Origin of the sequence: Pseudofrankia inefficax (genome assembly GCF_000166135.1) — a bacterium.
Classification (GTDB): domain Bacteria; phylum Actinomycetota; class Actinomycetes; order Frankiales; family Frankiaceae; genus Pseudofrankia; species Pseudofrankia inefficax.
On record NC_014666.1, the window covers coordinates 1,899,690 to 1,956,530 of the forward strand.

At 71.8% G+C, this 56,841-nt stretch carries 47 protein-coding genes (2 of these 47 running past the window's edge); 17 read left to right on the plus strand and 30 right to left on the minus strand.

Annotation, left to right across the window (positions count from 1 at the left end; all coding sequences use genetic code 11):
- Positions 1–647, plus strand: partial view of an acyl-CoA thioesterase gene (locus tag FRAEUI1C_RS07620; protein ID WP_063747973.1) — the 3' portion only. The gene continues 265 nt to the left of window position 1, outside the view; the window shows 647 of its 912 coding nt (coding positions 266–912); its start codon lies beyond the left edge, outside the window; it ends in the stop codon at positions 645–647.
- Positions 644–1,216 (plus strand): VOC family protein, encoded by a 573-nt coding sequence (locus FRAEUI1C_RS07625; RefSeq protein ID WP_013422716.1) that lies wholly within the window; start codon positions 644–646, stop codon positions 1,214–1,216. Before FRAEUI1C_RS07620 ends, FRAEUI1C_RS07625 begins: the two co-directional genes overlap by 4 nt.
- 60 nt (positions 1,217–1,276) lie before the next feature.
- Here FRAEUI1C_RS07625 and FRAEUI1C_RS07630 read toward each other — a convergent pair whose 3' ends face one another.
- On the minus strand, positions 1,277–1,945 hold the full coding sequence (locus FRAEUI1C_RS07630) for a GntR family transcriptional regulator (RefSeq protein WP_013422717.1): 669 nt from the start codon (positions 1,943–1,945) through the stop codon (positions 1,277–1,279).
- 427 nt (positions 1,946–2,372) lie between these two features.
- Here FRAEUI1C_RS07630 and FRAEUI1C_RS07635 point away from each other — a divergent pair, with 427 nt between their 5' ends.
- The 3 genes from FRAEUI1C_RS07635 (at position 2,373) to FRAEUI1C_RS07645 (ending at position 4,961) form a co-directional block, all read left to right on the plus strand.
- Positions 2,373–3,149, plus strand: a complete 777-nt coding sequence (locus FRAEUI1C_RS07635) for an SDR family NAD(P)-dependent oxidoreductase (RefSeq protein ID WP_013422718.1) — start codon at positions 2,373–2,375, stop codon at positions 3,147–3,149.
- Positions 3,150–3,184: 35 nt separating this feature from the next.
- Positions 3,185–3,628: a MaoC/PaaZ C-terminal domain-containing protein gene (locus tag FRAEUI1C_RS07640; protein WP_013422719.1), complete on the plus strand. Its 444-nt coding sequence runs from the start codon at positions 3,185–3,187 to the stop codon at positions 3,626–3,628.
- 148 nt (positions 3,629–3,776) lie between these two features.
- On the plus strand, positions 3,777–4,961 hold the full coding sequence (locus FRAEUI1C_RS07645) for an ABC transporter substrate-binding protein (RefSeq protein WP_049806843.1): 1,185 nt from the start codon (positions 3,777–3,779) through the stop codon (positions 4,959–4,961).
- Positions 4,962–4,985: 24 nt separating this feature from the next.
- On the opposite strand, the gene FRAEUI1C_RS07650 is transcribed toward FRAEUI1C_RS07645, so the two are convergent.
- Positions 4,986–5,489 carry a nitroreductase family deazaflavin-dependent oxidoreductase gene (locus FRAEUI1C_RS07650; RefSeq protein WP_013422721.1) on the minus strand — a complete coding sequence of 168 codons (504 nt, stop codon included), beginning with the start codon at positions 5,487–5,489 and terminating at the stop codon, positions 4,986–4,988.
- A gap of 376 nt (positions 5,490–5,865) precedes the next feature.
- On the opposite strand from FRAEUI1C_RS07650, the gene FRAEUI1C_RS07655 reads away from it, so the two are divergent.
- The 3 genes from FRAEUI1C_RS07655 (at position 5,866) to FRAEUI1C_RS39400 (ending at position 9,434) form a co-directional block, all read left to right on the plus strand.
- Positions 5,866–7,200, plus strand: coding sequence for an ABC transporter substrate-binding protein (locus FRAEUI1C_RS07655; RefSeq protein WP_013422722.1), 1,335 nt, complete (start codon positions 5,866–5,868; stop codon positions 7,198–7,200).
- Between the two features lie 330 nt (positions 7,201–7,530).
- On the plus strand, positions 7,531–8,292 hold the full coding sequence (locus tag FRAEUI1C_RS07660; RefSeq protein WP_063747974.1) for an RNA polymerase sigma factor: 762 nt from the start codon (positions 7,531–7,533) through the stop codon (positions 8,290–8,292).
- A gap of 641 nt (positions 8,293–8,933) precedes the next feature.
- A complete protein-coding gene (locus FRAEUI1C_RS39400) occupies positions 8,934–9,434 on the plus strand; it encodes a hypothetical protein (RefSeq protein WP_157734857.1) in 501 nt (166 codons plus the stop codon).
- Positions 9,435–9,626: 192 nt separating this feature from the next.
- Here the strand turns inward: FRAEUI1C_RS39400 and FRAEUI1C_RS37445 are convergent, their stop codons facing one another.
- From FRAEUI1C_RS37445 to FRAEUI1C_RS40115, 8 genes are all read right to left on the minus strand, one after another.
- The gene (locus FRAEUI1C_RS37445) at positions 9,627–10,982 is read right to left on the minus strand and encodes a toll/interleukin-1 receptor domain-containing protein (protein ID WP_013422725.1); all 1,356 of its coding nucleotides are present in this window, start codon (positions 10,980–10,982) and stop codon (positions 9,627–9,629) included.
- Between the two features lie 453 nt (positions 10,983–11,435).
- Complete coding sequence (locus FRAEUI1C_RS07670; protein WP_013422726.1) at positions 11,436–12,887, minus strand: DHA2 family efflux MFS transporter permease subunit; 1,452 nt, start codon at positions 12,885–12,887, stop codon at positions 11,436–11,438.
- A 179-nt stretch (positions 12,888–13,066) separates the two neighbouring features.
- The gene (locus tag FRAEUI1C_RS07675) at positions 13,067–13,714 is read right to left on the minus strand and encodes a TetR/AcrR family transcriptional regulator (RefSeq protein WP_013422727.1); all 648 of its coding nucleotides are present in this window, start codon (positions 13,712–13,714) and stop codon (positions 13,067–13,069) included.
- Positions 13,715–13,780: 66 nt separating this feature from the next.
- Entirely contained in the window at positions 13,781–15,340 is a 1,560-nt protein-coding gene (locus FRAEUI1C_RS07680; RefSeq protein ID WP_013422728.1) for a zinc metalloprotease, read from the minus strand.
- A gap of 77 nt (positions 15,341–15,417) precedes the next feature.
- Positions 15,418–15,846 (minus strand): hypothetical protein, encoded by a 429-nt coding sequence (locus FRAEUI1C_RS07685; RefSeq protein ID WP_013422729.1) that lies wholly within the window; start codon positions 15,844–15,846, stop codon positions 15,418–15,420.
- 229 nt (positions 15,847–16,075) lie between these two features.
- Entirely contained in the window at positions 16,076–16,336 is a 261-nt protein-coding gene (locus FRAEUI1C_RS07690; protein WP_013422730.1) for a hypothetical protein, read from the minus strand.
- Between the two features lie 332 nt (positions 16,337–16,668).
- Entirely contained in the window at positions 16,669–17,493 is an 825-nt protein-coding gene (locus FRAEUI1C_RS07695) for an SDR family NAD(P)-dependent oxidoreductase (RefSeq protein ID WP_013422731.1), read from the minus strand.
- Positions 17,494–17,648: 155 nt separating this feature from the next.
- Positions 17,649–18,203, minus strand: coding sequence for an alpha/beta hydrolase family protein (locus tag FRAEUI1C_RS40115; RefSeq protein ID WP_049806844.1), 555 nt, complete (start codon positions 18,201–18,203; stop codon positions 17,649–17,651).
- 672 nt (positions 18,204–18,875) lie between these two features.
- Here FRAEUI1C_RS40115 and FRAEUI1C_RS07705 point away from each other — a divergent pair.
- A complete protein-coding gene (locus FRAEUI1C_RS07705; protein WP_013422732.1) occupies positions 18,876–19,280 on the plus strand; it encodes a winged helix-turn-helix transcriptional regulator in 405 nt (134 codons plus the stop codon).
- Between the two features lie 22 nt (positions 19,281–19,302).
- Here FRAEUI1C_RS07705 and FRAEUI1C_RS38950 read toward each other — a convergent pair whose 3' ends face one another.
- The 7 genes from FRAEUI1C_RS38950 to FRAEUI1C_RS07735 all read right to left on the minus strand — a co-directional run bounded on the left by FRAEUI1C_RS38950 (position 19,303) and on the right by FRAEUI1C_RS07735 (position 35,599).
- Positions 19,303–19,461 carry a hypothetical protein gene (locus tag FRAEUI1C_RS38950; protein WP_013422733.1) on the minus strand — a complete coding sequence of 53 codons (159 nt, stop codon included), beginning with the start codon at positions 19,459–19,461 and terminating at the stop codon, positions 19,303–19,305.
- 176 nt (positions 19,462–19,637) lie between these two features.
- Positions 19,638–21,524, minus strand: a complete 1,887-nt coding sequence (locus tag FRAEUI1C_RS07710; protein ID WP_013422734.1) for an ABC transporter ATP-binding protein — start codon at positions 21,522–21,524, stop codon at positions 19,638–19,640.
- A complete protein-coding gene (locus tag FRAEUI1C_RS07715; RefSeq protein WP_013422735.1) occupies positions 21,521–22,708 on the minus strand; it encodes a glycosyltransferase in 1,188 nt (395 codons plus the stop codon). The genes FRAEUI1C_RS07710 and FRAEUI1C_RS07715 overlap by 4 nt, the downstream gene beginning before the upstream one ends.
- Positions 22,705–23,520 (minus strand): alpha/beta fold hydrolase, encoded by an 816-nt coding sequence (locus tag FRAEUI1C_RS07720; protein ID WP_013422736.1) that lies wholly within the window; start codon positions 23,518–23,520, stop codon positions 22,705–22,707. Before FRAEUI1C_RS07720 ends, FRAEUI1C_RS07715 begins: the two co-directional genes overlap by 4 nt.
- A 2-nt stretch (positions 23,521–23,522) precedes the next feature.
- A complete protein-coding gene (locus FRAEUI1C_RS07725; protein ID WP_013422737.1) occupies positions 23,523–23,831 on the minus strand; it encodes an acyl carrier protein in 309 nt (102 codons plus the stop codon).
- Entirely contained in the window at positions 23,828–28,348 is a 4,521-nt protein-coding gene (locus tag FRAEUI1C_RS07730) for a type I polyketide synthase (RefSeq protein WP_013422738.1), read from the minus strand. The genes FRAEUI1C_RS07725 and FRAEUI1C_RS07730 overlap by 4 nt, the downstream gene beginning before the upstream one ends.
- Before the next feature lie 3 nt (positions 28,349–28,351).
- Positions 28,352–35,599, minus strand: coding sequence for a type I polyketide synthase (locus FRAEUI1C_RS07735; RefSeq protein WP_013422739.1), 7,248 nt, complete (start codon positions 35,597–35,599; stop codon positions 28,352–28,354).
- A 1,629-nt stretch (positions 35,600–37,228) separates the two neighbouring features.
- Here FRAEUI1C_RS07735 and FRAEUI1C_RS07740 point away from each other — a divergent pair.
- Positions 37,229–38,875 carry a GMC oxidoreductase gene (locus FRAEUI1C_RS07740; RefSeq protein WP_013422740.1) on the plus strand — a complete coding sequence of 549 codons (1,647 nt, stop codon included), beginning with the start codon at positions 37,229–37,231 and terminating at the stop codon, positions 38,873–38,875.
- Positions 38,876–38,951: 76 nt separating this feature from the next.
- Here the strand turns inward: FRAEUI1C_RS07740 and FRAEUI1C_RS35995 are convergent, their stop codons facing one another.
- The 3 genes from FRAEUI1C_RS35995 to FRAEUI1C_RS07755 form a co-directional block, all read right to left on the minus strand.
- A complete protein-coding gene (locus tag FRAEUI1C_RS35995) occupies positions 38,952–39,434 on the minus strand; it encodes a potassium channel family protein (protein ID WP_013422741.1) in 483 nt (160 codons plus the stop codon).
- Between the two features lie 69 nt (positions 39,435–39,503).
- The gene (locus FRAEUI1C_RS07750) at positions 39,504–40,184 is read right to left on the minus strand and encodes a class I SAM-dependent methyltransferase (RefSeq protein ID WP_041259024.1); all 681 of its coding nucleotides are present in this window, start codon (positions 40,182–40,184) and stop codon (positions 39,504–39,506) included.
- Between the two features lie 155 nt (positions 40,185–40,339).
- A complete protein-coding gene (locus FRAEUI1C_RS07755; protein WP_013422743.1) occupies positions 40,340–41,689 on the minus strand; it encodes a 4Fe-4S binding protein in 1,350 nt (449 codons plus the stop codon).
- Positions 41,690–41,743: 54 nt separating this feature from the next.
- Between FRAEUI1C_RS07755 and FRAEUI1C_RS07760 the strand changes: the two genes are divergently transcribed.
- Positions 41,744–42,430, plus strand: coding sequence for a winged helix-turn-helix transcriptional regulator (locus FRAEUI1C_RS07760; RefSeq protein WP_013422744.1), 687 nt, complete (start codon positions 41,744–41,746; stop codon positions 42,428–42,430).
- Between the two features lie 100 nt (positions 42,431–42,530).
- Here FRAEUI1C_RS07760 and FRAEUI1C_RS07765 read toward each other — a convergent pair whose 3' ends face one another.
- Positions 42,531–43,145, minus strand: a complete 615-nt coding sequence (locus FRAEUI1C_RS07765) for a TetR/AcrR family transcriptional regulator (protein ID WP_013422745.1) — start codon at positions 43,143–43,145, stop codon at positions 42,531–42,533.
- A gap of 91 nt (positions 43,146–43,236) precedes the next feature.
- On the opposite strand from FRAEUI1C_RS07765, the gene FRAEUI1C_RS07770 reads away from it, so the two are divergent.
- The 3 genes from FRAEUI1C_RS07770 (at position 43,237) to FRAEUI1C_RS36000 (ending at position 46,066) form a co-directional block, all read left to right on the plus strand.
- The gene (locus FRAEUI1C_RS07770; RefSeq protein WP_013422746.1) at positions 43,237–43,575 is read left to right on the plus strand and encodes a DUF1330 domain-containing protein; all 339 of its coding nucleotides are present in this window, start codon (positions 43,237–43,239) and stop codon (positions 43,573–43,575) included.
- A 290-nt stretch (positions 43,576–43,865) separates the two neighbouring features.
- Positions 43,866–44,540 (plus strand): hemerythrin domain-containing protein, encoded by a 675-nt coding sequence (locus tag FRAEUI1C_RS07775; RefSeq protein WP_013422747.1) that lies wholly within the window; start codon positions 43,866–43,868, stop codon positions 44,538–44,540.
- A gap of 203 nt (positions 44,541–44,743) precedes the next feature.
- On the plus strand, positions 44,744–46,066 hold the full coding sequence (locus FRAEUI1C_RS36000) for an OmpA family protein (protein WP_013422748.1): 1,323 nt from the start codon (positions 44,744–44,746) through the stop codon (positions 46,064–46,066).
- A 44-nt stretch (positions 46,067–46,110) separates the two neighbouring features.
- Here the strand turns inward: FRAEUI1C_RS36000 and FRAEUI1C_RS07785 are convergent, their stop codons facing one another.
- Together FRAEUI1C_RS07785 and FRAEUI1C_RS07790 are read right to left on the minus strand one after the other, a co-directional pair.
- Positions 46,111–46,947: a DNA-formamidopyrimidine glycosylase family protein gene (locus tag FRAEUI1C_RS07785; RefSeq protein WP_013422749.1), complete on the minus strand. Its 837-nt coding sequence runs from the start codon at positions 46,945–46,947 to the stop codon at positions 46,111–46,113.
- 64 nt (positions 46,948–47,011) lie between these two features.
- Positions 47,012–48,454, minus strand: a complete 1,443-nt coding sequence (locus FRAEUI1C_RS07790; protein WP_157734859.1) for an MFS transporter — start codon at positions 48,452–48,454, stop codon at positions 47,012–47,014.
- A gap of 60 nt (positions 48,455–48,514) precedes the next feature.
- On the opposite strand from FRAEUI1C_RS07790, the gene FRAEUI1C_RS07795 reads away from it, so the two are divergent.
- On the plus strand, positions 48,515–49,207 hold the full coding sequence (locus FRAEUI1C_RS07795) for a TetR/AcrR family transcriptional regulator (RefSeq protein WP_013422751.1): 693 nt from the start codon (positions 48,515–48,517) through the stop codon (positions 49,205–49,207).
- A gap of 208 nt (positions 49,208–49,415) precedes the next feature.
- Here FRAEUI1C_RS07795 and FRAEUI1C_RS07800 read toward each other — a convergent pair whose 3' ends face one another.
- The 3 genes from FRAEUI1C_RS07800 to FRAEUI1C_RS07810 all read right to left on the minus strand — a co-directional run bounded on the left by FRAEUI1C_RS07800 (position 49,416) and on the right by FRAEUI1C_RS07810 (position 51,232).
- Positions 49,416–49,982, minus strand: coding sequence for a DUF5698 domain-containing protein (locus FRAEUI1C_RS07800; RefSeq protein WP_013422752.1), 567 nt, complete (start codon positions 49,980–49,982; stop codon positions 49,416–49,418).
- Entirely contained in the window at positions 49,979–50,323 is a 345-nt protein-coding gene (locus FRAEUI1C_RS07805; RefSeq protein WP_013422753.1) for a hypothetical protein, read from the minus strand. The genes FRAEUI1C_RS07800 and FRAEUI1C_RS07805 overlap by 4 nt, the downstream gene beginning before the upstream one ends.
- 63 nt (positions 50,324–50,386) lie before the next feature.
- A complete protein-coding gene (locus FRAEUI1C_RS07810; protein ID WP_013422754.1) occupies positions 50,387–51,232 on the minus strand; it encodes a class I SAM-dependent methyltransferase in 846 nt (281 codons plus the stop codon).
- Between the two features lie 214 nt (positions 51,233–51,446).
- Between FRAEUI1C_RS07810 and FRAEUI1C_RS07815 the strand changes: the two genes are divergently transcribed.
- A complete protein-coding gene (locus tag FRAEUI1C_RS07815) occupies positions 51,447–52,259 on the plus strand; it encodes a winged helix-turn-helix transcriptional regulator (RefSeq protein WP_013422755.1) in 813 nt (270 codons plus the stop codon).
- On the opposite strand, the gene FRAEUI1C_RS07820 is transcribed toward FRAEUI1C_RS07815, so the two are convergent.
- Genes FRAEUI1C_RS07820 through FRAEUI1C_RS07835 form a run of 4 tightly spaced genes read right to left on the minus strand, consistent with a single transcriptional unit; the run spans position 52,170 to position 56,082 of the window.
- A complete protein-coding gene (locus FRAEUI1C_RS07820; RefSeq protein ID WP_013422756.1) occupies positions 52,170–53,078 on the minus strand; it encodes a bile acid:sodium symporter family protein in 909 nt (302 codons plus the stop codon). The genes FRAEUI1C_RS07815 and FRAEUI1C_RS07820 overlap by 90 nt on opposite strands.
- 58 nt (positions 53,079–53,136) lie before the next feature.
- A complete protein-coding gene (locus FRAEUI1C_RS07825; protein ID WP_013422757.1) occupies positions 53,137–54,471 on the minus strand; it encodes a Dyp-type peroxidase in 1,335 nt (444 codons plus the stop codon).
- Between the two features lie 20 nt (positions 54,472–54,491).
- Positions 54,492–55,505, minus strand: a complete 1,014-nt coding sequence (locus FRAEUI1C_RS07830; protein WP_013422758.1) for a hypothetical protein — start codon at positions 55,503–55,505, stop codon at positions 54,492–54,494.
- 43 nt (positions 55,506–55,548) lie between these two features.
- Positions 55,549–56,082: a hypothetical protein gene (locus FRAEUI1C_RS07835; protein ID WP_013422759.1), complete on the minus strand. Its 534-nt coding sequence runs from the start codon at positions 56,080–56,082 to the stop codon at positions 55,549–55,551.
- Between the two features lie 267 nt (positions 56,083–56,349).
- Between FRAEUI1C_RS07835 and FRAEUI1C_RS07840 the strand changes: the two genes are divergently transcribed.
- Positions 56,350–56,841, plus strand: the 5' portion of a protein-coding gene (locus FRAEUI1C_RS07840) for a dihydrofolate reductase family protein (RefSeq protein ID WP_013422760.1). It continues 72 nt past the right edge of the window; the window shows 492 of its 564 coding nt (coding positions 1–492); the start codon lies at positions 56,350–56,352; the stop codon falls past the right edge of the window.

The following is a 56,841-nucleotide window of genomic DNA, read 5'->3' on the forward strand; positions in this document are numbered from 1 at the left end:
CCGACCGGGTACGCGACGGACGCTCGATGGCGACCCGGCAGGTCACCGTGACCGAGGACGGCAAGCCGCTGCTCGTCGCGATCGCCGCGTTCCACGGCGCCGATCCCGGACCAGGCGCGGCCGTCAGCGCCCCCGCGGTGCCGCCACCGGACGAGCTGCCGGGGCTGCAACAGTGGGCCGCCGAGCTGCCGGCCGACCTTCGGGAGTACGGACGCCACTGGATCGAGCGGCCACCGCCGATCGAGTTCCGCATGGCCGAGGCGCCCTCGTTCCTCGGCGGCCCGCGGGCCGGTATGGCCGCGAGCGCCTCCCGGTCGCACTGGATGCGCCTGCCGCGCTCCGTCGGCGACGACCCGCTGCTGCACCTGGCGCTGCTCGCCTATGCCAGCGACTTCCTGCTGATGGACATGATCTTTCGCGGCCACCCGGGAGCGGCCGGCCCAGGCCGCTGCAACGGCCTGAGCCTCGACCACGCCATCTGGTTCCATCGGCCCACCCGCTTCGACCAATGGCACCTGCACACCCAGGAAGCGGTCACCATCGTCGGCAACCGGGGCCTCGTCCGTGGCGCGATCCACGACGCCGACGGCCAGCTGGTCGCCACCGTCATGCAGGAGGTTCTTGTGATCCCGGAGGCCACGCGATGAGCCCGATCGAGCACCGCCTGTTCCAGCAGTCCTGGCCCGAGGGCGAGTACCGGTTCTTCCAGCAGGGCTTCCTCGTCGACGACGTGCTCGCCGCCGCGGCCCGCTGGGCCCGGGTCTTCGGCGTGGGGCCCTTTCACGTCATGCCGGCCTTCGACCAGACCGCGCTGCACCGGGGCGCGGAGGCCACGATCACGCTCCAGGTCGCGGTCGCGCAGGCCGGTCCGGTGCAGATCGAGCTGATCCAGCAGCACTGCGACCGTCCCAGCGTGTTCCGTGACTGGAGCCGCGGTGGGACCTGCGCGTTCCACCAACTGGCGACGGTGACGCCCGACTACGACAAGAAGAAGGCCCACTACGAGGGGCTGGGCTACGAGATCGTCACCGAAAGCCTGTCCGGCCGGTTCCGCGTCGCCTTCGTCGACACGGTCGCGGACTTCGGTTTCTATACCGAGGTCGTCGAGAGCACGCCCGGCTTCCTGGCCAACCTGGGCAAGATCGCGCGGGCGTCGGAGGCCTGGGACGGGACCGACCCCGTCCGGATGCTCGGCCCCGACGGAAGGGTGAAGTGATCTCGCGTCGCCGGTCGGTCGGCTCGTCGTCCTGCTGGCGCGGGGCTGGGCCCGGGGGACCTACTCGCCGCTGAGCACGCCGCGGCGGGCCAGCTCCTGGACGACCTTCCGGCCGGCGTCGCGGAAGTCGTCCACCCGGTAGCGGGCGGCCTTCTCGCCGTCGCCCGCGGCGACGGCGCGCACGACGCGGGCGTGCGCCTCGACGATCTCGTCGTGGCTTCGGTTGGTGCTGATGCGAAAGACCAGCGGCAGATAGCCGGTGAAGGCGCGCAGCTCGGCGCGCAGCCGGCGGGAGCCGCCGGCGCGGTGCTCGGTGGTGAGGATCGTGCGTACGAGTTCGATCGTCCGGTCCCGGTCACCCGCCGGCGCGGCCCGCAGCTCGTCGACCAGACCTTCGAGTTCGGTGATCACCTCGCGGTCCTGCTCCTCGGCCAGCCGCCGGACCGCGACGCCGCTGAGCAGCCCGATGATCTCGAAATCGTCGATGACCGACTTGGCGTCGAACGGCTCGACGAAGACGCCGCGGTGGTAGGTGGAGGTGACGAGGCCGTCCCGCTCCAGCATCACGATGGCTTCGCGGACGGGGAGCCGGCTCACGTCGAGGTCGCGGCAGACCTGGTCCAGGTCGATGCGGTCGCCCGACTTGAGATGGCCTTCGAAGATCTGCTCCAGGATGTAGTCCACGACGGCGGGGCTCGTCTTTTTCCGCGGGATGGGACGAGACGCCACAGCGGAGGATCCTTATCGAAGACTAGTGCGCGTTCCGGAGCATCAGAACATCAGAAGCATCAGAACATCAGAAGCATCGGTGCTCGCCGCCGCATCAGAGCTGGTCGCTCGATCGACGCTATCACGGATCTTGAGACCGGCCGGCTGGCCTGGTGCTGGCGGGTGCGTCCGGCGGCTGCCCCCGCGGGGGCCTCGTCGCGTCTGTGCAGGTCGACCCGCAGGACCAGCCGCGGTGATGGGCGTACGCCCAGCACGTCGGAGCCTGGTCATCTGAGCGAGTGTTCACTACATTGTTGCGCGCCGGGCGATCGCCCAACATCGCCTCGGCCGGTCAGGCCCGCGGGCCGCGCGGCGACGGTCGCGACGTCTGGTCCGCGTCGCCGTCCGCTTGCAGCCAGCCGTTCTGTCGCAAGACTGAGGAGAACCCGTGGCACATCGTGAGGGCCGTCTTGAGGGTCGACTTGAGGGCAAGGTCGCGATCGTCACGGGAGCGGGCATAGGACAGGGCCGGGCCGCCGCCCTGCGGCTCGCCCGCGAGGGCGCGCTCGTCGTGGCGGCCGATGTCAGTGGCGCCGAGCAGGACACCGCCGCCGAAAGCGACAAGATCACCCCGTTGCGCGCCGACGTCACCAGCGCGCCCGACGTGGCGAACCTGGTGGCGGAGTCGGTCGAGCGGTTCGGCCGCCTGGACGTGCTGTGCAACGTGGTCGGCGTGGCCGGACTCGCGCAGGCCGCGATCCCCGACATCGACCCCGATGATTTCGACAAGCTGATGTCAATCAACCTGAAAAGCGTCTTCCTCGGCATGAAGTACGCGATCCCGGCCATGGTCGCCAGCGGTGGCGGGTCGGTCATCAACTGGTCTTCGGTCGGCGCGATCGTTTCCTCTCCCCATACGGGTGCCTACGGCGCCTCCAAAGCGGGAATTCTCGCCATGACGCGGTCCGCGGCCCGCGAGTGGGGCACCGCGAAGGTCCGGGTCAACGCGCTGTGCCCCGGCTTCATCTACCCGACCGGAATGACACTGATGGGCGAGGAGCGTTTCCCGGAGCTGGTGGCGAAGGCGGCGTCGAAGTCAGCCCTCGACCGGCCGGGCCATCCGGACGAGGTCGCCGCGGTCGCGGCATTCCTCGCCTCCGACGATGCCTCGTACGTAACCGGATCCACCATCGTCGTCGACGGCGGCTGGACCGCCGGCGGCTGACCGAACCCGACCGCGACCTGAAAAGGACCGATGAGATGGCGTACAACGTCTACTTCGAGGACGTCGAGGTCGGCCAGGAGATCCCGGCCTTCCAGCGCAGGACGGACTTCATGAACTGGAACCGGTTCGCGGCCGTCAACGAGGAGTTCTACTACATCCACATGGATGACGAGGCGGGAAAGGCTGCCGGGCAGGGCGCTGCTTTCGGTATGGGTAATCTGCGGTGGGCCTACGTGCTCAATGCGCTGCGAGCCTGGATAGGTGACGAGGCGGAAGTCCGTGAGCTCACTCTGCAGTTCCGCGCCGTCAACCACAAGAACGACGTCCTCACCACAGTCGGCGTCGTGGCCGAAAAGAAACAGGAGAACGGGGAGAACCTGGTGACCCTCGACGTCAACGTGGTCAACCAGGACGGAGTGGGGACCTCTCCCGGCCGAGCGGTCGTCTTGCTGCCCAGTCGGGTAGATGCAGTATCTTGATCGCCTGTTTCCCTGGAATACTCGCCGAGGTACGACCAGACCCTATCGCCGGCGCCTGAGGGCGCGAGAACGATCAACATCGGAGCCAAATCCAGTGACACCTCGATTACGTCGCTTCCTCTTACGGTCGGCCGCGGCGGCGACCGGCGTGAGCTGCGCGGTCGCGCTGACCGCCTGCGCCTCGGCCGACGCGGGCGCGGGCGGACGGCAGTCCTGCGCCGCCACACCAGGCGTCACCGCGGGAGCGGTCAACGCGGGCCTCTTGTACTCCGACTCGGGACCGGCCGGAACGAGTCTGCCCGCATTCCGCGCGGGTATCGACGCGCGGTTCGGACTGGCCAACGCGAACGGCGGCGTCAACGGCCGAAAGATCACATACACGTGGCGCGACGACCAGGGCGAAACGGGGACAAACCGCACCCAGGCCGAAGATCTCGTCGCCAATGGCGGCATTCTCGGGCTTATCGAAGGCCCTAACGCCACGGATGCCGGTTCAGCCGACTACCTTGCGAAGCTGCACCTGCCCGTCGTCGGGATGGGCAGTGACTCGGTCTGGCTCACCCACGACAACATGTCCTCCTGGCTCTTCGTGAACACCACGCCGTCGACCGTCTTCGGCCAGTACGTCCACGCCCAGGGCGGTACTCGTGCCGCGATGGTGGACCTCGCGGGAGACCAGGGCAGCCAGGGCTCCGTCCAGCAACTCGCCGTCAGTCTCAACAAGGCGGGTGTCGCCACCCCGCTCAACGTCGAGATCGCTCCCGGGACCGCCAGCTACGCGGCGATCGCGAACCGCATCAAGGACGCGCACGTCGACACGCTCGCCGGTGTCGTCCTCCCGGACTCGCTCGCGAGCCTGGCGCCCGCGCTGCGCGCCATAGGCGTCGATCTCAAGGTCGCGCTGCTCCCGCTGGGCTACGACCAGGCGCTGCTGCAGAAGCTCGGCCCAGCGATGGCCGGCGCCACCATCTACATGGCGTCACGCCCCTTCGAGGACAAGACCCAGGCGCAGCAGGTCTTCCTCACCGCCATGTCGGACTACGCGCCCGAGGTCCAGGTCCCGACCCAGGAATCCGCCCTGTGGGGCTGGCTGGCCGCCGACCTGTTCCTCGACGGCGTCCAGGCCGCGGGGCAGTGCCCGAGCCGTGAGTCGCTGGCGACGGGCCTGAACAGCCTGCGCAGCTTCGACGGCGGCGGCCTGCTCCCCGCCCCCGTGGACATCTCGAAGGCCCGCACGCTGCCCACCTGCTATGCCTTCGTCAAGGTCAGCGCGGACGGCAAGCGGTTCGAGCCGGTCCCGGTCGCCGACCCCTGCGGCAAACCGATCCAATAACGGTAGGCGGCGCAGCTGGCGTTCTCACGTGCCGTCCCGCGGTTCCAGGATGACGACGGGAATCTCGCGTTCGGTCCACGCGGCGTACTTCGCGAAGTCGGCGTAGAGCTCGACGAGACGGGGCCACAACGACGCCCGCTCGTCGGGGGTGGCGACGCGGGCGTGCACGGGCCGCCCGCGCTGCTTGCGCAGGTGCACCAGGGTGTCGGGGTGGGCAAGCAGGTTGGCGTACCACTGCGGGTTCTTCGGCAGGCCGCCCTGGGAGGCGACCACGACGAGGTTGGGGGCGTCGTCCAGGTAGAGCAACGGTGTGGTGAACCGTCGCCCTGATGTGCGGCCGACGTGCTCCAGCAGCAAAGTCGGCACCGGTCTTCTGAAACCGGCCCCCACCCGCCAGCTGCTGCCCACGCGCCCGTTCGTCAGAGCGAAGACCCGCACCTGGGCCTTCGCCATGTACTTGATGACTCGCGCGGTCGCGGGGGAGTCGAGGCCGCCAGGTCGCTCCTGCGGCAGAGAGAACCGTCCCATGGCTGGACGCGCCTTCCGGATCGCTTGTGCCGTGCCGCCGCCGCGCGGCGTCGGGCCAGTACCACTTCTGTGATGGTCCCAGAGTCGACCATGTTCGCGCTCGTCCGGGCGCGCGGGTCGGTCGGCTCCGGGCCGGCGAGGTTCATCCCGTCGTCGGCCTGTCCAGGTCGGCCCGCTAGGGTTCGCGTATGTCGATGTTGACGTCAACGTTGTTAATTGGTCAGGGATTAAAAGCCGCCCCGAGGTGTGCCTCGTCGAGGCCGTCACGGCCTGCCGGCCAGGAGTGCGGCTCCCGAACGGCCGCCGACCGTGACCTCGCATGCGGGCTTTCCCCGCGCCCTGCCGAATCCCTGAGCAACCCGACACGGAGAACCACGTGGCTCCTCGCGCCAACGTCAAAGGCCCGAACCCTCGCGCCCGATCCACCGCGCGCCTGTCCCTGAACCTGAGCGGTCCGCGGTCCCGCGGCCGGGCGGTGCGGCGCGCGGCGCTCCTCACCGTCCTTGCCACGGCGCTGGCGGCCGGCTGTACGGCGTCGAGCGGCAGTACGCCTGCTGGATCGGTCGCCGGCTGTGACACACCCGGATTCGTCGGGGACACGATCAGGCTCGGGTTCGCCTATCCCGACAGTGGTGTCGGCGCGGCCGCGCTGGCCGCCGCCAGAAGCGGGTTCGTCGCCCGGATCGAGCAGGCGAACGCGGCGGGCGGAATTCATGGCCGCAAGCTGGTGTACGTCTGGCGGGACGACGCCAGCGTGTCCAGCCAGAACCTCGAGGTCGTGCGTGACCTCGTCGAGAACCAGAAGGTCTTCGGCCTCGTCGAGGCGTCGATCAGCGCCGCCGAGGGAGCCGCCTACCTGCGCGATCACGGTATCCCGGTCACCGGGATCCCGGCCGAGGCGTTCTGGGCGGACCCCAGCTACCGCAACATGTTCGCCTACTCCTACGTGGTCAACGACGGGCCGCCGGTGTCGACCTTCGGTGCCTTCGCGAAAGCCCAGGGAGGTACCCGGGCGGCGGTCATCCAGAACGACGTCTCCCCGGCCGCGAACGCCATCGGAGCCAAGATCGGCGCGAGTCTGACCGCGGCCGGAATCCCGACCGTGCCTGACCGTTTCGTCTACAACCCGACCCTCACCGACCCCGTACAGCTGGGCCAGCAACTGCACAGGGCCGGAGTGGACGTCGTGACGGCCGCCTTCGACGGAAAGGACCTGGCCGAGGTCGTCCGCGGTATCCGGGCGGCCGGCGCGCCGGTGAAGGTCCTGCTCGCGCCCAGCGGTTACGACCGCTCGCTGCTGGAGACGTACGGCCCGACGCTCAGCGGGCTGACCGCCGCCATCAGCTACGTGCCGTTCGAGCTCGGCGGCCCCGCCCACCAGGTATTCCTGCGGGCGATGAGCAGCTTCGCGCCCGAGGTCCAGCCGCCCGCCCAGGAACTGGCGCTGGTCACCTACATCCTCACCGACCTGTTTCTCTACGGTCTCGACAAGGCCGGGACCTGCCCGACTCGGGCCCAGTTCATCGACAGGCTGCGGGCCAGCACCTACGACGGTGGGGGCCTGCTGCCGAGCCCCGTCGATCTGTCAAAGGGCTTCGGTCAGCTCGCCACCTGCTACACCTTCATGCGCGTCAACGCCGCCGGCACCGGCTACGACCTCGTCCGTGACCCCACCAACCGCGACCAGTGGTGCGGCCACCCGCTCACCTGACAACCGCGGAACGCACCCGGCCGCGGGGGTATCCCCGCGGCCGGGCCGTGGTCCTGATCGCGCCGACTGTCCGGGAGGCGACAGCTTCTGGCACCCCCACCGTGAACCGTTCGGTGTCGCGCGGCCAAAGACGTCATGAGCACCGGTGACGACGCGCGCCCCGCCGCGGCGGGAGCGTCCTGACCCCTGAGAGGGACGGCGAACGGTGAGAGACAGATGACGTCCATGCGGAGACCGGCGGCACTCGCGCCGTCCTGGTGGACGGACGCCGGGCGTTCCGAAACCGCCGTCCACCGCGCGGCTCCGGCCGGCGCGCAGGACCGTAGGGGCGTGATCGGGCCGCCGTCGGCCAGGCACGGTGACCCGGCCGCGCAGCCGCCGCCCGCGACCGCCCGGGCCGGTTGGCCGGGTGGTGCCGCGGACTGCGACGCGGAGATCATCGCGGCCTCGCGGACCGATCCGAGGAGATTCGGCGCTATCTTCGATCGTCACTATTCCGCGATCTACCGATACGTGGCGCGGCGGGCCGGCCACAACGTCGCCGAGGATGTGGCCGCGGAGACGTTCACCACCGCGTTCGCGAGCCGCGCGGTCTATGACCTCGGCTTTCCCGACGCTTTGCCCTGGCTCTTCGGAATCGCGCACAACCTGCTGCGCACCCATCAGCGCGCGGAGCGACGCATGCTCGCCGCCTATACGCGCCATGGCGCGGACCCGGCCGTCGACCCGGCCGCGGCGGACGCCTTCGGCCGGGCCGACCTGCGGGTCGACTCGGCCGCGGCCGCCCCGGCCATCGCCGCCGCGCTGAGCGCGATGACGCCCGGTGACCGGGATGTGCTTCTGCTCATCGCCTGGACCGACCTCAGCTACACCGACGTCGCCCGCGCTCTCGGCCTGCCCGTCGGGACGGTCCGGTCACGGCTGCACCGCGCCCGGGCGCAGTTGAGGCCGCGGCTTGCGGCGGTGCGACCGGGAAACACGGTGCGACCGGGAAACACAGTGCGACCGGGAAACACGGTGCGACCGGGAAACACGGAGGGCTCCTCCGAAAGACAGACGGAAGCGGGAGACGGACCGGAGGACAGGCCGTGAACGAGATGACAGCTGAGATGAGCGCGGTTCGCCTGTTCCGCGCGGAGGCAGGCGAGCCCTCGGCACAGACCGTCCACCGGGCTCGTGGCCTGCTGGACCGCCTGATCGAGGACGCCGCGGCCGGCTCACCGGACGCCTCGGCCGTGCCCACCGCCGAGGCCGCTACTCGGCTCGCGGCCGTCGCTCCGGCACCCGCAGCGGCGGACAGGTCGGCGAGGACCATGAGCCCCTCGACTGGCGATCTCTCGGCTTCGGCGACCGCGGCGGCTCCGGTCGGGCCGGCTGCCCACGCCGGTGGCCTTCACGGTCGTGTCGGTCGCCGCGGCCGCAGGCCCCGCGCGGTCGCGATCGCCGCCATCGCCGTCGGTGTCGCCATCGCGGTGGCGGTGCCGGTTGGCATGGTGACGACACGTCACGGCGATCACGCGACCACCCTGGTCCCGGCCGCCACGGGCGCACCCACGCGGCCGGCCTGCTGGACTGAGCCGGCCCCCCAACGGGTCAAGCTCCCACCGAGCTCCGCGGCCAGTGTGAAGGGGCCGTTCTGGTACACCGAAACCTTCGCGACGACCTGGTGGAGCACGGAGCATCCCGGCCAGATACCGCCCTTGCGGTCAGACTGGCAGGGGCCCATCTGGGCGATGTATGGCAGCAAGTACGACGTCGACCTCGACAGGTCGCCGCTGACCTATCGAGTCGGCGGCACGTGGTACACGATCGCGCAGTTCGCCACGCTGCCGGCGGATCCCGCCGTACTCGGCCCGATGATCGTCGATGACTGGCCTCAGCCCGTCGCGGACCGCACCGTCTACACCGCCGCGACGGACCTGCTGCGGCTCCCGGTGAGTCCCGCCGTCCAGGCGGCACTGTTCACCATCGTGAGGTCGCTCGAGACCGCCACGACCAACGAGCACGACCGCGACCTGATCGGCCGGCCCGCGGTCAGCGTCAGCGTGCCGGACCCGGAGAACCCTGGCACGTTCAACCGGGTCTACTTCACCCCGGAAAGCCATCATTACCTCGGCCAGGACGAGAACGGGAAGGTCAACAATCCCTGCACCTTCGACGCCCGAGAGGTTGTACTGGCGAGCGGCTGGGTCGGCTCCATCGGCCAGACCGTCCCCCGCCATGACCATTCCTGAAGCCCATCCGGACCCAGAAATCGGCGCCGTCGTCACAGTCGCTCGACTGTGCCGACGGCGCCGGTTGTCGAAAGCGCGGTCGCCAGATCATCCCCCTTTTGTCCGGTGAGGGCGCCGTTTTGTTCTAGTTCGCAGACCTGGACCTGGGTTCTGTGTCGGGTTGCGCCGCTTGCTGCGGGTGGTTTCAGCCTGCTACGGGTAGGCCCATGCGGCACCGGCGGCTGGATCGTTCACGTTGAGGACGTCGTAGAGCTGGTTGCCGACCAGCCCGTCGGTCTCAATTGCCCAGATGCCGTGCGGGTTGCTGATCAGGTGGATGAGCGTGTTCCCATCTCGTTGCAGGCGGTGGCTTTCGCCGACCATGAAGTCATTGAGTTCTGTATTGTTCGTGAAGGTGTACATCGTCGCGTTATTTATGCTGCTGTTTGCTGATACGACGCATTTGCTCGTCGGCGGTTCGGGGTTGGGGACGGAACAGCCGAGGCCCCTGAGGTCGTAGGCGAGGCGAGCGAGAGTTCTCCGTTGGTCGGCCGGGAAGGGCTGTGAGACGTCGGTGACTGCCGGGTCGTTGTAGACCGAAGGGGGTCGGGAAGACGACGTGGCGGGGTGTGTCCTTTGCTGAGGTGGCAATGTGGTCGGCTGTGTGCCCCGGCCCACCGTGGACTCCACCTGAGCGGACGTATAGGTCGCGGGGACACCGCTGGGCGATGTCAAAAATGTCCTCGGGGTCGGGGTTAGCGATGTGCGCCCAGTTGACCCGGCAACGAGCGTAATCGCCCGGGGCACGATGAACGGCGCGGCGCCGACGAGAGCCACAGCGACGCAGGCAAACACGATCCAGCCTGGGCGGGGGCGCGGCCTGGCAGAGCGCTCGGAACTCGTCTGCGTCGGCATGGGTGAGTCGCCACCGCGCGCAGGTGCTTCGGCGGTCTCGCTCGTGGAAGGGGCATCGTTGGTAGCGGTCGTCAATCCGGGGAAAGTTGGAGACTCTCCGGGCGGGATCTGTCGGGGAGCGACTAGTTCCGGCGGCGGCGGAGTGTGGCCCGGAAAGTTCGGTGCGGACGACGGTTTGGCGCGTCCCACAATGGCGTAGGCGATCATGTCGAGGAGGTGGCTGCGGGCGGCGTCAGCGTGGTGGTTGAACAGGTCCAAGGAGACCACCTCGCCGAGCAGGCCTGGGCGGGCGCAGTCCTCGACGCGGATAGGAATGAGTCTTCGGGCGAATCCCTGAGGGTCGGCACGGTATACGGCCTGCCACTCCGCCCGGCCGTATACCGACGTGAGATACGCATCCGACAAGATTGCTACAGTGCGCTCGGCGCCGAGGATTCCTTCTTCCATCTGCGTCTGCCAGTGCGAGCCCGGCACGAAATCCCAGACTTGAATAAGAACCCGGTAACCTGCGGTCTCCAGCTGCCAGGCGACCCACTCGGCCCACGCTTGGTCGCGCCCGGTGTAGGAAACGAAGAAATGCCACCGTGACTCGGGCGCCACGCCCTCGGCCACCTCCTCGTCGACGGCCTCGCGCTCCGGCTCTGCCGCGGGCACCGAACGAACCGGCCTGCGGCCGGCCGCCCGGTATCCTACCCCACACGAACGGTGACCACCCTAGCGCTCGAAGGGACGCAAATTCTGCGCAGGCTGGTTAGTGCCAAGGCACGGTGAATCGGTATGAGAGCTGAGACGAGGCACAGCAAGGTCTCGGGGTATCGCGCGAGGCGATGGCGCTGCTCTGCTTGCCCCAGTCAGGCGTGGGTGCCCGGCGGAGTCGAAATAGCTCAGACCGTGGGTGATCTGCCCGAACGGAATGGGGGACTGATGCTTTGCCCGCTTCAGGCCTTCGGTCCCCGCGACGTCGCCGCGCCGGCCAGTCGGCGCTGGCCGAGCCAGAATGAGTTCATCGCGCGGCCCGTGCCCAGGCAGCAGATGGAATGTCCGCCAGACAGCCTCGCCCGCCGTCACATGTCATGACGGCGGGCGAGGCTGAATCCGGGGGAACGGTCAGGAGTTGGCGGGCTCCAGGCCCAGGCGGAGGGCTGATTCGGGGGCGTGGGCGTCGACGGGCTCGGTGGCCGGCCGGCGGCGGGGGACGAGCAGGGAGCCGAGCGCTCCGGCGGCGGTCACGGCCGCGCCGACGATGAGGGCGGTGCGCAGTCCGTGGGTGAAGTCGACGGCGTTGGTGTAGCCGCCGGCCGCGGCGAAGACCGAGGCGAGGACCGCGATGCCGAACACCCCGCCGGCCTCACGGACGGCGTTGTTGGTTCCGGACGCCACCCCCTCGTACTCGGGAGGTACCGAGCCCATGACCACGTTGGCGACGGGGATGAAGAACAGGGCCATCCCGATCCCGGCGATGATGAAGGAGGGCACCAGCGTCAGGAACGTCGTGTCGGGGGCGAGGACCGCCCGCATCCACAGCAGACCGCCGGTCATCAGAGTCAGCCCGGTGATCATGAGTGGCCGCCCGCCGATCCGGTCGGACAGCGGGCCGGCGATCGGGGCCACGAGCAGCGGCATGACCGTCCAGGGCAGGGTGCGCAGCCCGGCACCGAGCGGCGAGTAGCCCATGACGTTCTGCAGGTACTGGGAGAGCAGGAAGATCGAGCCGAACATCCCGAAGGAGAAGAAGACCGAGACGGCGTTGACGGCGGCGAACCCGCGGCGGCGGAACAGGCTCACCGGCAGCATCGGGCGCCCGCCGGATCGCTCGGACCGGATCTCCCAGGCGACGAAGGCCGCCAGCCCGACCGCGCCGGCGGCGATCGCGCCGAGCACGCCGGCGCTGGTCCAGCCGTGGTCCTGACCGCGGACGAGGCCGAGCACGACGCCGAACAACCCGAGGCTGACCAGGACGGTGCCGGGGGTGTCGAGGCGGCTGGAGGCCTCGCGGCTCTCGGTGAGCCGGGCGAACGCCAGCGGGATCGCGGCGAGGCCGAGCGGGACGTTCAGCCAGAAGATCCACTGCCAGGCGGCGCCCTGGGTGATGGCTCCGCCGACGAGCGGGCCGAGGGCGATGGCCAGGCCGGACACGCCGCCCCAGATACCCAGGGCGGCCCCGCGGCGTTCGGCGGGAACCGCGGCCGACAGCAGGGTCATCGACAGCGGCAGCACGATCGCCCCGCCCACGCCCTGCACGGCCCGGGCGGCGATGAGGAAGCCGACGTCCGGGGCCAGGGCGGCGGCGGCACTGGCCACGGTGAAGATGGCCAGGCCGGCGGCGAAGACGCGGCGCCGACCGAGCCGGTCACCCAGCGCCGCGGCGGGCAGCAGCAGGACGGCGAAGCTCAGGGTGTACGCGTTCACGGTCCATTCCAGCCCGGCCAGGCTGGCGTGCAGGTGTTCCCGGATCGACGGCAGCGCCATCGTGACCACCAGGTTGTCCAGGGAGGTCATGAACGCGGCGATGCACGTGATGATGATGGTCCAGGTGAGTCGGCTCCGGTCGGTGGTCATCTGAGTCCTTCCGAGGTAGTGACTGACCACTTCCTTGCATGGGCAAAAAACTGGCCGTGCGACCGCAGGACCCTCCGTCAAACCGGAGCGACCTGTAACCGGTCGGCACGAGCCGTCGGCCAGCCGAACACTACGAAAGTAGTGACTGGCCACTTCCTTGTTGGGGCAAAAAAAGATCCTCAGCCGTCGTCGGCGTCACCATCGGCATCGCGATCAGGTCCGGCGGCCGGGTCGCCGCCGAAGCCGCGCGCGATGGCCTCCTTGCTCGCCTTGATGCCCGAGCTGTTCTCGTCGGTAGGGCAGATCAGCTGGGCCCAGCGCTCGTCCACGGCGGGCAGGTCCATGGCGGCCGTGACGTTGCAGAGCATCCCCATGGCGAAGAACGCGCGTAGGACGTCCGGGTCCACCCCGGCCAGGCGCTCGACGGTGTACCACAGATCGCGGAACCCCCGCCGGGTCGCGGCCCGGATGTCCAGGTCTGCGCAGGCCGCGTAGGCCTGCATCTGCATCAGGAGGTAGCTGGGCTCGGCGAGCAGACCGTTGTAGGCGTTGGCCATGGCGGTCAGCGCCTCCTCGCCGGACAGCTCTCCCGCCGCGCTCTCGAAGGCCGCTACCGTCCGGGCGAAGGTCTCCTTCACCGCGGCCAGGAACAGGCCCTTCTTCGAGCCGAACAGGCGGAACAGGTAAGGCTGGGAGATCCCGACCGCCGCGGCGATCGTCTCGGTCGACGTGCCCTCCAGCCCGCCTCGGGCGAACTCGGAGATGGCCGCCGCGAGCACGGACACGCGACGCTCGTCCGCCGTCTGTCTCGTTCCTGCCGCAGCCATGGCTCGAAGGTAGTGGCCAATCACTTCCTCGTCAAGCTCGCCGTTCGCCGAGTCGCGCGGGTCGGGCTACTCGCGGGGCAGCGCGGCATTGGCGGCCCCGACGCCACTGGCGGCTCCGACGGCCTCGGTGGCTCCGGTGCCAAGGTCATCGTCGGGTATCGGGCCGCCACCGGCCGGCCGCAGCCTGCTCAGGAGCGCCACCGCGACTCCCACCACCCGCCGGCCGAGCCGGAGGAGCAGGTAGAGCATCCCGGCCGCCGGCATCGCGACCAACAGCGTGCTGACGGCCCCGGCGAGCGCGCTGATCAGGTCTCCGCTGGCCAGCGCCCGGCTCGCCTGGCCGAACTCGCCGCGCACCGCCGAGGCTGTCCGGGGCACCACGAAGGGCGCGTAGATCACCAGCATGACGAGGTTCACGAAAATCACCGGGGCGGCGCACAGCGCCCAGGCGGTGACCATGAGCTGGGCGCGTCTGGTCAGACCGGCCATCCGCGGATCCTGCGTTGGTCCGGCGGATTGCCGGGCTCGCCGCCGGAACGGGACAGCGAGCGCCGCCGCCCGCAGAGCCGACCGCACGGCTGGGCCCATCCGGTCGAACAGGTCGGGCACGCCGACGAGGTCGCTGACGATGTAGTAGCCGTCGAGCCGGACGAAGGGCGCGAGCTGCCGGAACGCGTCCAGGTGGACGAGGACCGCGGCCGTCACGAGCACCTCGGCCCGGGTGACCGCGAACGCCCCCACCACGAGCAGCGCGAAGATCCCGTTGAAGTAGATGCCCCCGAGGTCGGTGCGCAGCCGTCCCCAGCGGCGCAACCGGTAGGAGTCGGTGACGTCGGTGAAGAAGGCCGGCCAGACGAGGTACATGCCGACCCCGATCACGCCGGGCCGCGCGCCGCCGTAGCGGCAGGCCGCCGCGTGGCCGCATTCGTGAAACAGCGCGCTGACGAGCGTCACGCCAACCAGCGCCAGGATCATCCACGGCGTGGCCAGCACCGCGGCGGCGCTGTCACGCGTGCTGTGCCGACCGAACAGCCAGAGATCACCGGCCAGCAGGCCGCCCAGCAGTATCGCCATGGCCGCCGGACGGAACAGCACAGCGAACACGCCGCTGAGCCGGTACACGGCCGGCGCGGGCAGCAGGGTCCGCCGGCCGCCGAGCTGCAGGAGCGACCTCGCCCGCGGTGTGGGGGTGACACCGGTCGGGGCGGCGATCAGGCCGAGGGGCATGAGCCGGTGGGCCAGCAGGTACGCGATGTCGGCGCCGCTCACCTGGCGGGCGCAGCGCTCCCCGGCGTGCTCGGCGATCGCGGCGACGTCGCGGCTGCCGTCCGCCGCTTCGAGAACGCGCGCGAGCAGCTCGGTGAGCGCCACCACCTGACCGTCGGCGCGGCGCGCCAGGAAGACCGGACGGGCGAGGCCCGATCCCGCGAACTCGCCGAGCAGGGCAAGACCGTCGGCGCGGGTCGGCCGGGCGGGCAGCTCGACCCCGCTCGACCCGGCGGGTCCCGGGCCGGCGCCGACCGACGCGTCGTGCTGCTTCTGGCCGGGCACCAGGGCGACCTGCGACTGCCGGGTGGGACCGGGAGCCTGGCGGGCCGGCGTCCGCGGGCACGCGGGCTCGGTCATCGAACGTCCTCTCGGCGCCTGGGTGATCTACCCGGCCGGCCGCGTCCGGGTCCGGGGCCTGTGCGGCTAGGAAAAACTCACATGCCGAACCATCGGCGGAGAAAATCCATCCACTGGCCGCCGTCCGCGGACGAGCCGGCGGCGGGGACATCCTTGCCGGCGGTGCCGTCGGCAAGGCCGTCGCCGGCGTGGTGCCCGACGCCGAGGCTCTCCGGGCTCGAACCCTGGACGATGAAGTTGAAAGTCGGCATGAACGTGATGACGACCGGCATGAAGCCGCCGGACACCTGCGGCTGTGAAACGGAGTTGACGACCGCGTTGTTCGACGCGGGCGAACTGATGGGGAAGTTGCTCGACGTGGGTGAGTCGACCACGGCGTTGGTGGGGGTGAACCCGTATCTGTTGGTCCCGATCGCGGCGAGGGTGGTCCGATCGGGAAGAAGCTCCGCGCGCTCCTCGGACAGCTCCACCTGATCGCCCGACCGATTCACGCCCGCGTCACTCATCTTCCGTCTCCCCCGTACAGTGCCTCCAGGAATACCCTTGAGCGGAGACGCTAGTCGCACCGGGAAGCGACTCAAAACATTTTCGCGGGCGTGTCGTCGCCGTGAGAAAGAGGATCAGGATCATTCAATGCGCCGCAGGGCGCGATGAATTCCGCCGGCCGACGGCCGAAGGAGAGACGGCTCGGGTGAAGGGTGCCAGCGTGCACAGGCGCAACCGCCTGTGCCGCCGTCACCACTGGTTGAGGAAGGTGTCGCCGCTGGCGATGGAGTTGATGAACGCTCCGTAGTTGCCGACCGTCTGCACCATCGAGCTGTTACCGGTGACGACGTTGTTGCTGCCCGGCGAGTTGACCGGGGAGTTGTTACCGGTACCCACGGACTGTCCGTTCTGGAACAACATCAACGTAATGCGTTCGGGCAGCAGCTCGACATACTCGGCAGCCAGCTCGGCGAAATCCATTCCCGAGTGGCTGGTCTTCGTCAGATCCATTACCCCACCATCCCTCGTTCTGTCCCCGGGCGGAACCCGCGATGAAGCGCCGCGGGTTCCGCCCGATTGCACGCGACGGTTTGTGACGCACGTACGTCGGCGCGGTGGCGCGGGCTCCACCACGTGCGCTCCGTAACAGACCGGGCTTTGCTACCCGCAGCAGCCAGCCGGCACTTCTGCACCCTAGGCCCGCCCACGACCGACCGCAATGCGATGTTGAACGTCGCCATATTGCCGGTCCCGTGGGTGTTTCGGCCCACGGCCGGGTCAGGTGGACGGTGGTGACCGGTGGAGATTCTCGGTTATTGGCCCGGGCTCGTCCGGTCTGGCCGTCAGGTGCCGGTGGGGCCGGCCGGATCGTCCGCGCGGCTGACGGAGAAGCCCCGGCTCATCGCGAGCACGGCGTCGCGGCGGGGCAGCGCGCCGAACGGGGAGCCGCCGGTCGGGGCGGGGCTGCCGAAGATCCAGGTGGGCCCGTCGGCGAGGTGGTCGATCGCCTCGCGGGCGACGTCGGCGGGATCGGCCGTCTCGCCGTAGGGCTCGCCCTTGGCGTCGAAGACCCGGCGCATCGACGGGGTGTCGGTCTTGCCGAGCACGAGGCCCAGGACGTCGACCCCGCTGGAGCGCCATTCCGCCCACAGTGCCTCGGCGAGGATGAGGTCGAAGGCCTTGGTGGCGCCGTAGGTGGCGAGCGTGGCGCCACCCGCCCAGGCCGCGCCCGAGGTCACGAGCACCACGCCACCGCGCCCGCGGGCCACCATCGGCCCGCCGAAGCGGTAGGCCGCTTCGAGCACGCTGTCGCAGTTGCGATGGACCAGGGCGAGGTGGGTGGCGAGGTCCTTGTCGAGAAAGGGGGTGCTGAAGTCGTCGCCGCCGGCGTTGTAGACGAAGAGGCCCACCTCGAGGTCGGCCGTCGCGTCCGCGAGCTCCGCCAGCGCGCCCGGGGCGCTGAGGTCGAGCGCGAGGGTGCGCACCTCGACGCCGTGCTTCGCGCGGATCTCCTCGGCGAACGCCGTCAGTACGGGGACTCGCCGCGCCACCAGCACCACGTTCAGTCCCCGGGAAGCCAGCTCGTGGGCGAACGCGGCCCCGACGCCGTCGGACCCGCCGGCCACGACACCCCACGGCCCGTAGGTGATCGCCGTTCCTGTAGCCACCTGTACTCCTCGTCTCGCAGGATCTGGATCTCCGCCGGGCTGGGCCCGTGCTGAGGTTACAGAAGAGCCTGTCCTAGAACTTTATAGAACGGCCCGTCCTGGAAACTAGAGTCGGCCGGGACCTCGCGCACCGCGGCCCCGCCGGCGCGGCCCCGTCATCGCCCGGTTCTGGCCTGTTCGGCCAGCCAGTCGGCGGTGCGGTCCAGCCACTGCCAGCGGGTGTTGCCCAGGAGGTGGTCGCCACCCGGAACGAGCAGCAGCTCTCCGGCGGGCGCGGTGGCGGCGATGTGCCGGGCCTGGGCCGGTGGCGGGAGCTCGTCCGCGCCACCGCTGACGACGAGCAGGGCCTGGTGGACGGCGGCGAGCAGGCCTGGCTGCGCGAGCGCGGCGATCACGTCCCGCGCGTGGTCCGCGCCGCCGCAGCGGATCGTCAGGGTGTCGACGGCGAACGGGGGCAGCGTGTCCCAGGTCGGCATCGGGTACGGCCCGCTGACCGTCGCGACCGCGCGAATGCGGCGATCGGCGGCCGCGGACCGCATCGCGTACAACCCGCCGAGACTGAGACCGATGAGCACGACCCGGTCGGGATCGACCGCTCCGCCGGCGGTCAGGCAGTCGATCACCGCGCTGGTGACCTGCTGGTAGGCCGGCTCGGGCGGCTCGGGCGAGCGCGCCCTGGCCGGGCCCGTCGATCGCGGCGACGGCGACACCGCGGTCGAGCAGCGCGTCGGCGAGGTCGAGGAACTCGGCCCGCCCGGAGTCGAGTCCCGGGACGATGACGGCCACCGGCGGCGGGGCGTCGGCAGTGCCTGCCGGCAGGCCCTCGGCAGTGCCTCCCGGTAGGCCGGTGACAGTGCCTGCCGGTAGGCGCAGCTCGCCTTCGAACCGTGGCTTGCCCGGTCCCGGCGCCAGGTCGTGCACCGTTCCCCACAACGCGGCGTAACGGCGTAGCGCGTCGACCGCCTGCCGGTCCGCGGCGACGGCCGCCTTCAGGTCGGGGTTGGGCAGCGTGTTCGCGAGGTGGGCCGACGCTGCCGCCGCCCGCCACGCCTGGCGGGCGGTGACGGTGCGCCCGGCCCGCTCGGCGGCCTCGGCGGTTCCGGCGTCCTGCTCGGCGGCCTCGACGAAGGCGGGCAGCCAGTCCCGCAGCGTGGCGAGACCGGCGGTGAGGCTGTCATAGCGGAACGGGTCGACGCCGGCCCCGATCGCTCGGGACCGGCAGACCGCCGCGATCGTGGCGACGTCCGCGTCATCGACGAACCAGGACATGTGTGGCGCTCTCCTCGGAGGTGGGTTCTTCGAGACTGGCGCAGCTAGGCTCTTGCCGAAAGTAGGCAGCAAATGGTGCCGTAGGAACCTTTTCGAAACCAATGAGGAGACCGATGGTCTCGGCCGCCGCCTCGGCCGACGGGCGTTACGACGTCCTCGCCGCCGCCTGCCCGACCCGGCAGATCGTCGACCGCATCGGCGACAGGTGGAGCCTGCTGGTGCTCTACGCGCTGGAGGGCGGCACGCTGCGGTTCCAGGAACTGCGCCGAGCCGTCGAGGGCATCAGCCAGAAGATGCTCACCCAGACCGTCCGCGGCCTCGAACGCGACGGCCTGGTCGAACGCACCGTCCACGCGGTCATCCCACCCCGGGTCGACTACTGCCTGACCCCACTCGGCCGCGGCCTGTCCTCGCGCATCGCCGAGCTACGGAACTGGGCCTACACCCACATCGACGAGGTGAACGACGCCCGCGCCGCGTTCGACGAGCGCGTCGGGGTGCCGCCGCCTCGCCGGTGACCGCCACGGGCCGCCTGCTGGCTCAGGGGAGCCGTCTGGCGGTGTCCGGCCCGCCGAGGCTACCGGCGAAGACCCAGTGGCCGTCGGCGACGAGCCGCGCGTTGAACACGTCGATCGCGGCCTCCTCGTCCGGCGAGGCCAGGACGGTGTCGTCAAAGATCACGGAAACCAGGTACTGCATCTCGGATCACTCCCGTGTCGCGCGGCGCCCCTCGTGGGCGGCCTCTCACCCCTACTACGAACGCCTCCGCCCCGATCCGACACAGGCCCCCGGACTCTTCCCGCGAGACGGCGATGACATGCCAGCCGTTTCGGCGCCACCTGGAAGAGCAGACGCCGGCGTCGCGGCTCACGCCGTCAGGGGCTGGCGGCGAGGAGCTGGTTGGTCGCGAGCTCGCGATAGGTGGGGTCGGCGTCGAGCAGCTCGCTGTGGGTGCCGACGGCCCGCACCCGGCCCGCCTCCAGGACGACGATCTGACGGGCGTTGACGACCGTCGACAACCGGTGGGCGACGACCATCACCGTGGTGGTCCTGGCCGCCGCCTCCAAGGTGGTGCGCAGCGCGGCCTCGTTGACCGCGTCCAGCGCGGAGGTCGCCTCGTCGAGCAGGAGCAGCCGCGGCCGACGCAGGAACGCCCGGCCGATCGCGATGCGCTGGCGCTGGCCACCGGACAGGGTGCCGCCACGATGGCCGATCCAGCCGTCGAGCCCGCCCGGCAGGGTCTGGACCAGGTCCTCCAGCCGGGCGAGGGCCACGACCTCCCAGAGCCGCTCGTCAGCGACCCCGGACAGGCCGAGCGTGAGGTTGTCGCGCAGGGTGCCGGCGAGCACGGGAGAGTCCTGTTCGACGTAGCCGATCGCCCGGCGCAGCTCGGCGAGCGGCCAGTCACGGACGTCCCGGCCGTCGAGGAGGACCCGGCCCGAGGTGACCTCGTGGAACCGTTCGAGCAGGGCGAACAGGCTCGACTTGCCGGCACCGGACGGTCCGACGACGGCGGTCGTGCCGCCCGGCGGCACGGTGAACGTCACGCCCTGGTGCACCAGCGGGAGGTCCGGCCGGTAGCCGAACACGACGTGTTCGAAGGCCACGGCGGCGCAGAGACCGGCCCGGCGTGGGTCGGCGCGTGGACGGTCAGCCCCGTTCGCGCCGGTTGGGAAGGGCCCGTGACCGCGGTCGCCGAACCGGGTTCTAGCCCTGGCCGCCAGGGCGGCGATGGCCCGACCGTCCACCGGGCCGACGGTCGCCGGCTCGGGTTCGACGGGCAGTCGCAGCACGTCCTGGATGCGTTCGGCCGCTGCGCCGCCGACCTTGAGCTGGCCCCAGGCGCTGACCAGCGTGGTGACGGGTTGGGTCAGGAAGAACATGTACAGCAGATAGGCGATCAGGTCGGCGAGCGGCAGCCGTCCCGCGGCGACGCGCGCGCCGCCGACGCCGAGTACGGCGAGGAACGAGGTCTGCATCAGGAGGCCGGCGGATGCTCCGCTGGCCGCCTGCCAGCCGGCGACCCGCAGGCCGCGCCGCCACGCGGTGTCGGCGGCGTCGGTCAGCAGGCCGATCTCGTGGGCCTCGGCGCCGGCCGCCTTGACGGTCTGGAAGGCCCCGAGGTCGCGGTCGAGCAGCATGGCCAGGTAGGCGACGGCTTCCTGCGCCTTGCCGGTGGCCGCCCCGATTCTGGCGGCGGCCCAGCGCACCGAGACACTCATCGTCACGACAGCGCCCAGCGTGACCGCGAGCAGCACGTAGTCGATCAGGCCCATCAGGACGAGGGAACCCAGAAGGGCGAGCATGGCGGTGACGGAGGCGACCATCGCCTGGGTCGTCACCTGGCGCAGCAGGGTCGTGTCGGCGACGAGCCGGGACAGCAGGTCCGCGGGTGGGATCCTGTCGGCGGCCGCGGGGCGCATGCGCAGGATGCGGGTCACCAGCAGCCGTCGCACGGTGCGGACGAGGGACTCGCCGACCGACTCGACGAAGAAGTAGCCGACGCCCCCGACCGCGGTCCCGAGCACGACGGCCCCGGCCAGGAGCAGGAGCAGCCCGCCGGTCGGCTGGTGTCGGGCGAGGCGGTTGAGGATGCGCTGCGCGACGATCGGCTGCGACAGCGACAGGGCGGTGCCCGCGAGCGTCAGCACACTGCCCAGCGCGAGCCTGGCCCGGAAGCCTGCGGTGTACCAGAGGATCAGCCGCAGCCGGTTGTGTGGCCGGTGCCGGGGGGCGGGACCGGCGAGCTCGCTCGCGCTCACCGGCGCCGGCCGGCTTCCCTGACGACTGCCTCCACGTGGTCCGCGGCGGCGCCCGCACCGCCCGCGGTTCGCAGCGAGGCGCCGACGGCTTCGGCGGCCTTGCGGTAGCGGGCCCGGCCCAGGACGTCGACGACCGCGGCGGCGACGAGGTCGGCCGTCGCCCGGCCGAAATGCAGCCGGATGCCCGCGCCCGCGTCGACCACCTGCTGGGCGACGATCGGCTGGTCGTCGCGGATCGGCGCGACGACCAGCGGCACGTCGTGCGCGAGCGCCTCGCACACCGTGTTGTGCCCGGCGTGGCACACGACGGCGGCCGCGTGCGACAGGAGCGGAAGCATCGGCAGGCGCGGTCGGACGAGCACGTTGTCCGGGACCGCCGTCAGCGCTCCCGACGGGTCGGCGATCGCTGCCTGCGCGCCGCGCAGCTGACCCAGCGCGTCGACGCAGGCCCGCAGGAACCGCGCGCCGACGGGAGCGTTGACGGTGCCCAGGCTCACGACGACGAGGGCCGCCGCCGGATCCAGCCAGGCCCACGGGAACTGGTCGTCCGGCCCGGCGCCCGGCTGGCGCAGCGCGGGGCCCACCCAGGCGGTCGGCGCCCCGGACGGCTCCGCCGGCCCGGCGAGAGCCTCCGTGGTGAAGGCCAGAACCAGCAACGGGGAGCGTTCGAGGGTCGCGGGCGTCAGCGCCACGGCGGGCCGCGGGCAGCACCGCGCGATCAGGCCGGCGAACAGGTCGTCCAGCCAGCGCCGGACCTGGGGCGTCGCGGTGAACGGATCCCGCAGCGAGCCCGACGTGCTGGCCGAGGTCACCCACGGAATCCCCAGCCGGGCGCCGGCGAGAGGTCCAGCCAGCGCCTGCATGTCGCAGACCAGGAGGTCGGCGTCGACGCGTTTGGCCGCGTCGGCGACCGACTCGTGGGTGGCCTCGGCGAGCGGGACGAGGAAGTCCTCCCAGAGAAACCGGGCGGCGGCGTAGCCCCGCAGGCCGAGGCCCTGGTCGGCGCCCAGCGGCGGGCCGAGGGCGGGGTGCACCTCGGCCTCCGGTCCGGCGAGCGCGCGGACCAGTGACGGTTCACCCGACCAGGCGACGCGGTGGCCACGGGCCGCCAGCTCGTCGGCCACCGCGACCAGCGGCGTGATGTGCCCGACCAGCGGCGGGACGACGAGCAGGAAGCTGCTCATGCCTGCCCTCCGGGCGCCACCGGGACGGTGTGGTGCGAGAAGATCCAGTCGAGCAGCAGCTCCCGTACCTGCCGATGGGCCTCGACGAGTACCGAGTGGTCCTGGTCGGGGATCACGACGGTCCGGCAGTCCGGCAGCAGGCTCTCCAGGAGATACGGGTCGTCGGCCTGGAACCCGTCGCTGCCGATGATGCTCAGCACCGGGACGGTGATCTGGCTGAGGTCGGTCAGGTCGAGCATCGGCCCGGTCGGGATCTCCTCGACCATCGAGGTCGCCTCCAGCCGCCGGTAGGCCTGCCGGGACAGCCGGGCGTGGTGGTCACCGAACCGCACCGCGATCCACTGGTACGCCTCGTCGGTGGACAGCTCCCGCTTGGTGTTGGCCAACACCTCACCCACCCGCGCGGCCCACGTCTCGGTCGGCGGCTCGGACTCGATGCAGACCAGGCTGGCGACCCGCTCGGGGTACGCGGCGGCGAACCCGAACGCGATCGTGCCCCCGAAACTGTTCCCGATCAGGTGCACCGGTGCCCGCACGTCGAGCGCGCCGAGCAGCCCGTCGAGATCGGCCACGAAATCGCCGACCTGGTAGCCGCTGGCGGGTCGGGCGCTGTTCCCGTGGCCCCGCAGGTCGTAGAACAGCAGGTCGACGCCGGCCGCGGCCAGCGGGGCGGCCAGGGTCAGGTAGAAGCTCGCGAGGCTGTCGGTCCCGAGACCGTGGACGCACACGAGCGTCGGTGCCGGGTCGTCCGACGGCCGGCCCGACGTGTGCAGGTAGTGGATGTCCGCACCGTTGACATGAAGAGTCGGCATGCTCAGTCGACGGCCGTCGCGACATCGAGGCGGGACACGACGTAGTCGACGACCTGGCCGACGCGCAGGCCGATGACGTCCGCGAGGTCCTTGTCGGAGAGGAACTCCGCCATGCTCACCTGGTCCCCGTACCGCGCCGCGAGCATCACGCCGAGGGTGACCAGGTCGATGCTCTCCAGCTCCAGCTCACTGTGGAACAGCGTGTCCATCGTGACGTCGACGGGCGGTGACCCGTACTTCTGGACGATCTCGTTGATGAGACTGTTGATCTCGGTCAGGACGGCGCTGGTCTGGTCGTCGTCTGCGGTCATGCTTCGATTCCTCTCGATTCCAGATGGTGTTCGTCGTGGCTGGCGCTGTCCGGCGTGGCGGGATCGGTTCGCGCGGCCAGCGGCCGCGCGATGGCCGCCGCGAGATCCGGCTGGCTCGTGACCTCGATCTCGAACGGGGGCAGCGCGTAGCCGTGGGCACCGGAGACCGCCACGGCGCCCGTGACGTCGCGTCGGTGTGCCCCGTCCGGACGGGAGGCGGTGCCGAAGGGGTCCGACACCCGCAGCTGGGCCGGGAAGATCGCCTGACGGCGCGGCCCCCAGAGCTGGGCGCGGACGGCGTCCTTCACGGCGATCCGCCGCAGCAGCCATTCACGCCGCAGCGTCGGGGGAGTGGCGTCGTACTGTGCGCGTTCCGCCGCGCCGAGGTAGCGGCTGAGCACCATCTCGCGGACGGCGAGGTCGGACCACCGCTCGGTCGCCACCATCCAGCCGTCGGCGCGGCGCTCGGCGAACGGCTGCCGCTCCGGCCAGCGGAACGCCTCGTCGAGCTGGGCGGGCAGGTCGAAACGGCGGTTGACCCAGCCGTAGACGACGGCCCAGACCTGGTTGCCCTCGACCAGCTGCAGGTACGCCTCGACCCACTCGTCGTCGCACTGCCGTACCCAGGCGTGGCAGGTGACCGGGCTACCGGGCGCCGGGTCGGGACCGAGGAACTCGATGCCGCCGATCCGCACCGGGAACATCACGTAGCGGTCCGTCTCGCGCAGCCGCACCCAGTAGCCGAGCAGCTGGCCGGCGGCGTCGAGGAGCGCCCCTGGCGTCCGGGAGGCAGTGAGCACCGCGCGGACGTGCGTGGGCCCGTGGCCGAGGAGGCTGGTCACGCCCTGGAAGGCGGGACCGTGGAACATCCACCGTTCCCGGTACAGGTCGCGGCCGGTCATGTCCGGCGGCTGCTCGGCGTCGGTGTCGACCGGCCAGCGCGGCGGGCGCTCGGTGGGGTAGGCGTCCGCCACCCGGACCAGGCCGCTCGCGTAGCCGGCGAAGGTGACGCGGTAGCGGTCCGGCCCCTCCGGCCGCACGGCGACGGCCACGTCGGTCGCCGGTTCCGCCGTCAGCCAGTGGTCGAAACGCACGTCGTAGACGCCGACGGCGACCCGGCCGCTCGCCGCTCGGGCGTAGCCAGCCATCAGCGCGACGGTCGTCGTCGCGGCCACCACCGGCCGCCGATCGGCGAGGTCCGGCCAGTCCGGCGCCTGGGGTGTCAGGGCATGGTCGAGCAGATATGGCATGGCCGCCGTCGAGACGTGCAGCGTGGCAGTCCAGCCAGTCCCGCCGGGCTCCACCCGCGGCGCCTGGTCGGGGGTGGGCATCGTGGAGGCCGCCACGGTGTGGATCACGTCGGTGGTCGTCGCCCCGGTGGCCGGCCCCCGCTCGGAGCGGTGGGCTCGGACGGGCGGAGCCAGCAGGGTGGCGGCCGTGTCGGCGGTCTCGGTCAGCAGCGCGACGAGCTCCTGGGCCAGCGGGTCCTGGGCGGCCGTGGCGACGAGCGGGTGATCGCCGGACAGCGGCCAGCTCGATCCGTGCCCGGCCTCCGGACGCTCGAAGGCACCGTCGCCGGGCGTCCGAAGTCCGCTGTCGGTCAGATCCAGACGGGGAAGACTCGCCGACGCGAGGACGATCGATGCCGCGCTCAGGTCGAGCCGCACGAGCGACTGGCGAGGAGCGGGCTCCGCGGCCGTCGTGGGGCCGGTATCAAGGCGGCCGCCAGACACACCGGCCGCGTCGAGCACGGCGAAGTCGGGGTCGGCGTTCTCGACCCAGAGCGCGACGGCCAGCCGGCGAAGCTGGCCGAGCCCGTCGCGGTGCGCCGAGTTCGCCGCGATGGTCAGGTGGGGCGCGTCCTCCAGCACGCCGTCGACGAGCCCGCCGAGCCGGCCCGGCCCGACCTGGATGAACACCCTGGTGCCGGCGGCGTACATCGCCTGGATGGTCTGGCGGAAGAGGACCGGTTCGACGAGGTGGCGGACGAACAGCTCGCGGACCTCGGCCAGGTCGGCCGGGTAGGGCGTGGCGGTGGTCGCCGACCACAGTGGGAGCTGGGCGGGGCGGCGTAGCTGGAGCCGGTCGGTCCTTGCCCGCAGCGCCGCGAGGTGGGGCCGCAGCATCGGGGTGTGGAATCCGGACCGGAACGGCATGATCTGCACGACGATGTTCTTGCGGCGCAGTTCGGCGGCCAGGTCGGCGACCGCGGCGGGCGGTCCGGCGACGACGGTGCTCGCCGGGGCGTTGTCGTGGGACAGGACGATGCCCGGGTGGCCGCGCAGGTGCTGCCTGGCCTGGTCGGCCGAGCAGGCCAGCGAGGCGTATTCGACGTCGGGGACGTCGCCCTCGTAGGGGTCGGCGGCGAAGATGTCGGCGTCGACGGCGTCGTCGTCGAACATGCCGGCGGCGAACATCGCGCTCCATTCGCCGATGCTGTGGCCGGCGAGTGCGTCCGGTTCGATGCGCAGCCGGCGTAGGACCCGGTCCAGGACGCGGCTGACCAGCAGGACGCTGGTGCCGTGGCGGCCGAGGTCGGCGTTGGACAGGTCGGCGCTCAGGGTGATGCCGAAGTGGTGGGCGACGTCGTCGAGCTGGGGGGAGAACTCGGCCTCCAGCCCCGGGAACACGAACGCGGTGCGTCCGGGTGCCGGCCCGGCGAGCAGGGGCTGGGCGCTGGCCCAGACCTCGCCGCGGCCTCGCCACGCCTCCCAGGCGCCCAGGCGCATCCCGCCGACGGCGTGGCGGGCCGCGGCGAGCCGTCGTCCGGTGGGGTTGACCAGGCCGAGGCGCGCGCCGACGGCGGCGTCCGCGGCCGGGCTGGTCGCCGCCGCGCGCAGCGTGGCGTCCTCGACCTCCAGCAGGACGCCCAGCTCGTCCGGGGTCGACGCCGCGAGCCGCAGCACCAGCTCGGGCTCGGCGACGGCCGCCACCGGTGCGCTCCGTTGCTCGGCTGGGGCGGGCACCACCGCGGCCGGTGCGCCGAGCGCCGTTCCCAGCCTGGCGGGGGCGAGTACCGCACGGGTCGCCGCGGTGGGCTGGGGGGCTTCCTGGAGCAGCACGTGGGCGTTGGTGCCGCCGAAGCCGAACGCGTTGACGCCGGCCCGGCGCGGGCCGTCGGACTCCCAGGGGACGGCGGCCGGCAGCGGCCGGAACCGGGTCTCGGCGACCGTGGGGTGGGGGTCCTCGCAGTTGACCGCGGGCAGCAGCACCCGGTTGTGCAGCGCCAGGGCGGCCTTGACCAGGCCCGCGACGCCGGCGGCCGCCATCGTGTGGCCGATCATCGCCTTGACCGAGCCGAGCGCGCCGACGTCGGCCGGGTCGCCGGAGCCTGGGCCGAAGACGCGGGCGAGGGTCGTCAGCTCGGCCGTGTCGCCGGACGGCGTCGCCGTGCCGTGGGCCTCGATCAGGCCGACGGCGCCGGGCGCGCGTGGGTCGAGTCCGGCGGCGTGCCAGGCGCGTTCGATCGCGGCCTGCTGGCCGTCCGGGTCCGGGCTGACCAGCCCGCCCGCGCGCCCGTCGCTGGACACCCCGGTCCCGCGGATCACCGCGTAGATCCGGTTCCCGTCGCGCCGCGCGTCCGCCAGCCGTTTCAGGACGACGACGCCGGTGCCCTCGCCGATCAGCAGGCCGTCGGCGTTCCGGTCGAACGGCCGGCTGCGCTGCGACTTCGACAGAGCGCGGATCTGGGCGAACACGCTCCACAGGGTGATGTCGTGGCAGTGGTGCACCCCGCCGGCCAGCACCGCCTCACAACGGCCCGAGGACAGCTCGGCCACCGCGCTGTCGATGGCGATCAGCGAGGAGGCGCAGGCCGCGTCGACGGTGAACGCGGGCCCGCCGAGGTCGAGGCGCCCCGCGATCCGGGCAGCGGCCAGGTTCGGCACGACCCCCATGGCCGCGTCGGGCGCCTCGGGGCCGAGCTGGTCGGTGAACGCGGTCCTGACCTTCTCAAGATCGTCGGAGCCGAGTCCGGGCAGCAGAGTCCCAAGGGTCTCGACCAGCTGGCGGGCGGTACGAAGCCGCTGGTCGAGACGGGCCAGACCCGGGCCGAGATAGCCGCCGCGGCCGAGGATGACACCGACGCGGCGGGGGTCTCCCAACGCGGCCGCACCCCCGGCGTCCTCGATCGCGGCGGCCGCGACGCGCAGCGCGAGCAGCTGGTCGGGCTCGATGCTGGGCACATCGCGCGGCGGGATACCGAAACGCAACGGATCGATCCAGGCGAGCTCGTCGACGAACCCACCGCGCCGGCAGTAGATCCGGTCGGCGCGGGCGGGCCCCGAGGCGCCACGCGGGTCGTAGAACGCCGGGTCCCAACGGCCGGGCGGCACCTCGGTGATCGCGTCGGAGCCGCTGATCAGGTTCTGCCAGTACGTCGCCAGGTCGGGTGCCCCGGGCAGGAGCACCGCCATGCCGACGATCGCGACGGGAGCGGGCCGCCAGCCTGGGCCGGCGGCCGGGGTGACCGCCGGCCGGTCCGGTTCTCCCGCTGAGGCGGTGGCGTGGGGGGTCACCGGCTACCAGCCGGAGGCCGTGTAGACGACGCCGCGCAGGTCCCTGGGTCCCCAGGCGAGCTCGCGCAGCAGGCAGTGGTGGCCTTCCTCCGGATCGATCAGGTCCACCCCGCGCCGGGCGAAGTCCCACTCCAGGCTGGCGCTGACCATGCCGGGGTGGCTCTCGTCCGGTGCCCACGGGCCCCAGTGCGCCGTCAGGGCCCGCGACCCGGTCCGTCGGGCCCAGTCCGCGCCGAGGGTCTCCAGCGCGTCGTTCGCCGCGGCGTAGTCGCTCTGGCCCCGGCTGCCGAGGACGCCGGCGATGCTGCCGAAGAACACCAGGGTGCGCGGCGGTGTGGGCAGTTCGCCGAGGGCCGCGAGCATGGCCCGCGCCCCGGCCACCTTCGTGTCGAACACGCGACGGAAGGACTCCAGGTCCTTGTCGGCGACGAGGCGGTCCTCGATGACTCCGGCCGCGTAGACGACGGCGTCGATCCTGCCGTGCTGGGCGAACACCTGCTTGACGAAGTGGTGGACCGCCTCGGTGTCCAGCACGTCGAGCGAGTGGTAGCGCGCGTCGCCGCCGCGGGCCGCGGCGGCGCCCAGCGTGGCGCGGATCTCGCGTTGCGCGAGGACCCGGTCCACCGCGCGGGTCGCGTCGCGGGGGGTCGTCTCGCCGAGCGCCTGGACGGCACCGAGGAGCGCCCTGCGGTCGAGGGCCCCGGCCAGCCGGGGGTCCTCGTCGTCGCCGATGTCGGGGGTGCGGCCGGCCAGCTCCAGGTGGCAACGCGCGGCGCCCGCCAGCAGGACGCTGAATCCCGCGGTGATCCCACGGGCCCCGCCGACCACGACGACGACGGAGTCCTGGTCCAGGCCGAGGGCCGCGGCTTCGGCGGCCCCGTCGCCGGCCGGTCCCGTCCCGGCCGTCGCGAGCGGGCCGGCGGGTGTGGCGGCCAGCTCCTCGGTCAGGCGGGCGCCGTCGCGGTGGGCGACGACGACGGGTCCACCCGGAGGTTCGGCCAGCTCGGCGGTGACCAGGTCGGCGAGGGCGGGTCCGGCCTGAGCGTCGGTCTCGACCAGCTTGATCAAGGTGTCGGGATACTCGCGGCCCAGGGTGCGGAACAGGCCGCGCAGGCCGGCGGCCGGCGCGGCGTCGGGCGGCGCGACCGCCAGCAGCCAGCGAGGTCTGCCGCGCAGCACCGCGCGCACCGCGCCGAACGCCTCGGGTAGATCCGGGGAGTCGCTGCCGGGTGGCGCGGCCAGGTAGATGCCGCCGGCCAGGTCCGACTGCTCGATTTGTGCCAGCTCGTCGACCAGCTGGAAGTGCGCCTCGGCGCCCAGGTCCGTGAGCCGGCGCAGGACCGCTTCGCGGCCTGGAACGTTCACCGTGCGGCCGATCACCGCCCAGCTCGTGCCGGTCAGGTCGACCTCGCTGGTGGCGAGTGGGCTGGGCCGTCGGGCGAGGACGAACCGCTTCGGGCTGTGGCCACGGGCGCCGTGGGCCGGCACGCCCGTGCCGGCGGGGACCTCTGCCGTGCCGGCCGGGACCTCCGGGACGGAGACCTCGATCGGTGGGGTGGGGCGGGGCTGGTCGCCGCCGACGCGTTCGCCGAGCCAGCGGACGATGCCCCGGACCGTCCGCAGGCGGCTGAGCTCGTCGACGCCGCCGGCGTCGGCCAGCGCGAACCGGTCGACGAGGAGACCGGCGAGCTCGGTGCGTTTCAGCGAGTTGACCGACAGGTCGGTCTCGAGATCCAGGTCGGCGTCGATCATGTCGGTCGGGTAGCCCGTGCTCTCGGCGATGAGGTCGAGCACCTGCGCCGTCACGTCGACCGGAACCTGGGCCGGCGGCGCGGCCGTGGCGCCGCCCGCGCCGGCCGTGGGCACGTCGGCGGCGGGCGGCGGGCCGGCGAGCGGTTCTGCGTCGACGGCGCCGTTCCACTCGGCCAGCAGGACGTCGGCGGCCGGCTGGCGCGCCGTCACGGCTGGCGGTGCCGCGACCTGGTCGCGCCCGGCGCCCAGGTAGGACAGCAGCACGTCGCGCTGCGCGGCCAGGTTGTCCCGGGAGGTTCGCAGGAACTCGCTGACCAGCGCCTCCCGGTCCGCGGGCCTGGAACCCTCCACCTGGTCGAACGAGGGCCAACCGGCCGGCGCCGCACCCGTGGCGACAGGCTGGTCGGCCCGGAGCGTGACCGAAACGCCCTGGCGCGGCGTCGGGACGCTGTCCGGGTTCCCGGCTGGCGCCGCGGCTGTCCGTCGTATCCGCCGGGCCGACGGCAGGCCCCCGGACAGCGGCTCGCCGTCCGCGCGGCAGATGCTGCGCCCGTCCACGCTCCACCGCGGTGGCGCCATCGGAACCGACGACGCGTGGTCGACGGCGTCACGGCCGTCCAGCAGCCACCCGGTGCCGAGTGGCACCCCGGCCACGAGGAGCGCCGCGACCGCGTCCAGGAAGCCGGTCAGCCCGCCGCGTCGGCCGTCGCACGCGACCGCCCGATGCGGCCGGTCACCGAGGATGGCGTCGACCAGGCCGGTCAGTACCCGGCCGGGGCCGGCTTCGACGAAGACCCGCGCTCCGGCGGCATACATCGCCTCGATCTGCTCGACGAACCGCACCGGGGCCGTCACCTGCGCGGCGAGTTCGTCGCGCACGGCGTCGCCTGGGTCGGCGGCGCCGTCGGCCGCCGCGTAGGGGGCGGCGGTGCGGTTGGCCCAGACCGGCAGCCGCGGCCTGGTCAGCGGGGTGGCGGCGAGGGCCTCGGCGAACGCGACAGCGGCGTCGGCGATCAACGGGCTGTGGAACGCGCAGGCCACGGGCAGCGGAACCGAGCTGTGGCCGGCGTCCCGCAACAGCCGTACCGCCGTCTCGACCGCCGTCGTGGGCCCCGAGATCACGATCTGGTCCGGCGCGTTGTGGTTGGCGATCACGACCGGGCCGTTGACCCGTGGATCGGCCAGGACGCGGTCCACATCCGACGGGGTCGCGCGCACCGCCGCCATGGCGCCCTGGTCCGGACGGGTGGTGCCGCCCGCGGCCGGGTCGGGTGCGGTGATCGCCGCCACGATCGCCTCGCCCCGCAGGCGGGAGAGCTCCAGCAGCGTCTCCGGGGCGAAGGCGCCCGCGGCGCACAGCGCGACGAGCTCGCCGTAGCTGTGGCCGGCGACCATGTCCGCGGCGAGCCCGAGCCGTGACAGCAGGTGGAACATGCCGAGGCCGGCGATCCCCAGCACCGGCTGCGCGACCCGGGTGTCCCGAAGCGGCACGTCGGCGGGCTCGGCGTCCTGCGACGCGGGCCCGCCCCCGAAGATCGACGGGGGGAAGAGCGCGTCCTGCCAGCGTTCGCCCAGCCGCAGGTACTCCCGCAGCTCGGGGAAGGCGACGAACAGCTCGGCCAGCATGCTCGGCCGTTGGCTGCCCTGCCCGGGGAACAGCACCGCCACGTCCCCCGCGCCGCCGGCGACGTTCGGGCCGGTATCCGACGGGGGGCCGCCGACCGGGGGGCCGTCGACGACGAACAGCCCCGCTCGTGGGTCGGTGTCGCCGTCGGCGGCGCGGGTCAGCAGGTGGGCCAGGTCGTCGAGGTCCCGGGCGACGACCGCGAGCTGGACGGGTCCCCTCGGTGGCCGGGCTCGCCGGGCTGTGGTGGCGGCCAGGTCGCGCAGCGGCCAGGGCCGGCCCGCGGCGTCGTTCGCGATCAGCAGCGCCCGCAGCTCGGCGACCGCGGCCAACGCCGCGGCGCGGGTGGCGCCGCGGAAGACGAACAGCTCCGCGGGCCACCGGTCGAGCGCATGCCGGCCGTCGACGGCGCCGGCATGACCGGCGAGGACGGCGTGGTAGTTCGCTCCGCCGAAGCCGAACGCGCTGACGCCGGCGACGCGTTCGGCGGCGGGCCGCGACCACGGCCGCGCGGTCGCGGCGAACACGAACGGGCTGACGTCCGGTTCCCAGGCCGGGTTCGGGGTCTGGACGTGCAGCGTCGGCGGCAGGACGCCGTGGTGCAGCGCCAGTGAGGCCTTGACCAGCGCCGCCAGGCCGGCGGCGGTCTTCGTGTGGCCGATCTGGGACTTGACCGACCCGAGCGCGCAGCCACCGTGGCGGGCACCGGCCTCGGTGAACACCCTGGTCAGGGTGGTCAGCTCGGTGCGGTCGCCGACGATGGTGCCGGTGCCGTGCGCCTCGACCAGGCCCACCTCGGCCGGTGAGACACCGGCGTTGCGGTAGGCGCGTTCGAGCGCCAGCTGCTGGCCCTCCGGCCGAGGCGCGGTCAGCCCGAGGGACCGGCCGTCGCTGGCCGAGCCGAGGCCCTTGATCACGGCGTAGACCCGGTCGCCGTCGCGTTCGGCGTCGGCGAGCCGTTTGAGGACGACGCAGGCGACGCCCTCGCCGAGCGTCGTGCCGTCCGCGTCGGCGGCGAAGGGACGGGCCCGCCCGGTCGGCGACAGCGCGCCGACCGAGGAGAAGAGCAGGTAGTCCAGGACACCGTTGTGCAGGTCGGCCCCACCGCAGAGCATCACGTCGGCGCTGCCGAACCGCAGCTCCTTGCACGCCAGGTCCAGCGCGGCCAGCGACGAGGCGCAGGCGGCGTCCACGACGTAGGCCGGTCCACCGAGGTCGAGCCGGTTGGAGACCCGGCTGGCGACGATGTTGCCGAGAATCCCGGTGAAGGTCTCGGGCGTGATCCGGGGCAGCACGTCGTCCAGCTCGGCTGGCACCTGGCCGTAGTAGGCCGGCAGCAGCGCGCGCAGGGTGATCGCGGCGGACAGGTCGCTGTTCGGCTCGGTGCCGAAGACCACGCCCGTGCGGCTGTGGTCGACACGGTCGGGGGCGAGGCGGGCGTCCTCCAGCGCGCGCCGGGCCGTCTCGAGCGCGAGTGCCTGGACCGGCTCGATGCTGGCCAGCGCCGACGGCGGGATGCCATAGCGCAGCGGGTCGAACGGGATGCGGTCCAGGAAGCCGCCCCACCTCGAGCGGGACTTCTCCCCGGTCGGGCCGCTGCCGTCCTCGGCGTAGACGCCGACATCCCAGCGCTCGGGCGGTACCGGCGAGATGGCGTCCCGGCCGGCGACGACGTTGGCCCAGAAGGTGGCCAGGTCCGAGGCGCCGGGCAGCACGCACGCCATGCCGACGACGGCGATGTCCAGCGGCGTGGTTTCCGCCGCGGGCCGGCCGTCTCGTCGCCGCTGGGGCTGGTCGCGCAGGTACCCGCGCGCGTCCTCGGTGACGCTGTCGTGCAGCTGGTGGACCGTCGTGGTCGCCGAGCGCAGCACGGCGACCTGGCCGGCCATGAACAGGCCCTCGGCGCGCTGCCGTTTCGGGCCGACCGCGGTCAGCTTGTCCCCACGGCGTTCCAGCCCCTTGCTGGCCAGGCGCAGGCGGCCGACGTTGAGCTGTTCGAGCGTCTCCCAGGCCTGCTCATCGGGCACGCCGCGGGCACGCAGTTCGTCGCGGGCGGCGTAGAACCGGTCGACGAAGGGGCTCGCCAGGCAGCGGGTGACATGCCCGGGCGCGGTCTGGAGCAGGGCTGTCTGGTCGGCGGCCACCGCCTGGCGCTGGAACTCCTCCTGGATGGCGCCGTGCTCGACGGCCTCGCGCGTGAACAGGTAGGCGGTACCCATCAACAGGCCGACGCCGACGCCGCGGGCCGCCAGTGGGCTCGCCAGTGCCGCGACCATCGCCGCGGAGCGGGCATCGTGCACGCCACCCGCGAACAGGACCTGCAGTCCGTCGCCAGCCGAGATCTCCTCGCCGTCAGCGGTGGTTCCCTGCGCGGTCCTGGCCAGGTGGTCGAGCAGAACGTCGAGCTGCGCCTCCCACAGCGGGAAGCTCGCGCGCGGGCCGGTGTGGCCACCGCATTCGGAGCCCTCGAAGACGAAACGCCGGGCACCCGCGTCGAGAAACTGGCGCAGCAACGTCGGCGACGGCACGTGCAGGAACGTCGGGATGCCGGCCCGCTCCAGGTCCGCGGCCTGCGAGGGCCTGCCGCCGGCGACGATCACGCAGGACGGTCGGATCTCGCGTACGACCTCCAGCTGAGCGGCGCGAAGCTCCTCGGGCGCGAAGCCGAGCAGGCCGACGCCCCATGGCCGCGCACCCACCAGGTCCCGGGTCTCGGCCATCAGCCTGCGTGACTGCGCCGCGTCGGCCAGGGCCAGCGCGAGGAACGGCAGCGCGCCGTCGTCGGCGACACCGCGCGCGAAGCCGGCCTGGTCACTGACCCGCGTCATCGGTCCCTGCGCGATCGGCCGGGTGGTTCCCCACGAGGCGCACAGCGCCGAGTCGCCGGCCAGCAGGGCGTCGGCGGCCGCGAGCACCGCCGGCCCCGCCGCGGCGTCCAGAGCCGCGCGGATCGCCCGCACCGCGCGCGCCGTGGTCCCGAACCGGGCGGCGAACCCGGCGGCGAGAAAGGCGTCCTGCCCGACGGGAAGCAACTGACGCTCGGGGTCCCGCGCGCCCAGCCCGGCCGTGACCGCCGCCGCCGACCAGGCCGCGACGTCCTCGCCCGCCCGGCGCGCGGCCGGAGACTGGTAGACCCGATATCCGCTGGCCACCACCGTCTCCGAACCGTCCATCCGCCGCAGCGTCGCGCCGGTCGCCTCGGTCACGGTGGCCTCGGGGAGCAGGCCGAGCTGGACGTCGAGAACGACTCCGACCGCGCCGCCCGTCACCGCGGCGACCGCCGTGTGAACTCCGATCCCGCCCCAGCACCAGACCGGGACGGCGGCTCCGTCGTCGGTGCGCGGCCCGCCGTCGGCGAGCAGCTGCTGGAGCAGGACGAACGAGCTGAGCTCGCCCACCCGACCGCCGGCCTCCGCGCCCCGGGCCAGCAGGCCGTCGGCGCCGGCGGCGACGGCCAGTGCGGCCTCGCCCACGCTGGTCACCTCGGCCAGGACCCGGGCGTCGGGCAGGGCGTCCAGGATTCGGCGGGCGGCACCCCGCGCCAGCGTGGCGCCGGCGAGCAGGACGGTGTCGACGTCGGCACGGTGGCGGGCCAGTTCGTCCGCGTCGACCGCGCCCAGGTGTGAGACCCGCACGCCGAACGGCGACCGGGCGAGCCGCGCCGTGCGGCGCAGCGCCGGGGCGACGTTCGCGGGGTCTGCCCCCAGATCCAGGACACCGAGGGCGCCGGCGCCGCTGATCGCCGCGACCAGCCGGGGGTCCGGCTCACCCAGCGGGCTCACCCCGATGACCTCGTCGCGCCGTCCGGCTGGGCGGCGCGGCCTTGCCTGCGCGTCGACCTCGACGGCCGCGTCCCGCGTGGTGCAGTCCTTCACAGATCACTTCCCGAGGTGTGCATGGGGCCGGCCGCGCCGGCTGGGAACGAGCGAGGGCGGCGCCGATCCGGCTGGTCATCGAGTTCTCGACCAGCCGCGTCGACACGAGCGCCGGACGGAAACCGGGTATGCGAGGGCAGCCTGAGGTGAGCGCAGCATCCGGCGCGGTGCTCGCTACCCAAACGTCGATCGAGAGGATTGATTGATGTCGCGGATCTCAGTGTGCTGTTATCCGCCTTCGCGGCGGTGGACTCGCGGGTGGGGCGCCAGCCCACAAAACCCGGACCGCGGATCGCCGCGCCAGTGGAGATCGCTCTGGCGGCGTGATCGCGTCATGAAGTTATCAGTACCCAGAAGACCGGTGATCCGTGCCAGCTGGCTGGCGCCGGGCCCCACCGTGTCCGCGCCGAATGCGTCTACAAACTGACCTGACGCCGGCCTCGCGAGTCATAGACCGTCCGACGTGAAAGGCGCCTGCCCCAGAAGTCCGCCTGGAACAACCCGCCGTGACCGTCGCAGTTCTCGACCCTCGAAACCCCTCATCGCCACCTGTTTCCCCCAGCGAGGTCAGACAGTAAGGGAAGGGGCATCTCGGCGCAAGTGAGTGCTTACTGACGTAGCGCTCATGGGTAGGCGGGGTGATCGCGCTCAACGGGCCGACGACTGAACACGTTATGAAGTCGCATCTTCACCTGTGGTCGCCGTGCGGGACCTCGCGTGGCCCCTACCAGCAACGGGTGGGGGTAGACCAATCGCCTCTGGCGCCAGGGCTTCGTCGCTGCGGAGCCGCCGCCCGCCCGTCGCTGATGCCCGTTGCGTCCCGGTATGTGCACTCATACATGAGTGGGTACTCATTAATTTTTGGCGAATGCACAGGCTCTCGACGAATGTGTCGGGCTGGGCGGGCGCCCAATCTTTGGGCGTTCGCCCAGGCTGAGCGAACGCCCAGAATTTGAGCGGCCGCCAGAAACCGTTCAAGCCCCAGGTAAACGCCGACCTCCCGGGTTCAGGACCCACAGAATCGCCGCGGCAGGGCGCCGTCGACCTCGTGGCGGCCGGCCACCAGCTTCGCCATTGGTCACGCTCGAACCGCCTTCACATAGTGGATTCGTCGACATTCTCGTTGCGCACTCCATGTGTCCAGCGCGGGCGATTCCACCGGTGTCCGCATCCCTTGACCGGTCTGTCGGCGGGGTGCTATCCATAACGGCGGAAGGTCGCCGGGTGTCCCGCACACCGGACGGCCGCGACACCTCCCGGGCCGAAAAGAAACACGGGACCGTGGTGCCCGACGGTCTTGTCGGAAGCGCCGTAGACGTTCGCTCTGCCAGGTGGCTGACGCACCGGCTGGAATTGGCCGTGGCATGTCGCGGGAGCCGACGTCCTCGGGCACGTCCCCGGGCATCGACGCCGATCAGCGCACCGCCGGGTATTCCGACGGCTCCTTTGCTTCTCGGATACGCGTGCTGCTCGGATGCGCGGAACGCGCGTGGACTGCCGCGCGCGACTCGCCCCCGGACGCCGTGGGGAACGTCGCGCGCCGCGAGACAGGGACCCGCGCGCCCGCTGGCGCACGGTGCCAGCCCAGCGAACCTGAACACCGCCACGCACGAGAGTGGGAGGCACAGCATGTCCGATGAGGTAACTCCGGAGTTATCCGAACCGGCCGAGCCCGCGACACCGGGGGGCTTCAACCGCCGAAAGTTCATCGGTGGGGCCGCCGCGGGAGTCGGTGTGGCCGCGTTCGGCGGGCTGGTGGGCAGCGCGACGCCGGCGCGCGCGGCGACGGTGCCGACGACGCAGGTGACCGCCCGGGCCGTGGTGGTCGGCACCGGGTTCGGGGGCGGCGTCACGGCGCTGCGGCTCGGCCAGGCAGGCGTCCCGACGTTGGTGCTGGAGCGGGGCCTGCGGTGGCCGACCGGGCCGAACTCGAACACCTTCGCGACGCTCGCGAACCTCGACAACCGGTCGGCCTGGCTGTCGCCCTACGCGCCCGTGCCGGGCGCTCCGGCCGTCCCGCTCTGGGCGCCCTACACGGGCGTTCTTGAGGTCATCAACGGCAACAACATGACCGTCAACTGCGGGGCGTGTGTCGGCGGCGGATCGATCATGTACCACGGGATGACGCTGCAACCGAGCCTGACCGACTTCGTGCGGTCGATGCCGCTGGCGGCCGGTCTCTACACCGAGCTGAACTCGAAGTGGTACCCGACGGTCGCGTCGATGCTCGGGATCTCCACGATCCCCGCCGACATCCTCGCCACCAGCCCGTACACCTCCTCCAGGATCTTCCAGAGCGTCGCCCCGCAGGCCGGCCTGCAGAACTTCAAGGTGCCGCTCCCGATCGACTGGAGCTTCGTGCGCGGCGAGCTGGCCGGGACCTACAACGCGGCCTACACCAACAGCGACATCGCGTTCGGCGTCAACAACGGCGGGAAACACTCGATCGACGTCACCTACCTGGCCGCCGCCGAGGCCACCGGCAAGGTGACGGTCCAGACGCTGCACATCGTCCGCGACATCGCCCTGACCGCGGGCAAGTGGACGCTGTCCGTCGATCGCATCGACACCGCCGGCAACGTCCAGGAACACAAGACGATCACCGCGAACGCCGTGTTCCTCAACGCCGGCTCCCCGGGCACGACCAGGCTGCTCGTCAAGGCCAAGGGCAAGCACCTCATCCCGAACCTGCCGTCCGCGATCGGCACCCAGTGGGGCAACAACGGCGACCGCATCTACGAGTGGATCGGGATGTCGCAGGACCCGGGCAGCGTCCAGGGCGGCCCCGCCTGCGTCGGGGGAAGCGACCCGCTCAGCCCGATCCCGCTGAAGATCATCCACGCGGGCGCGCCGCCCGCCGCCCTCCAGGGCCAGCGGGTGATGACCGTCGTCGGCTTCGGCATCGTCCCCGGAGCGGGAACCTGGGCCTACGACGCGACGACGGACGACGCCGTCCTGACCTGGCCGACCGGTGCCGACTCCGCCCTCCAGTCGCTGATCGCCACGAAGGTCAACAACCTCGCCAAGGCCGGCGGCGGCAGCATGATCGACACCAATGCCAGCCAGAACTCGACCTGGCACGCGTTGGGCGGCGTCCCGATGGGCTCGGCGGTCGACCTCTACGGCCGGGTCCTGGGCCAACGCGGCCTCTACGTGCTCGACGGCGCCCGCATCCCCGGCTCCACCGGCGCCTGCAACCCCTCCATGACCATCGCCGCCCTCGCCGAGCACAGCATGGCCAGAATCGTCACCCAGGACATCGGCACCGTCTTCTAGCCAATCCGGCCCGAGGGGGCCGGCCCCGCGGAGAGGCCCAGTCCTACCTCAGGTCGTCCCGCCGGGCCTCGCCCGGTTAGACGGGTGGGGGAGGCTCGTCGGCGCCGGCGTCGAGGGCACGCTCGATGCGGCGCAGTCGGGCGTCGATCGTTCGGAGCAGGGCGGCGGTGTCCGGGCTCGGCGGTCCCTCGCCGGCCGTGAGGTGGGTGAGGGCCGCCGCCGGTGCTCGTTCGACCTGAGCGCGCCGGACGAAGCTGGATGTGACCCAGGCGGTCACGATGGCCAGGAACGCGATCGACTCCAGCATGATCAGCGAGCCGATGAACCGGCCCACCGCCGTCCTCGGCACGACGTCTCCGTAGCCGACCGTTGTGACGGTCTGCAGCGCCCACCACATGCCAACCCCGATGTTGGGGAAGCTCCGCGCGTCCAGGAGCCGGATGGCGACCCCGCCGACCAGGACCGTCAGGGTGGTGGCGGCGACCATCACCCGCATCGCCCGCCGCGCCGACAGCGGTTGGGACGAGTAGCGCCGCAGGATCCTGCGCAGGACCTGCATCCTCGTTCCCTCCCGTCGTCCGGGGCGCTGGCTCCCGGCCGCCTGCCTCTCGCCGCGGGTGGCGGTGACTCAGCGCAGCCGGCGGGCGCGTAGCACCTCGTCGTCGGCATGATGCGCGCCTGCGCCGCCGTCCGGGGCGAGGCGTGGCCGCTGCTCGTCCAGCTCCACCTTCCAGTCCTCGTCCAGCAGCGCGGCGACCATGGAGGGCCAGACGTAGTCGGCCGGGTCGAAGCCGTCGTCGTGGCGTTCCCTGGTCTCCATCCCGGCATGGTGCACGAGCAGCAGCACACCGCCGGGGGCGACCGCGGCCAGCAACGCCCGCTCGGCCGCGGCATCGGGGGTGCGCAGCAGGGCTGGGTACTGGGCGGAGACCAGGTCGAAGGACCCGGGCGTCAGCGCCGCGTGCGTCAGCTCGGCGTGTACCCAGCGCACGGTGACGCCGGCGTCGGCCGCGTGCCGGGCCGCCCGCGCCAGCGCGACACCCGAGACCTCGAGGGCGGTCACGTCCCAGCCGCGGCGCGCGAGCCAGACCGCGTCCGCGCCCTCGCCACAGCCGACGTCCAGCACCCGCCCCGGCGTGAGCCCGGCGACCTCGGCCACCAGCGCGCCGTTGGCCTGGCCGCTCCAGAGCTGCTCCCGCTCGGCGTACCGCTGATCCCAGTTCGCCGCCACCTCGGGATCACCGACGTACCGGCCGGCGGCCGGGAGCAGGGGAGAAGCAGGCGATCCTGCCACGATGTTGTCGGTCACCAGGCCATCGTTGCGTATCACGCACCTGACTCACCAGCCCTGTTTGCGATCCGGCAACCGGATTCGCGACCGCCGAAGGGCGCGGCCGTGGGCTTGAGACGCACGCGGGGACGGTCGGCCCCGCGCGGATGGTCCAACCCGTCCTGGCTCGCGGGTCAGTCGAGGCACGCGAGCAGGCTCCGGAGCGCGGCCGGGTCGCCGGTGACGGTGTAGCGCTCCGGCGCGGTGTACTCGGGACGGCCCACGATCGGGCTGTGCAGGATCCTGATGTAGTCGGGCGCGTCGCAGACCACGGCCGCGTCGACAGGTGCGTCGTCGAGCGGCCCCGTCGTCAGCTTCCCGTTCTCGAGGCTGGCTAGCAGGGTCCCGTCGGGGAAGCGGAACGCGACGCGGAGCCTTTCCTGCTGTGCCACGTTCCCGGTGAACATGTGTCGCAGCCCGAGGGCGAAGTTGGCGACGGTCGAGACGTCAGGCTTGAAGTCGAGGTAACGCACCCGCTTGGCGGGGTTGCGCGTGGCCGTCCGCTCCGCCTGGGTGCCTGACTGCACATAGACCGGTTCGGGGCGCCCGCGAAGCGGAAGCAGGACGTCGTTGCGAAAGCGCGCCTTGTCGGCGAGATACGGGCCGATCACGTCCTCGCCGGCCGGGCAGACCGCCATGCAGTAGGCGGACTTGTAGGCCGGCTCGAACGCCAGGGACTGCAGCATCGACTGGGTCTCGTCGTCCCGGAACTTCGCGCGGTAGGCGCTCGCGTCGCCGGCGGCCACGGCCTCGACCCAGTCGGCGGCGCTGAACGGGAACTCACGGTAGTTGTGCCCGAGGCAGGCGAAGAAGTCGAACTCGCCGACGTTGCTGATCGCCCCGACCGGGCAGGCCGCGACGCACAGATTGCAGCCCAGGCATGGGTTGTAGTCCAGCGGCTGGTTGTAGGCGTCGATCTCGGCGTCGATCAGGACCGTGTCGAGCAGCAGGAAGTTCCCGAACTTCGGATGGATGACGTTGCGGTTGATGCCCATGTGGCCCATGCCCGCCTCGACGGCCACGACCTTCTGCGCGATGCCCCAGGTGACCTCGCCGGGCGGGGCCTGGACGTCCATCGGGAAGCCGATGTTGGTCGACACCGCGCGGACACCGGCCTCGGCCAGGAGCGTGCAGATGGTCGCCGCCGCACTTTCGAGCTTCTCCCCGGTGCGGTGCCAGGCGTTGTTCGCCGTCGCGCGCGAGGTGGACCGGATCGCGTCCCGGTTGGAGATCCCGACCAGGCAGATCAGCGCCTTGGTGGCGGGGAACAGCCGGCGGGCGTTGGCGGACTCCCCGCCCAGGCCGGCCCGGTCGACGTCGACGAAACCGACGTCGTCGGCCCCGGCGCGCAGGCACAGCTCGCGCAGCCACTCGGCCCCGACCCGGTCGCGTGGCCGCTGGACGGTCAACGTGGCCTCGTACGCCCGCCGGGCGTTCTCGGCTTCGTCGGTGCCTCGGAAGATCCGTCGCGTCTCGTTCGCCATGCCGAGAAAAGTATCATAGAGATAGTATATTCACGACAGGATTAGACTCGACGAGTGCCGACCACGCCGCGCTCCGGATACGCGCACTTCTGCATGCTCGCGAAGGCCCTTGAGCGGCTGGGGGATCGCTGGGCCCTGCTCGTCGTGCGTGACCTGCTGACCGGCCCGAAACGCTTCACCGACCTGATGGACCGGCTGGGCGGCATCACCCCGCGGACCCTGACGCAACGACTGCGTGACCTGGAGTCGGACGGGCTCGTCCTGGTCGACCGGGAGCCTGGCCGCCGCGAGGTCTGGTACAGCCTCACACCGGTCGGACTGGACCTCGCGCCCGCGCTGGAGGAGCTGTCGCTCTGGGGGCTGCGCCATCTCGCCGCGCCCCCCGTGCCCGGTGAACCGGCCCACCCGGAGCACCTGCTCAACGGCGTGCGCCTGTTCCTGGACCGCTGGGGGCTCGACGTGGGCCCGGTCAGCTGGGTCTTCCGGACGCTCGACCACGACGACGTCTACACCCTCAGCGGGCGGGGCGGTCGCTGGACGCTCACCGCCGGAGCGGCCCCGAACCCGGGCGTCGAGCTGAGCGGCGACAGGCGGGATCTGGCCGCCTACTTCGCCACCCTCCACCCGGCGCGCGCCGCCGGTCACCCGGGCGTCCGCCTCCAGGGCGGCGACCGCGAGATCGCCAGGTTTCTCGACGCGCTCGCCGACTTCCCGCGGCTGCCGCCGGTCGAGGTGCCCTGACCTTCAGGTGCCCTGACCTTCAGGTGCCCTGACCTTCAGGTGCCCTGACCTTCAGGTGCCCTGACCTTCAGGTGCCCTGACCCTCGGGGATTTCTGACCCTCAAGCTTCCTGCGCCAGCGTGGCGTCCCCGGGATCGGCGAGCGCCGCCTGGACGATGATCCGCGCCACCCAGCGGCTGACCAGGTCAGCCTCGTCGTCGGTCAGCCCGGCGACGTCGACCAGCGAAAGCCGCGCCTCGATGCCGACCGTCAGTGCCAGTGCCGCCGCGACCCGCCGGAACGCCGTGGGCGACAGCTGGGCCCGCACGGGCTCGAGAACCTGCTCGATCCACGCCATGCGGCGCAGGCCGCGGCGCGGGCCGTCGGCGTCTCGCGGCGCGTCCAGCGTGGTCCGCACGAGGGTGCGCAGCGACTGCTCGTTGCGCAGTGTCATCTGGTTGATCGTCGAGACGAGCTCGTCGACGCGGTCGACAGGGTCGGTCGCGGTGATCCGGCTGGTGACCTCGCCGGCCGTCAGCTCCAGCGCCGCGTCGGCGAGCAACTGGTCGGCGGTCGGGAAGTAGCGGTAGGCCGTCCGCCGGCTGACCAGGGCCTCGTCGGCGACCTGCGCGACAGTCGGCGTGACGCCCTGGGTGAGCAGGCGACCGGCGGCCTGGAGCAGTGCCGCCCTGGTGCGACGCCGCTGGTTGGACAGGACGGGGCTCTCTGCTGCCATGCCAGAATGCTACATGTTTGCCATCGTGGCACACATGTGCCATTTTGGATTCGGCCGCAGACAGGCCCCCAACCCCTGGAGACGACACGTCATGAACGCACCCGGCACCGTGAGCCACCAGCCCGCCATCCCGAACCCGGGAGGCTCGATCAGCTACCTCGTGGTGCGCCAGGCTGTGGCCGACATCCCGCGCTGGTTCGAGAACTTCTCGGCAAGCACGCCGGCCCGCCGGGCCGCCGGTGGCGGCGACCCCCTCGTCCTGATCGAGGACGAGGGGGCCGGCCAGGTGATGGTGATCATCCCGTTCTCGTCCGCGGAAGCGGCCGCGGCGTGGCGCTCCCGTCTGGGAGTTCAGCGGCAGACGGCCGCGGCGGGCGTGCGCACCGAGTCCGTCGAGGTGCGCGTACTCCGGTCGCTCGCCGGCGGCTGATCTCCCCGCGGCTGCCGACTGAGTCCGGTGGCCGACAGCTCAATCCTGCCATGAAAATACTATCATTAATATAGTAATTATGACCTCCGTGCTCCCGCTTGTCCCGGGCATCGCTCGGCCCGCGCACCGGTCGTGATCGCCGTCTGGGCCCTGAGGTGGTCGTAGAAATGCCCCCGGCACGACCATCACAGGGCCAAAACAGCGATCAAGTAATCCTGGCGGCGCGACCGCGCCCGGCTTCGGCCCGTGGGTCGAATGTGAACGCTTCGATGTCGAGAAAGAGACAACAAATGGCAGTCAACACTCATGACATGGTCGTCGTGCATCGTGCTTTCAGGCGTGAGTTCGGCCTGCTGCCGAGGATGGTCACCGGCGTCTTCGCCGACGACGGCCGGCGGGTACGGATTGTGCACGACCACGCCCGTGAGATGGTCTCGGCGCTTCACTATCACCACCAGGGCGAGGACGAGCTGCTCTGGCCCAGGCTGCGGGAGCGCGCCCCTTCTCAGGCCGGCCCGCTGCGGCGCATGGAAATCGAGCACGCCCAGATCAGCGCCCTGCTGGACACCGTCGAACGGGCCCTGCCCGTCTGGGCGCAGGCACCGACGACGAGTGCCACCGTCGAACTGGCCGCGCTCCTCGAGGAGATCTCGTCCCAGCTTGCCGTCCACCTGGACGACGAGGAAGAACAGCTACTTCCGGTCGCGGCGGAACAGCTGAGTCCACCGGAATGGGCCGAGCTCGGCCGGCGCGGCCTGGCGTCGATGCCCCGGTCACGTTCACTGGTCTTCCTCGCCCACATTCTGGAGGAGGCCAGCTCCGACGAGGCGCGGGCATTTCTCGGCCACCTCCCGCCGCCCGTGCGCGTCCTCTGCCGCCTGGTCGGAAAGCCCAGGCACCGGCGGGAGACCGCGCACCAGCGGGCGGGAATCGACGTGGCGATGGCGAACCGAGGCACCCGGTGACCAGGCCACCAGCCCGCAGACGCGCCGGTCACGTCCTCGCGGCGACGGCGGCGACCGCGGCGCTGCTCGCTGTGGCGTCGGCGGGATGCGCTGGTCCTGACGGGCGTCATGCTCAAGGGGCGGTCTCGCGGGCCGCGACGTCGGCGGCGGTCCCGACGGCCAACCACGCCGCCCCTGCCCGCGGGGGCGCGCAGGACGCCTCGGTGTCCACGGGGGTGCGGGTCGCGGCGCGCGACCCGCGGCTGGTCCGGCTCGGTACGACCGACCTCGCGTTGCAGTTCGAGTTCGCCAATCAGGGCACGGAGAGCATCAGCCCAGCCGACCTCGGCACGGATCCGCTCACCCATGTGATCGCGTTCCTCGTCGACCTGCCGCGCGGCACCGGGTATGCCACCCAGCGCACGCCACAGGCCAACCCGGACATCGACGGCTCCGGTCCCGACGAGGCCCGCGCGAGCGCGACCACGGAGAAGGACGTCGCGGCCGGCCAGACCGAGACGGTCACCCTCGTCTTCCCGGCGCCACCGGCGGAGGCCACCTCGATGCTGGTGCTGGTCGACGGATTCGTCCCGGTCGAGGTGCCGATCCAGGCCCAGGGCTCGGCCGCGCTCAAGGACGACCCGGTCCTGCACGTTCCGAGTTCGCCGCCGAACGAGCTGGACCCACCGGTCGCGCCGCTGGTCTGCGCGACCGAGACCGACCCGGCCGCGGCCACCCCGGCCCAGACGTCGTTCCGCCTGCCCAGCGACGTCCTGTTCGCCTTCGGCAGCTCGACCCTGTCCCCGTCCGCGGCCCGCGCGATCGACGCGCTGGCCCACCAGATCACGGCCACCTCCGGCACGGTCACGATCGCCGGCTACACCGACTCCATCGGCACCGACGCCGACAACCAGGCCCTGTCGCTGGCACGGGCGTCCGCCGTGCGGCAGGCGATAGCCGCGACGCTCGGCCCGGACTTCACCTACAAGGCCGTGGGCTTCGGCGAGACCAGCCCGGTCGCGCCCAACACCCACCAGGACGGCAGCGACAACCCCGACGGCCGCGCGCGCAACCGGCGGGTCGAGCTGACGGTCGACGCGGCGACGGGCGACACGTCGCAGCCGCCGCCCACCAGCGAGGCGCCCAATGTCTCACTCGACGGGACCCCGCTCACCCCCGCGGTGCAAACCGTCACGGCCCTTCCCGGATTCACTCTCGCTCAGGTCGCGATTCACAACTCCGGCACCGCCGACAGGGAGCTGGGCTACTACAACGACCCGAACCGCGTCGGACCGGACGGCATCCGCGCCGACGACGGAGGCGAGCTCAGTCTCGCCACGGCGACAGGCGGCCGGCTGCGGCCCTGTGCCTTCACGCCGTCCTGGTGGGGGCTGCTCGCCAACGGCACCGGCGCCGACACGGTTCCCGCCGGCGGCACCCTCGTCCAGTGGGCCCTGTTCGGGCCGCTGCCCGCGAACCAGAAGTCGATCGACGTCGTGGTCGGCGGCTACGCCAAGGCGCTTCCGGCACGGGTGGCGTCCGGCTGACGAGGGCGCAGCCGCCTCCGGGCCCGCGGCGAGAGGACCGCGGCCTACCGGCGTGGCCTCGACGGATGGCTCGCGCCGACCGGGGCTGGCCCGCGTTGGCAGCGTGGACACCAGTAGGTGACGCGCCCTTCCTCGGGCGCGTCGCTGGGAGCCTGCTCGGCCATCCGAATGGCCGTGCCGCACCGGCGGCACGGCCGCCGGCCGCGGCCGTAGACCCACAGCTGCTCGCCCGGCCGGGCCGACCCGGTCGTCACCCGCACCGGTCGCTCCGCGTTGAGCACGATCAGCTGACGGGCTCGATCGACGACGCTGTCGAGCTCGGGAACGTCGCCGATTCGGGTCCACGGCGAGAGTCCCGCGACGAAACACGCCTCGATCCGGTAGACGTTCCCGAGCCCCGCGAGCACGGTCTGATCCAGCAGGACCGAGCCGATTTCGCGTTCCGGGTGGGTCCGGGCGTTGGCCAGCACCCGGGCGAGGTCCCAGTCCGGACCGAGCACGTCAGGACCGAGGTGGCCCACGACCTTCGATTCGTCGGCGGTCCGCAGGACGTCGAGAACGGGCAGCCGATAGCCGACCGCGACGTGCCGCGCGTTGCCGAGCACCGCCCGGATCTGCCAGCCGGGACCGCCTCGCCATGCCTCGCCGGCGGCGAAGACGCGCCACGCGCCTTCCATCCGGAGGTGGGAATGCACCGTGACGCCGCCGGAACACCGCATCAGCAGGTGCTTGCCGCGAGGCACCACCTCCAGCACCGTGCCGCCGGTCAGGTCGACGGTCGCGTACCGCGGCACCCGGAAGTCGCTCACGGACAGGACCTGGCCAGCGAGCGCCTGGTGCAGCCGGCGGGAGGCCTGCAGGACGGTGTCTCCTTCAGGCACGGGCGGCTCCCTAGAACGATCCTGTCTTTCGATTCTTACCTGGCCGGCAGACCGAACCCCCGGCTCAGTGCTCCAGCGCGGCGGCCTTGCGGGGCAGGAGGGGAACAGCCGCGAGGCAGACGACGCACAGCCCGAGGACGACGGCGACGCCGCGGATGACCGCGTGGGTCTGGCCGGTGGCGACGGCGGCGAAGTAGATCGAGGTGACGGTCGCCGACCCGATTCCGGCCGCAAGCTGCTGGACGGCGCTGATCGACCCGCTGGCGGCGCCGGCCTCGTCGTGGTCGATGTCGCCGAGGGCGGTGTCGAAGATCGAGCTGAAGCAGGTCCCGGCGCCGAGGCCGATCACGAGCGTGACCAGGGCGAGCTGCCACCAGGTGGCAGCGAGACCGGCGGAGGCGACCACCCACAGCATGAGGGCCGCTCCGGCGGCGGTGAGCAGCAGTCCGGCCAGGACGAGGGTCCGTCCCAGCCTGGTGATCAGGGCCATGCAGGAGCCGGCGGCGATGATGATCCCGATGGTCAGCGGCAGGAGGGCCAAGGAGGTCCGGGTGGGGGAGTAGCCCAGGCCGAGCTGGAAGAACAGCGAGATCACGTACATCAGGCCGTTGAAGGCGGCGAAGACGAGCAGGCCGACGACGAGCCCGGAGACGAAGCCGCGGCTGCGGAACAGCGTGGGCTTGATGAGCGGTTCGGCCGTGGTCGCCTGGCGGACCGCGAAAGCTCCGAAAAGGCAGAGACCCACCGCGAGTGACGCGATCGGGATCGTGTGCCAGCCGTCCGACGAGCCGGTGATCAGGCCGTACAGCACGCCGAACATCGCGATGACCAGCAGGAGCGCGCCGAGCAGGTCGATGCGGGCCGACGGGTCGGGCTCCAGGCGCGGCAGCACCCGAGCCGCGAGGATCAGGCCGGCGCCGCCCAGCACGATGTTGATCAGGAACATGGGCCGCCAGCCCAGTCCGAACAGGTTGGCGTCGATGAGGAAGCCGGCGAGGATCGGCCCGCCGACCGCGAAGATCCCGAGCATCGGGCCGAACGCGCCGAATGCCTTGGCGAGGGCGTCGCGCGGGAAGGTCTTCGTCATGATCGCCATTCCCTGGGGGATCAGCAGCGCCCCGAAGGCCCCCTGGCAGGTGCGCGCGACGACCAGCATCGCCGGGTCGACCGCGAGGCCGGCGACCGCCGACGCCACGACGAAGCCGGCCATGCCGACGAGGAGCATCCGGCGCTGCCCGAGCCGGTCACCGAGGCGGCCCCCGAGCACCAGCAGTGAGCCGAGGGCGAGCGCGTAGGAGGCGCCGAGCCATTTGACCAGGGCGGACCCGCCGCCGAGGTCGCGCACGATCGAGGGCGCGGCCACGTTGGTGATCGTCGCGTCGATCAGGTCGAGGGCGTCGGCGAGCAGCACGACGAGCAGGATCGGCCAGACGCGGTGCCGCGCGGCGGTCGTGCTGGCTGGAACGGCGGGGGTGGCCGGAACTGCGGGGGAGGCGATATCGGTCATGGGGTCGAGAGTAACGAACATGTTCGTTACGAACAAGTTCGTTCCGACTAGGATGACGCTATGCCAGGCACCCCCCGCAGCCGCCGCGAGCGCCCCGCCAAGCCCGCGCTGACCCGCGACGGGATCGTGGACGCCGCGATGAAGGTGCTGGAGCGCGACGGCTTCGAGAAGCTGACGCTGCGCCGGCTGGCCGCCGACCTCGACACCGGGCCGGCGTCGCTGTACGTCTACGTGGCCGGCAACACCGAGCTGTACTCGCTGCTGCTGGGCCGTCTGCTCGCCGAGCTGGACGTCTCCTGGGACGGGCGAGGCGACTGGCGGGTACGACTGCGAACGGTGCTCATCGACTACGTCGACCTGCTGATGAGCCAGCCCGGTCTGGCGCGGTCCGCGGTCACCACCTGGCCGAGGGGACCGCACTACCTCGACCTCGTCGAGCTCGTCATCCGGCTGCTCGTCGCCGGCGGCGTGCCGGAGCCCAGGGCAGCCTGGGGCGTCGACATCCTGCTGCAGCAGGCCACCGCGATGGCCGCCGAGTTCGGCACCCGGGAGGAACCAGGCCAGGGCCAGCAGCTCGACGACCTGACGGCGGAGTTCGCCGGCGCCGACAGCCGGCGCCACCCCATCCTCAGCCGGCTCGGCGCCGCCGCCCTGGTGGGCGGAGACCACGAGGCCCGCCGCGCCTGGGCGATCGACACCCTCGTCGAGGGCCTGACCATCACACCCCGTCCCGGCGAGTCGCACCCGGCCTAGGCTCTGGCGCCAGCCACCCCCGGCCGAGGCTTTGGCGCCAGCAACCCCCCCCGGCCCGGCAAGATCGCTGTTTTCGCCCTCGCGTGGCCGTAACCGCAGCGGTTTGGTGACCATGCGAGGGCCAAAACGACGATCAAGCGGGCGGGCCGACCTCGCTGGACCCCGGCGCTCCGGGCTGGCCCAGGGCCAGCCTTTCCGGAGGGGCAGGCTACGCCTGGCCGACGGTGACGGTCGCGAGGCGCGGCCGGGGGGTTGGACGGGTGCCGAGGAGTTCGGCCGGGCGGGGGCGGCTCGGGCCGGACTGGACCTTTTCCGTGGTCCAGAACGCCTGCGGGGCCAGTTCGGTGACGTCGGCGAGCAGCGCGCCGCAGGATCGAGGGTCGACCACGATCTGCAGCAGATGCACGGTGCCGGTCGCGGAGTGGCCTTCGTACGACGTGACCGGCCAGCCGCGGTCCTGGAGCTGACCGTCGAGCCGGGGCTGGCGGGTGAGGATGTTGACGCTGACCGCCTCCGGGGTGAACCGGGTCCCGACGATCACCCCGATCAGGACGCCGCCGCCGACTCCGAGGGCGTAGGCGGCGACCGTCAGGGGGTCCCGGACGTAGGCGACGACCTGCGCGATCGCGGTGATCTGCAGGACGGCGCCGACGACGCCCAGGACGGTCGGGAAGCCCTTCGCGCCGCGGCCGGTGAGGATCACCCGCCACTGCCACAGGCCGACCTCGGTGACCACCAGCACCATGATGACGAGCGGCCGCAACGCGTCGGTCATGGCCGGGACTCCACTCGCTGGGCGCCGGCCTCGGCGCTCGGGGCCGACGGGAGTCTCGGCCGCCCGATCGGCTGGATCACGAGGTGGTCGGCCGGGGCCACCGGGCCGGCCGCGCTGGCGCCGGGCGGTGTCGGCGCCAGGGTCGGCTCCGTCCGGGGCCGTGGCGTCTCGCCGGCCGGCGGTCGACCGCCTCGCTGGCGCAGGAACCCGGCCAGGGCCGCGAGCCGGCCTGGTCCGACCCGGGCCTCGCGGGCGAGCCGGTGGCGCGCGGCCCGCCGCCGCTCCTCGGCGGCATGCTCCTGGGCCAGGCGCAGGGCGATCTCGGTGTGCAGGGGAAACATGAGGGTCCTTCGATGAGGTCGTGCGGGCGGCCCCGCGCGGGGGCCGCCCGTCCAGCCGGCGCCTCAGGCGTCGGCGTTGCGCAGCGTGATGATCGTTTCCAGGTAGGTGGAGGGCAGCGCGACGGTCTGGCCGTCGGGGTTGCGGCTCCACCGGCGGGCGAGGCCGGCCAGGTCGGCGGCGAGCGCCGTGCGGCCGGCGTCGTCCAGCGCCTCGAAGGCCTTGAGGGTCGGGCCGTACCAGGCGCGGAACGTCCCGGCGAAGTCCTCGGGCGAGGCGAACCGGAACACGCAGGTCCGTTCGACCGACCTGATCTCGGCGGCGGCCGGCCCGAACAGCTCGGCCAGATGGTCCGTGGTGCCCCACAGCAGCGGCGACGCGACGCCCTTCGGCGCCGGCACATGGCTGGAGATCGTCCGGAACATCTCGCCGATGAAGCCCTCCGGCGTCCAGGACGCGAGGCCGATCACGCCGCCGGGCCGGGTCACCCGGATCATCTCGTCGGCGGTCCGGGCATGGTCGGGCGCGAACATCGCCCCGAAGACCGAGAGGACGGCGTCGAACGACTCCGCCGGGAACGGGAGAGCCTCCGCGTCGCCGGTCTGGAAGTCGACCGCGAGCGCCTCCGCCGCGGCCCGTTCGCGCGCCCTGGCCAGCAGCTCGGGCACGTAGTCGACGCCGATGACCCGGGCATCGGAGCGGGCCGCGGCGATCGCCGCGTTGCCGGCGCCGCAGGCGACGTCCAGCACGCTCCAGCCAGGGCGCAGGTCGGCGGCGTCGACGAGCAGCTCGCTCTGCAGCACGATCCGGCTGCCGATCACGGAGTAGTCGCCGCTGGACCAGGTCTTCTGCTGCTTCGCCTTCACAGCGGCCAGATCCGGACCGGACGTCGTTGTCGGGCTGACGGTCATCGCATGTTCTCCTTCGTAGGGCCGGCTCGGGCCGGCTCGGGCCGGTTGGTGGTTCCGCGAGCTGGCCGTGTTCCTGACTGGGCCTGAAACGACATTCCGCCGAGAGCAGGCCGGCCAACTAGTCGCGTTCCTGTACCTGGGGTGTCGCTCGGCCGTCAGGTCCGGTGGACGACTGTGCGGCCAGACGCCCGGCCTGGCGTGATGCGATGGCCGGGTGCCGATCCACTCCGATTACTGCCCCATCGCGCGTGGCGTGGAGATCCTCGGCGACCGGTGGACGCCGCTGGTGATCCGCGAGCTCATGGTCGGCGCCGAGGGCTTCAACGACATCCACCGTGGCCTGCCCCGGATGAGTCGTACCCTGCTGGCACAGCGCCTGCGCGCGTTGGAACGCCACGGCCTGGTCCGCCGGGAGGCCGCCGAACGCGGCCGTCCTGGCCGGTACGTACTGACCGAGGCCGGCTGGTCGATCACGCCGATCATCTGGGCGATGGGGCAGTGGGCCGCCGAATGGGTCTTCGACGACCCGGAGGACGAGGACTGCGACGGGCTCTCGCTGATCTGGCGCCTACACCAGCACGCGGTCGCAGACCGGCTGCCACCTCGGCGAACCCTCGTGCACATCACGTTGACCGGCCCCGGCAGCGCCGAGGGCTGGCTCGACGTCGAACGGCCGGGGATGACCGTCTGCTCGGAGGAACCACGCGGCGACGTGCATCTGCGGGTGACCGCGAGCACCCGTGAGATGCACCGATGGCTGCTCGGCCGCACCCCGTTCCGCGCTCTGCTCGACGCCGGCTCCGCCGAGATGCACGGCCCGGCTCCGCTGGCCCGCGACTTCCCGACCTGGTTCGACACCGCCTTCTTCGCCGCCGGCTTCGAGCGCGGCGGCCGCCGTGGGACCGGCGACCAGCGTGACGATCACGTCGGAGAGCGGTCACGCGCCGGGCTGGGGACCGTCGTGGGAGTGCCGGTCGGCGGCGGTGGCGGTGGTTCGCCGGCCGTGAAGCACGGCGGCGATTGGTAGGGCCGCGGCGAGGCCGCTGAGCAGGACGGCGGCAAGCCCGCCGAGTATGGCGGGTTCGTTGTGGAAGGCGAGGCCGATCGCGGCCAGGGCCGGCCCTGCGTTGCGAACGGCGGTGACGCCTCCGAGGGTGGTTCGGCGCGCGGGCGGACCAGTGGCCAGCAGCGTGCCGGCGGCGAACGCGGCGGCCGAGAGGACGAACCCGGCGAGCAGGGTGCGTGAGCCGAGCAGCGCGACGACGTCCTGCCAGTTGCCGACCAGCATGCCGACCAGAACGAGCAGAAACGTCACGTTCGAGATCATGGTGGCCGTGGGGTGCCAGGACCGCGCCGTGGAGGTCGCGTACTGGCGCAGTAGCAGGCCGACCGCGAACGGGACGAGCTGTAGGAGAGCGACCGTCCGGACCAGCGTCCAGACGTCGAGGGAGACGCCGGTGCCGAGGTCGGCGGTCGTGAGGATGATGTTGACGGTCGGGGCGAAGGTGAGGCTGCCGGCCGTGGCGAGCAGCACCTGCGTTGCCGCGCCCGCGGGGACGTCACCGGCCTGGACCATGGCGAGTTTCGCCCCGAACGGTCCGCCCGGGGAGGAGCTGACCAGGACGAGCGCGATGAAGGGCGCCTCTGGGAGGCCGAGCAGCTCACCGATGCCCCAGCCGAGCAGCGGAACGATGATCATGTTGGCGAGCAGGGCCAGTAGCAGCAGCGGAATGTCGGTGACGATGGCGCGCAGCGCCGGCATGGTGGCCCCGAGACCGGCGGCGAACATGGTCGCCGCGATGAAGACCACTGTGATGCCATTGAAGAGCAGGTGCAGGGCGTCCATGAGGCTCCCCACCCGGGTGGCGCGGCGGTCGCGGAGTGGCGGGCCGCGGGCCGCGCTGTCAGTCGGTCAGGGCGCCCAGCCAGCGCAGTGCGTTCAGGCCTGGTATGAAGCAGTACTCGCCGCCGCGGGTCACGACGAACCGAGGCAGCCCGGACAGGCGTCGGCGCAGTGGTCGTCGGGGGATCGTGACGGTGCCGGTGCCGTCGTGGTTTCCGGTGACGGGGTCACGGGCGTCGTTCGCGCCGAAGAAGACACCGTCGTTCATCCACTGGGTCTGGACGAACTCGAACTGGCGCCCCAGATGGGCGCCGACGAACGTGAACATCAGGCCGCGGTCGGTCCCGTCGTCCTCGAGGACTCCGTCCGGTAGCGGTGGGCCGTAGACACCGCCGCGCCTGATCATGCGGTGCAGCCGTGGCTCGCCGGCCACCGTGGCGTCGCGAGGATTTGCCCGGCGGATGTGGCAGCCGCCGGGAGTGGTGAATCCCGCGGGATCATCGCGCTGGTAAAGGAAGGCGTTGCGGCGGTCCGGGTCGGCGCCGAGGGCGGGGTCGTCGTGGTGCGGGCTGAGCGCGAGAGGAGCGCCGCTTCGCCACCGGCCCATGATCTTCGCGGCCAGGAGCTCCTCGTCGTCGGGGCTGGTGGCGTTGTCGCGCAGGTAGCGGCGGAACGCGCCGACCCGTTGGTGGAGTTTGCGGATGGCGACATAGCTGCCGTTGTGTCCGAGCTCGGCTGGCTGCGGGGACTGGACACCGCCGAGCTCGTCGGGATAGCCGAGCACGAACTCGCCGGCTTTAGACGGCTCCTGCAGCGGGTTCGACCCGGCGATGCCGCTGCCCTCGATGCCGGGCTGGCTGATGCCGTCGCGATAGCCGAAATGCTCCGCCTCGGTGGGCAGGGTGTGACAGTCCTGCCGCCAGATCGCGGTGACGCCGGCCAGTTGTTCGTAGGCGGGCCGGGCGCGGTCGATGGCCGCCTCCAGCTGGGTGGCGTCCGGCGCGACCGCCAGGAGCACGACATGGACGGCGGACGTGCCCAGCGGGGCGTCCCAGTTCTCGGGGCCGCTCTCCCCGACGTCGCCGAGCGCCTTGGCCCGGGCGGCCATGCCCTGGCGGAACTCCCAGGCAAAGGTTTCCAGCGCGGGTTCCGGAACGCCGAGCGCCCGCAGCCCGTGGCAGGTCAGCGCGACGCTGACCCAGGTACTCCCGAGGGGGCTGACCGGCTCGGCGGCCGAGGTGACCACCGCGCTCGCGCGGCGCATGAGTTCCCGGCCGTGCGCCGGGTCGTCGACCCGGAAAGCGAGGTAGGTCGCCGCATAGGGGGTCGGCCGGGGGCTGAGGACCGCGCGTTGAATGTCGTCGAGTTGCAGTGCGGTCGGCGTTTTTCCGCTCATCGTCTCCGCTCCTCTCGCCGTTACGCGGAGACGAGGTTGCGCCAGAAGCGACGTAGGCTTTCGTCGCCGCCGAACAACGAGCTGAAGATTGTGGAATCGGCCAGCAGCACATCCCCGGCCCGATCGCCGGCCGGTGGCATCCACAGGAACGTGTTGAACTCGGTCGCACCGGCCTCGATGAACGGATGCGGCTGCCTCGTGTCGATCGGCTGGCTGGCCAGGACGTGGACGACGCCCGGTTGGTCGGTCGTGACGGCGTAGTGCGGCAGATGCTGGTGGAAATTGAAGTGGCTCACGCCGTCCAGCCATCCCTTGGGGTCGAGGTCCCGGGCCGTGGACAACGGGGCGGGCTGCTTGCCGTCGCGGACGGCGGGGCGAAGCCCGTAGCGGTTCTCGACGGGCACCCCGAGACCTCGCATCAGGCTTCGGACGTAGCCGGCGAACCGCTGTTGGCGGGGAACCAGGAGATCCCCGTGATGGCGGTACTCGATGTCCCGCACGGCGAGGTCGTCGGAGGCGCCGACGTCGTGGTGGGGTCCGAGGATCAGGCAGGCGTCCTCGCGGCTCAGGAAATGCCGCAGCGCCGCGATCTCCCGCTGCTCGGCCTCCTGCCCGGTGACCGTGTGGTCCAGCCCGAACACGAAAAGGGTGTCGGTGTCCGCCAGCACGCGCTCGTCCAGGACGGTCCGGTATCCCGCGTGATCGACCCGCTGATACAGCGGCACGGCATACCCGGTGACCTCCTTCACATATTCCTGGAAGGGCACCCAGGCCCAGAAGAACAGCTCCAGCGCCCCCGCGATGCCCTGCTGGAACTGGAAAGGGTCCGACCACCGCGGTTCCTCGTAGGCCGGCCACGCCACCCGCCGGACCTCGGTCATCGTGGAAAAACGGTTGTCGAGTTCGGTTGGATTCCGGCCCGCCTCGGCCGGGTAGCTCCACGACACGTAGATACTGACCCGTCGCCGGCCTGGAGCGTAGGGGCGGCGGGCGTGGTTCTGGTTGTAGGTGCGGGCCGTGCGCGGTTCGCTCATCGCGGTCTCCGATAGGCCTGTCCTGAGGCGACAGTGGAGAGGATCACTGCATCTGGTCGAGCATCTCGGACAGCGCGCTCTTGACCCGCAGCGCCTTCTTGATCTCGTCGGCCGTCACGTACGGGTACTCGCCGTACTCGATGAAGCTCGGGCAGTGGTGTGCGCGCACGAACCGAACGAAGGCCTCGGGGTTCGTCCGCCAGTCCTCGGGGAATCCTTCGAGGTTCTCGAAGGTCGTATCCACTCCTGCCCTGCTGAAAAGCGCGACCGCGTCCTCGGTGTACTTGTCGAAGTCGGTGTCGAAGATTCCCTGGTACATGAAACGTGTGTCGTCGTCGAAGAGCACCCAGCGTAGGTAGTGGAGCTTCAGCGGCGCGAGAAGATGAGGGTTTCCGGCTAGTGCGCCGGCGAGGGTGCGGCCGTGCGCTCGTATCGCCTCGGCCCGACCGGGCTTTACCCTGGCGATGATGGTGAACCCGTAGCATGCCGGCGTCTTCGGGAAGATGGGGCCGTATTTCCCCTGCTCCAGATGGTCGGTTTCCTTGGGAATGGCGACCGCCTGCGGCCTTATCTCCATCTGGGCTCCTCTGCCGCCACGCACAGAAAACCACTGCATACTCACACGCGACGCGATGGCCCGCCCGTCGGCACGCCGCCCGCCCGCCCGCGCTCCGAGCATGAGACCGCACGGGCCTGCGCCGGCGGCTCGACTCTGCCGCTCGGGACCCACAGCACACGATCGACTACTCTCGTGACCCTTGCCGACAGTCTGCGCCTCCTTGACAAATTTTTTTGTCGGCGACACGATGGGGACATCCTGGACGACGAGCAGAGGAGAACCCCGATGCGCACACTGATCGTGACCGCCTTCGTTTCCGTCGACGGCGTCATGGAGGCACCAGGCGGCGAGTCCGGCTACCGAAACACCGGCTGGACCTTCAAGGACATCGACTTCGACCCCGCCGCCTACGAGATCAAGGGCCGGGAGCAGGAGGAGACCACCGCGCTGCTGCTGGGACGCACCAGCTACCAGGCGTTCGCCCCCGTCTGGCCCACCATGACCGAGTTCGCGGGCTACAACGCCATGCCGCGCTACGTCGTCTCGACCACCCTCACCGAGGACGACGCGCGCTGGCCCGCGACGATCCTGCGGTCCCTCGACGAGGTGGCCGCGCTGAAGGAGACCGAGGGCGGCCCGATCGCCGTCCACGGCAGCGCCAGGCTGGGAAAGAGCCTGGCCGACGCCGGGCTGGTCGACCGCTACCACCTGCTGGTGTTCCCCGTGCTCCTCGGCGCCGGCGAACGGCTGTTCAGCGCGGCCGACAAGGACAAGACC

What these genes read in the sequence shown, in the direction of transcription:
- FRAEUI1C_RS07625 (WP_013422716.1), top strand. Translation starts at nt 644, where the DNA reads ATGAGCCCGATCGAGCACCGCCTGTTCCAGCAGTCCTGGCCCGAGGGC.
- FRAEUI1C_RS07640 (WP_013422719.1), top strand. Translation starts at nt 3,185, where the DNA reads ATGGCGTACAACGTCTACTTCGAGGACGTCGAGGTCGGCCAGGAGATC.
- FRAEUI1C_RS07650 (WP_013422721.1), bottom strand. Translation starts at nt 5,489, where the DNA reads ATGGGACGGTTCTCTCTGCCGCAGGAGCGACCTGGCGGCCTCGACTCC.
- FRAEUI1C_RS39400 (WP_157734857.1), top strand. Translation starts at nt 8,934, where the DNA reads ATGTATGGCAGCAAGTACGACGTCGACCTCGACAGGTCGCCGCTGACC.
- FRAEUI1C_RS07670 (WP_013422726.1), bottom strand. Translation starts at nt 12,887, where the DNA reads ATGACCACCGACCGGAGCCGACTCACCTGGACCATCATCATCACGTGC.
- FRAEUI1C_RS07675 (WP_013422727.1), bottom strand. Translation starts at nt 13,714, where the DNA reads ATGGCTGCGGCAGGAACGAGACAGACGGCGGACGAGCGTCGCGTGTCC.
- FRAEUI1C_RS07680 (WP_013422728.1), bottom strand. Translation starts at nt 15,340, where the DNA reads ATGACCGAGCCCGCGTGCCCGCGGACGCCGGCCCGCCAGGCTCCCGGT.
- FRAEUI1C_RS07685 (WP_013422729.1), bottom strand. Translation starts at nt 15,846, where the DNA reads ATGAGTGACGCGGGCGTGAATCGGTCGGGCGATCAGGTGGAGCTGTCC.
- FRAEUI1C_RS07690 (WP_013422730.1), bottom strand. Translation starts at nt 16,336, where the DNA reads ATGGATCTGACGAAGACCAGCCACTCGGGAATGGATTTCGCCGAGCTG.
- FRAEUI1C_RS07705 (WP_013422732.1), top strand. Translation starts at nt 18,876, where the DNA reads ATGGTCTCGGCCGCCGCCTCGGCCGACGGGCGTTACGACGTCCTCGCC.
- FRAEUI1C_RS38950 (WP_013422733.1), bottom strand. Translation starts at nt 19,461, where the DNA reads ATGCAGTACCTGGTTTCCGTGATCTTTGACGACACCGTCCTGGCCTCG.
- FRAEUI1C_RS07715 (WP_013422735.1), bottom strand. Translation starts at nt 22,708, where the DNA reads ATGAGCAGCTTCCTGCTCGTCGTCCCGCCGCTGGTCGGGCACATCACG.
- FRAEUI1C_RS07720 (WP_013422736.1), bottom strand. Translation starts at nt 23,520, where the DNA reads ATGCCGACTCTTCATGTCAACGGTGCGGACATCCACTACCTGCACACG.
- FRAEUI1C_RS07725 (WP_013422737.1), bottom strand. Translation starts at nt 23,831, where the DNA reads ATGACCGCAGACGACGACCAGACCAGCGCCGTCCTGACCGAGATCAAC.
- FRAEUI1C_RS07740 (WP_013422740.1), top strand. Translation starts at nt 37,229, where the DNA reads ATGTCCGATGAGGTAACTCCGGAGTTATCCGAACCGGCCGAGCCCGCG.
- FRAEUI1C_RS35995 (WP_013422741.1), bottom strand. Translation starts at nt 39,434, where the DNA reads ATGCAGGTCCTGCGCAGGATCCTGCGGCGCTACTCGTCCCAACCGCTG.
- FRAEUI1C_RS07755 (WP_013422743.1), bottom strand. Translation starts at nt 41,689, where the DNA reads ATGGCGAACGAGACGCGACGGATCTTCCGAGGCACCGACGAAGCCGAG.
- FRAEUI1C_RS07765 (WP_013422745.1), bottom strand. Translation starts at nt 43,145, where the DNA reads ATGGCAGCAGAGAGCCCCGTCCTGTCCAACCAGCGGCGTCGCACCAGG.
- FRAEUI1C_RS07770 (WP_013422746.1), top strand. Translation starts at nt 43,237, where the DNA reads ATGAACGCACCCGGCACCGTGAGCCACCAGCCCGCCATCCCGAACCCG.
- FRAEUI1C_RS07775 (WP_013422747.1), top strand. Translation starts at nt 43,866, where the DNA reads ATGGCAGTCAACACTCATGACATGGTCGTCGTGCATCGTGCTTTCAGG.
- FRAEUI1C_RS07790 (WP_157734859.1), bottom strand. Translation starts at nt 48,454, where the DNA reads ATGACCGATATCGCCTCCCCCGCAGTTCCGGCCACCCCCGCCGTTCCA.
- FRAEUI1C_RS07795 (WP_013422751.1), top strand. Translation starts at nt 48,515, where the DNA reads ATGCCAGGCACCCCCCGCAGCCGCCGCGAGCGCCCCGCCAAGCCCGCG.
- FRAEUI1C_RS07800 (WP_013422752.1), bottom strand. Translation starts at nt 49,982, where the DNA reads ATGACCGACGCGTTGCGGCCGCTCGTCATCATGGTGCTGGTGGTCACC.
- FRAEUI1C_RS07805 (WP_013422753.1), bottom strand. Translation starts at nt 50,323, where the DNA reads ATGTTTCCCCTGCACACCGAGATCGCCCTGCGCCTGGCCCAGGAGCAT.
- FRAEUI1C_RS07810 (WP_013422754.1), bottom strand. Translation starts at nt 51,232, where the DNA reads ATGACCGTCAGCCCGACAACGACGTCCGGTCCGGATCTGGCCGCTGTG.
- FRAEUI1C_RS07820 (WP_013422756.1), bottom strand. Translation starts at nt 53,078, where the DNA reads ATGGACGCCCTGCACCTGCTCTTCAATGGCATCACAGTGGTCTTCATC.
- FRAEUI1C_RS07825 (WP_013422757.1), bottom strand. Translation starts at nt 54,471, where the DNA reads ATGAGCGGAAAAACGCCGACCGCACTGCAACTCGACGACATTCAACGC.
- FRAEUI1C_RS07830 (WP_013422758.1), bottom strand. Translation starts at nt 55,505, where the DNA reads ATGAGCGAACCGCGCACGGCCCGCACCTACAACCAGAACCACGCCCGC.
- FRAEUI1C_RS07835 (WP_013422759.1), bottom strand. Translation starts at nt 56,082, where the DNA reads ATGGAGATAAGGCCGCAGGCGGTCGCCATTCCCAAGGAAACCGACCAT.